The organism is Sphingomonas sp. BK580 (assembly GCF_014194975.1).
Taxonomy (GTDB): domain Bacteria; phylum Pseudomonadota; class Alphaproteobacteria; order Sphingomonadales; family Sphingomonadaceae; genus Sphingomonas.
This window is the reverse complement of record NZ_JACIAY010000010.1, coordinates 1-57,671: the sequence shown is the minus strand read 5'-3', so window position 1 is coordinate 57,671 and position 57,671 is coordinate 1. Positions and strand designations below refer to the sequence as shown.

At 70.4% G+C, this 57,671-nt stretch carries 48 protein-coding genes and 1 tRNA gene; 31 read left to right on the top strand and 18 right to left on the bottom strand.

The window, feature by feature from the left end; translation table 11 throughout:
* Positions 1-45: 45 nt before the first annotated feature.
* The 3 genes from FHY05_RS16415 to FHY05_RS16405 all read right to left on the bottom strand — a co-directional run bounded on the left by FHY05_RS16415 (position 46) and on the right by FHY05_RS16405 (position 6,721).
* Complete coding sequence (locus FHY05_RS16415; RefSeq protein WP_183945530.1) at positions 46-2,931, bottom strand: TonB-dependent receptor; 2,886 nt, start codon at positions 2,929-2,931, stop codon at positions 46-48.
* A gap of 502 nt (positions 2,932-3,433) precedes the next feature.
* Positions 3,434-5,863, bottom strand: coding sequence for an ATP-dependent helicase HrpB (hrpB, locus tag FHY05_RS16410; RefSeq protein WP_183945529.1), 2,430 nt, complete (start codon positions 5,861-5,863; stop codon positions 3,434-3,436).
* A gap of 342 nt (positions 5,864-6,205) precedes the next feature.
* Complete coding sequence (locus FHY05_RS16405; protein ID WP_183945528.1) at positions 6,206-6,721, bottom strand: ferritin-like domain-containing protein; 516 nt, start codon at positions 6,719-6,721, stop codon at positions 6,206-6,208.
* Between the two features lie 152 nt (positions 6,722-6,873).
* On the opposite strand from FHY05_RS16405, the gene nusB reads away from it, so the two are divergent.
* Complete coding sequence (gene nusB, locus FHY05_RS16400; RefSeq protein WP_183945527.1) at positions 6,874-7,329, top strand: transcription antitermination factor NusB; 456 nt, start codon at positions 6,874-6,876, stop codon at positions 7,327-7,329.
* Position 7,330: 1 nt separating this feature from the next.
* Positions 7,331-7,540, top strand: coding sequence for a DUF4169 family protein (locus FHY05_RS16395; RefSeq protein WP_183945526.1), 210 nt, complete (start codon positions 7,331-7,333; stop codon positions 7,538-7,540).
* A 225-nt stretch (positions 7,541-7,765) separates the two neighbouring features.
* Here the strand turns inward: FHY05_RS16395 and FHY05_RS16390 are convergent, their stop codons facing one another.
* Both FHY05_RS16390 and FHY05_RS16385 read right to left on the bottom strand, forming a co-directional pair.
* Positions 7,766-8,446, bottom strand: a complete 681-nt coding sequence (locus FHY05_RS16390) for a M24 family metallopeptidase (protein ID WP_183945525.1) — start codon at positions 8,444-8,446, stop codon at positions 7,766-7,768.
* A 41-nt stretch (positions 8,447-8,487) separates the two neighbouring features.
* A complete protein-coding gene (locus FHY05_RS16385; protein ID WP_183945524.1) occupies positions 8,488-8,862 on the bottom strand; it encodes a hypothetical protein in 375 nt (124 codons plus the stop codon).
* Between the two features lie 96 nt (positions 8,863-8,958).
* Between FHY05_RS16385 and thiL the strand changes: the two genes are divergently transcribed.
* The 4 genes from thiL (at position 8,959) to FHY05_RS16365 (ending at position 14,250) form a co-directional block, all read left to right on the top strand.
* Complete coding sequence (gene thiL, locus FHY05_RS16380) at positions 8,959-9,837, top strand: thiamine-phosphate kinase (RefSeq protein ID WP_183945523.1); 879 nt, start codon at positions 8,959-8,961, stop codon at positions 9,835-9,837.
* 80 nt (positions 9,838-9,917) lie between these two features.
* On the top strand, positions 9,918-12,101 hold the full coding sequence (locus tag FHY05_RS16375; RefSeq protein WP_183945522.1) for a sodium-translocating pyrophosphatase: 2,184 nt from the start codon (positions 9,918-9,920) through the stop codon (positions 12,099-12,101).
* Between the two features lie 250 nt (positions 12,102-12,351).
* Positions 12,352-13,791 carry a DNA methyltransferase gene (locus tag FHY05_RS16370; RefSeq protein WP_183945521.1) on the top strand — a complete coding sequence of 480 codons (1,440 nt, stop codon included), beginning with the start codon at positions 12,352-12,354 and terminating at the stop codon, positions 13,789-13,791.
* Positions 13,792-13,866: 75 nt separating this feature from the next.
* Positions 13,867-14,250, top strand: coding sequence for a hypothetical protein (locus FHY05_RS16365; protein WP_183945520.1), 384 nt, complete (start codon positions 13,867-13,869; stop codon positions 14,248-14,250).
* 2 nt (positions 14,251-14,252) lie between these two features.
* Here the strand turns inward: FHY05_RS16365 and FHY05_RS16360 are convergent, their stop codons facing one another.
* Entirely contained in the window at positions 14,253-14,768 is a 516-nt protein-coding gene (locus tag FHY05_RS16360; protein ID WP_183945519.1) for a hypothetical protein, read from the bottom strand.
* 166 nt (positions 14,769-14,934) lie between these two features.
* Here FHY05_RS16360 and infA point away from each other — a divergent pair, with 166 nt between their 5' ends.
* From infA to FHY05_RS16330, 6 genes are all read left to right on the top strand, one after another.
* Positions 14,935-15,180, top strand: coding sequence for a translation initiation factor IF-1 (infA, locus tag FHY05_RS16355; protein WP_022685627.1), 246 nt, complete (start codon positions 14,935-14,937; stop codon positions 15,178-15,180).
* 44 nt (positions 15,181-15,224) lie between these two features.
* Entirely contained in the window at positions 15,225-15,815 is a 591-nt protein-coding gene (locus FHY05_RS16350) for a nucleoside triphosphate pyrophosphatase (protein ID WP_183945518.1), read from the top strand.
* A complete protein-coding gene (locus tag FHY05_RS16345) occupies positions 15,808-16,731 on the top strand; it encodes a ribonuclease (protein ID WP_183945517.1) in 924 nt (307 codons plus the stop codon). Before FHY05_RS16350 ends, FHY05_RS16345 begins: the two co-directional genes overlap by 8 nt.
* Positions 16,731-16,922: a DNA gyrase inhibitor YacG gene (locus tag FHY05_RS16340; RefSeq protein WP_183945516.1), complete on the top strand. Its 192-nt coding sequence runs from the start codon at positions 16,731-16,733 to the stop codon at positions 16,920-16,922. Before FHY05_RS16345 ends, FHY05_RS16340 begins: the two co-directional genes overlap by 1 nt.
* A gap of 31 nt (positions 16,923-16,953) precedes the next feature.
* A tRNA-Phe gene (locus FHY05_RS16335) sits at positions 16,954-17,029 on the top strand.
* A gap of 233 nt (positions 17,030-17,262) precedes the next feature.
* Positions 17,263-17,430, top strand: coding sequence for a hypothetical protein (locus FHY05_RS16330; RefSeq protein ID WP_183945515.1), 168 nt, complete (start codon positions 17,263-17,265; stop codon positions 17,428-17,430).
* 799 nt (positions 17,431-18,229) lie between these two features.
* On the opposite strand, the gene FHY05_RS16325 is transcribed toward FHY05_RS16330, so the two are convergent.
* Together FHY05_RS16325 and FHY05_RS16320 are read right to left on the bottom strand one after the other, a co-directional pair.
* Positions 18,230-19,471 (bottom strand): DUF1996 domain-containing protein, encoded by a 1,242-nt coding sequence (locus FHY05_RS16325; RefSeq protein WP_183945514.1) that lies wholly within the window; start codon positions 19,469-19,471, stop codon positions 18,230-18,232.
* A gap of 481 nt (positions 19,472-19,952) precedes the next feature.
* Positions 19,953-20,531 carry a nitroreductase gene (locus FHY05_RS16320; protein WP_183945513.1) on the bottom strand — a complete coding sequence of 193 codons (579 nt, stop codon included), beginning with the start codon at positions 20,529-20,531 and terminating at the stop codon, positions 19,953-19,955.
* Between the two features lie 117 nt (positions 20,532-20,648).
* Between FHY05_RS16320 and FHY05_RS16315 the strand changes: the two genes are divergently transcribed.
* Together FHY05_RS16315 and FHY05_RS16310 are read left to right on the top strand one after the other, a co-directional pair.
* On the top strand, positions 20,649-22,265 hold the full coding sequence (locus tag FHY05_RS16315) for a peptide MFS transporter (protein WP_183945512.1): 1,617 nt from the start codon (positions 20,649-20,651) through the stop codon (positions 22,263-22,265).
* A 41-nt stretch (positions 22,266-22,306) separates the two neighbouring features.
* Complete coding sequence (locus FHY05_RS16310; protein ID WP_260181642.1) at positions 22,307-24,001, top strand: long-chain-fatty-acid--CoA ligase; 1,695 nt, start codon at positions 22,307-22,309, stop codon at positions 23,999-24,001.
* 63 nt (positions 24,002-24,064) lie between these two features.
* On the opposite strand, the gene FHY05_RS16305 is transcribed toward FHY05_RS16310, so the two are convergent.
* A complete protein-coding gene (locus FHY05_RS16305) occupies positions 24,065-25,156 on the bottom strand; it encodes a glycosyltransferase family 4 protein (protein WP_183945511.1) in 1,092 nt (363 codons plus the stop codon).
* Positions 25,157-25,303: 147 nt separating this feature from the next.
* Here FHY05_RS16305 and FHY05_RS22615 point away from each other — a divergent pair, with 147 nt between their 5' ends.
* The 10 genes from FHY05_RS22615 to FHY05_RS16255 all read left to right on the top strand — a co-directional run bounded on the left by FHY05_RS22615 (position 25,304) and on the right by FHY05_RS16255 (position 36,405).
* A complete protein-coding gene (locus tag FHY05_RS22615; protein ID WP_183945510.1) occupies positions 25,304-26,650 on the top strand; it encodes an oligosaccharide flippase family protein in 1,347 nt (448 codons plus the stop codon).
* Positions 26,641-27,630 carry a glycosyltransferase gene (locus FHY05_RS16295; protein WP_311732507.1) on the top strand — a complete coding sequence of 330 codons (990 nt, stop codon included), beginning with the start codon at positions 26,641-26,643 and terminating at the stop codon, positions 27,628-27,630. Before FHY05_RS22615 ends, FHY05_RS16295 begins: the two co-directional genes overlap by 10 nt.
* Entirely contained in the window at positions 27,627-28,838 is a 1,212-nt protein-coding gene (locus FHY05_RS16290) for a glycosyltransferase family 4 protein (RefSeq protein WP_183945509.1), read from the top strand. The genes FHY05_RS16295 and FHY05_RS16290 overlap by 4 nt, the downstream gene beginning before the upstream one ends.
* A 9-nt stretch (positions 28,839-28,847) precedes the next feature.
* Positions 28,848-29,573, top strand: a complete 726-nt coding sequence (locus tag FHY05_RS16285; RefSeq protein WP_183945508.1) for an LPS biosynthesis glycosyltransferase — start codon at positions 28,848-28,850, stop codon at positions 29,571-29,573.
* Positions 29,570-30,928 carry an O-antigen ligase gene (locus FHY05_RS16280; protein ID WP_183945507.1) on the top strand — a complete coding sequence of 453 codons (1,359 nt, stop codon included), beginning with the start codon at positions 29,570-29,572 and terminating at the stop codon, positions 30,926-30,928. Before FHY05_RS16285 ends, FHY05_RS16280 begins: the two co-directional genes overlap by 4 nt.
* Before the next feature lie 95 nt (positions 30,929-31,023).
* The gene (locus tag FHY05_RS16275) at positions 31,024-32,319 is read left to right on the top strand and encodes a DUF1996 domain-containing protein (RefSeq protein ID WP_183945506.1); all 1,296 of its coding nucleotides are present in this window, start codon (positions 31,024-31,026) and stop codon (positions 32,317-32,319) included.
* A gap of 324 nt (positions 32,320-32,643) precedes the next feature.
* Entirely contained in the window at positions 32,644-33,402 is a 759-nt protein-coding gene (locus FHY05_RS16270) for a PEPxxWA-CTERM sorting domain-containing protein (RefSeq protein WP_183945505.1), read from the top strand.
* A 113-nt stretch (positions 33,403-33,515) separates the two neighbouring features.
* Positions 33,516-34,805, top strand: a complete 1,290-nt coding sequence (locus FHY05_RS16265) for a DUF1996 domain-containing protein (protein ID WP_183945504.1) — start codon at positions 33,516-33,518, stop codon at positions 34,803-34,805.
* Between the two features lie 147 nt (positions 34,806-34,952).
* A complete protein-coding gene (locus FHY05_RS16260; RefSeq protein ID WP_183945503.1) occupies positions 34,953-35,420 on the top strand; it encodes a PilZ domain-containing protein in 468 nt (155 codons plus the stop codon).
* A 295-nt stretch (positions 35,421-35,715) separates the two neighbouring features.
* On the top strand, positions 35,716-36,405 hold the full coding sequence (locus FHY05_RS16255) for a sugar transferase (protein ID WP_311732506.1): 690 nt from the start codon (positions 35,716-35,718) through the stop codon (positions 36,403-36,405).
* Positions 36,406-36,979: 574 nt separating this feature from the next.
* Here the strand turns inward: FHY05_RS16255 and FHY05_RS16250 are convergent.
* The 3 genes from FHY05_RS16250 to FHY05_RS16240 are packed head-to-tail and all read right to left on the bottom strand — an operon-like array spanning position 36,980 to position 40,960.
* Positions 36,980-38,443 (bottom strand): oligosaccharide flippase family protein, encoded by a 1,464-nt coding sequence (locus tag FHY05_RS16250; RefSeq protein WP_183945502.1) that lies wholly within the window; start codon positions 38,441-38,443, stop codon positions 36,980-36,982.
* Positions 38,440-39,603, bottom strand: coding sequence for a polysaccharide pyruvyl transferase family protein (locus tag FHY05_RS16245; RefSeq protein WP_183945501.1), 1,164 nt, complete (start codon positions 39,601-39,603; stop codon positions 38,440-38,442). The genes FHY05_RS16250 and FHY05_RS16245 overlap by 4 nt, the downstream gene beginning before the upstream one ends.
* 4 nt (positions 39,604-39,607) lie before the next feature.
* Positions 39,608-40,960 (bottom strand): hypothetical protein, encoded by a 1,353-nt coding sequence (locus FHY05_RS16240; protein ID WP_183945500.1) that lies wholly within the window; start codon positions 40,958-40,960, stop codon positions 39,608-39,610.
* 246 nt (positions 40,961-41,206) lie between these two features.
* Between FHY05_RS16240 and FHY05_RS16235 the strand changes: the two genes are divergently transcribed.
* The 5 genes from FHY05_RS16235 to FHY05_RS16215 all read left to right on the top strand — a co-directional run bounded on the left by FHY05_RS16235 (position 41,207) and on the right by FHY05_RS16215 (position 46,793).
* Positions 41,207-42,364, top strand: coding sequence for a glycosyltransferase (locus FHY05_RS16235; protein WP_183945499.1), 1,158 nt, complete (start codon positions 41,207-41,209; stop codon positions 42,362-42,364).
* Between the two features lie 79 nt (positions 42,365-42,443).
* Positions 42,444-43,697, top strand: a complete 1,254-nt coding sequence (locus tag FHY05_RS16230) for a glycosyltransferase (protein WP_221191265.1) — start codon at positions 42,444-42,446, stop codon at positions 43,695-43,697.
* A 37-nt stretch (positions 43,698-43,734) separates the two neighbouring features.
* Entirely contained in the window at positions 43,735-44,811 is a 1,077-nt protein-coding gene (locus FHY05_RS16225; protein ID WP_183945498.1) for a glycosyltransferase family 1 protein, read from the top strand.
* A 70-nt stretch (positions 44,812-44,881) separates the two neighbouring features.
* Entirely contained in the window at positions 44,882-46,252 is a 1,371-nt protein-coding gene (locus tag FHY05_RS16220) for a cellulase family glycosylhydrolase (RefSeq protein ID WP_183945497.1), read from the top strand.
* Between the two features lie 22 nt (positions 46,253-46,274).
* Positions 46,275-46,793 carry a serine O-acetyltransferase gene (locus FHY05_RS16215; RefSeq protein WP_183945496.1) on the top strand — a complete coding sequence of 173 codons (519 nt, stop codon included), beginning with the start codon at positions 46,275-46,277 and terminating at the stop codon, positions 46,791-46,793.
* A 91-nt stretch (positions 46,794-46,884) separates the two neighbouring features.
* On the opposite strand, the gene FHY05_RS22825 is transcribed toward FHY05_RS16215, so the two are convergent.
* Positions 46,885-47,463 carry a hypothetical protein gene (locus FHY05_RS22825; protein ID WP_221191264.1) on the bottom strand — a complete coding sequence of 193 codons (579 nt, stop codon included), beginning with the start codon at positions 47,461-47,463 and terminating at the stop codon, positions 46,885-46,887.
* Here FHY05_RS22825 and FHY05_RS16205 point away from each other — a divergent pair.
* Positions 47,456-49,249: a DUF1800 family protein gene (locus tag FHY05_RS16205; protein WP_183945495.1), complete on the top strand. Its 1,794-nt coding sequence runs from the start codon at positions 47,456-47,458 to the stop codon at positions 49,247-49,249. The two genes, FHY05_RS22825 and FHY05_RS16205, sit on opposite strands and share 8 nt — an antisense overlap.
* Before the next feature lie 11 nt (positions 49,250-49,260).
* The gene (locus FHY05_RS16200) at positions 49,261-50,622 is read left to right on the top strand and encodes a DUF1501 domain-containing protein (protein WP_183945494.1); all 1,362 of its coding nucleotides are present in this window, start codon (positions 49,261-49,263) and stop codon (positions 50,620-50,622) included.
* A gap of 7 nt (positions 50,623-50,629) precedes the next feature.
* Here the strand turns inward: FHY05_RS16200 and FHY05_RS16195 are convergent, their stop codons facing one another.
* The 5 genes from FHY05_RS16195 to FHY05_RS16175 form a co-directional block, all read right to left on the bottom strand.
* Positions 50,630-51,580 (bottom strand): glycosyltransferase, encoded by a 951-nt coding sequence (locus FHY05_RS16195; RefSeq protein WP_183945493.1) that lies wholly within the window; start codon positions 51,578-51,580, stop codon positions 50,630-50,632.
* Positions 51,577-53,067 carry an MOP flippase family protein gene (locus tag FHY05_RS16190; protein ID WP_221191263.1) on the bottom strand — a complete coding sequence of 497 codons (1,491 nt, stop codon included), beginning with the start codon at positions 53,065-53,067 and terminating at the stop codon, positions 51,577-51,579. The genes FHY05_RS16195 and FHY05_RS16190 overlap by 4 nt, the downstream gene beginning before the upstream one ends.
* A 489-nt stretch (positions 53,068-53,556) precedes the next feature.
* Positions 53,557-54,480 carry a glycosyltransferase family 2 protein gene (locus tag FHY05_RS16185; protein WP_183945491.1) on the bottom strand — a complete coding sequence of 308 codons (924 nt, stop codon included), beginning with the start codon at positions 54,478-54,480 and terminating at the stop codon, positions 53,557-53,559.
* 85 nt (positions 54,481-54,565) lie between these two features.
* Positions 54,566-55,756, bottom strand: coding sequence for a glycosyltransferase (locus FHY05_RS16180; RefSeq protein ID WP_221191262.1), 1,191 nt, complete (start codon positions 55,754-55,756; stop codon positions 54,566-54,568).
* Between the two features lie 227 nt (positions 55,757-55,983).
* Positions 55,984-57,543, bottom strand: coding sequence for a glycosyltransferase family 39 protein (locus tag FHY05_RS16175; RefSeq protein ID WP_183945489.1), 1,560 nt, complete (start codon positions 57,541-57,543; stop codon positions 55,984-55,986).
* Positions 57,544-57,671 lie beyond the last annotated feature (128 nt).

Below are 57,671 nucleotides of genomic sequence, written 5' to 3'. Positions count from 1 at the left end.
TGGGGAAGAGTGAGCCCTCACGCTAGATCACGCGTCCCTGGCGCCTCACAGCTTCACGCGCAGGCCGACGTTGTAGCGCGCGCCGGTCTCCTGCTGGAGCAGGTAGCGCTCCTTGATCGCCGACCACTCGTCGATGAACTCGTTGGTCACGTTCACGCCCTGCACGTAGAACTGGAAGTTGGGCGTGAGGTCGTAGGACACGTTGAAGTCGAGCTGGCCGTAGGAGGAGCGGTTGCGCGGCCGTGACTGGCTGTCGCGGCAGTTGCGCAGATAGTCCGAGCGCCAGTTGTACGACACGCGCGCCGAGATGCCGTATTTCTCGTAGAACACGCTGCCGTTCGCCGAGTGCGGCGACAGGCCGTTGTAGCCGCACTGGAAGTCCGCCAGCACCTGGTCGCGCTCGGCGCTGCTGGCGACATAGGTGTAGTTGCCGGTCACGCCGAAGCCGCCGACGAATCCGCCCAGGGCGTCGAACGAATATTGCCCGCCGACCTCGATGCCCTTGATCGTGCCGCTCTGCCCGTTGCGCGTGCGCGTGTCCTGATAGACGCGGCCGAACCGCTCGACCGGCAGCGTCTGCAGCTCGAGGAAGTCTGACAGGTCCTTATAGAAACCGCCGACGCTGATGTAGCTGACGCGCGAGAGGTACCATTCCAGCGACAGGTCGTAGTTGGTCGAGCGGAACGGCAGCAGGTTGGGGTTGCCGCCCGACGACAGCGGCACCGCGATGCGCCCGCCGTAATCGTTGTTGACGCCCAGGTCGGTCAGCGTCGGTCGCGTGATCGTCTGCGAGAAGGCGGCGCGCGCGATCAGCTTCTCGGTCAGATTGTACTTCACGTTGGCCGAGGGCAACGCGTTGACGTAGCTGCTGCGCACCGCGATCGCGGTGGCCGGGCCATAGGTATATTGCAGCGTATCGTCGCCGGGCGTGTTCCGGATCCCGGTCACCGGCGTGTCGAAGCCCGAGGAGAGCACCTGGGTGCGGATCACGCGCACGCCGGCATTGCCGGTCCAGCGATCGTTGCCGAACTGCATGCTGATATAGCCGGCGGTCAGCCGCTCCTGCACGTTGACGGTGCCGCGCAGCTGCTCGCGCACGCCGAACGGCCCGCCCTCCAGCGCCTGCACCTGCGCCGCATACGCCGCCTGCTGCTCGGGCGTGCGCCCGTTCGAGGGGATGTTGAGCGTGGCGGGATCGTTGAGGTAGGCGAGGAAGGCCTGCGGATCGACCTGAAACAGCGAGGGTGGGATATTCTGCCCGCCGCCGAGCAGGTCACCCCACTCGTAGGTCTGGAGCAGACCCGCGGCGATCGGCACCTGATAGCCGCAGTAGGTGCAGTTGGAGTCGCTGTTATTGAACTGGCGGTTGATCTTGCGTCGCTCGGTGTACGATCCGCCGAGGGTGACGTTGCGAAGGATCGAGCCGTCGACCTCCCACTTGGAGTCGAAGTGATATTCTGAGCCGCGGTCGCGCGAGCGGTTGGCGTCGATCCCCATGTAGTGCAGCCGCATCAGGTCGGGGTTGTTGATGATGCTGTTGTCGTAGGAGATCGACGGGATGCCCTTCCCGCCGTCGAGCGAGAACTGGTAGCTGTAGGGCAGCAGCGCGCCATAGACGTAATAGGCGTTGGGCGAGTTGCGGTTCGCCCCGGTCTTGGAGGCATCGAAGCGCAGCTCGACGTTCTCGGTCGGGTTCCACTTGACGTTGGCACCGACCTGATAGCTATCCGACTTGCGGTTGGTCGTGTTGTAGACGTGGTCGACCTTGGCGTTGACGCCGTTGTTGGTCAGCGTCGGGTTCGCGGCGAGGAACTGCGGGTTGGCGGCGATGAAGTCGCGCCCCAGCATCGTCAGGCCGGTGGCGGTGTTGGTGTCGTCGAAGGTCGGCTGGTAGTAAGGTGCCGCCATGAAGTTATCGAGCCGGCGCGTCACGCCCGAGATGTTGAAGCGCGAGTAGATTCCGTCGACGGTGATCTCGAGATTGTCCGCCGGCCTGAACTGCACCGCGCCCGATACGTTGATCCGCTCGCGCTCTTCCTGCGCGCGCTGATAATAGACGCTCTGCGGCAGGTTGGCGTTGCCGGTAACGGGATAGCGCGGGTCCGACCCGGTGATCAGCGTCGGCACGCCGCCGATCGTCTGGACGATGTCGGGGCGGCCGTTGATCCAGCCGTCGATCGCGATCGTGTCGGTCTGGCTCTTGCGCTTGGTGTAGGAACCCGCGAGCAATACGCCGAAGGTCTTGTCGGGATTGGCGTAGGAGACCGTGGCGGCGAGATCGGGGGTGATCCGCTCGCGCGAGCGATCGTAGATGCCGCCGATCTGCGCGGCGGCATGGAAGCCGCTGCGGCCCTCCAGCGGGCGCGCGGTGACGATGTTGACCGTCGCGCCGATGCCGCCTTCCTGCAGCTCGGGCACGGGCGATTTGAACACGTCGGTGCGCTGGATCATGTTCGACGACAGCACGTCGAACGAGAACTCGCGCCCGGCATTGTCGGTCGCCATGACGCGACCGTTGACGAGGACGGTGTTGAACTCGGGCCCGAGACCGCGGACGGTGATGAACTGGCCCTCGCCACCCGAGCGGTCGATCGCGACGCCCGTGATGCGCTGCAGCGACTCCGCGATATTGGCGTCGGGGAACTTGCCGACGTCCACCGCGCTGATCGAGTCGACGATCTGGTTGGCGTCGCGCTTCGTTTGCGCGGAGGAACTGAGGCTGGCGCGGATGCCGGTGACGACGATCTCGTCACCCGCGGCGCCGGCGTCGGTGGTGACGGCCTGGCTGTCCTGACCGACCGCGGCGGCAGGGGGCGTCTGCTCCTGCGGCACCGTAGCGGGCACGTCGGGCGCCGAGCCGGTCTGCGCCAGCGCGGGTGCGCCGCCCAGGATGCTGCCCAATAGCAGGCACAGCTTGATCGATGTTTGCATGACCCGTTTCTCTCCCGTGAAAACACTGCCGCTTGCCACGGCTATTGTTATGATTTTTGGGCGTATGGGAAAAACAACGGAGGAGATCAAGGCGAGAATGTAACCGGTTTAGCCGTGAGCGCTAACATCGCCGGACTGACGCGTTCGTACGATCATGTTCCACTCACATCGGATCGTCGATGTGAATGTTCACAATCGTGCGGAGAATCTTCGACTGGACTGTCTGCCGCGCGGCACCACGATCGACCGTCAACGCGCGTATCGATCGTGCGCCGCGAGTGAGGTGACATCGCCCAGGGCTGACGGGAGGATCGTCGGGGGATTCCGTGCGCCCCTGCTCGGATAGCCTCGACACCCCTCCATCGCGTGCCGCGCGCTAGTGGGGGAGAGACGGTGTCCCGGAGGGCACCCTCTCGGCTTGCCTCTGCCAAGCCGAGGCCGTCCTCACCCTTCAGGCGGGGAGGAGCCGAAGGTCGGCACAGCCGGTACTTGCCGCTCCGCTCTATCCCCGTCGCGCGTCAGCGTTCTTGGTGCGCAGCGTCGCGAGGGCGGCGGCGGGATCGTCGGGCCACGGGTGGCGCGGGTAGCGGCCGCGCATCTCCTTGGCCACCGCGTGCCAGCTGCCGCGCCAGAAGCCCGGCAGGTCGCGCGTCGTCTGGATCGGGCGGCCCGCGGGCGAGGTGAGCGACAGCACCAGCGGCACGCGCTCGGCCCCCACCACCGGGTGCTGGTCGAGCCCGAACAGCGCCTGCACGCGCAGCTCCACGGTCGGCCCCGCTTCGGCGCCATAGTCGATCGCGTGGGTCGAGCCCGCAGGGCTGGTGAAGTCTGCCGGCGCGACGCGATCGATCGCGCGCAGCGAGTCCCAGCCGAGCAGCCCGCGCAGCGCCTCGACCAGCGCGCCCGGCGCGATCGCGTCGAGCCGGCGCTTCCCATCGACCAGCGCGGGCAGCCACTCGTCGAGCCGCTCCAGCAGCGTGGCGTCGTCGAGCGGCACGCCTGCGTAGACCGCGCGCGTGCGCAGCGCCTCGGCCGCGCGCGACCACGGCAGCAGCGCCAGTCCGTGCGTGCGCACGCCCTCCACCAGTGCCGCCGCGATCGCCGCGGGGTCGGCCGTGCTGTCGGGCCCGCTCGACAGCCGGATCGCGCCGAGCCGGCGCTCGCGCAGCGGCTGCACGCCGCCGGTGGCGGGGTCGAAGTCGGCGGTGCGGCGCGTCTCGATCCGGTCGGCGAACAGCGCCTCCACCTCCTCCACCGCGATCGGCGCGGCGGCGAGGATGCGCGCCCCCGCCGCCATGCCTTGCGTCTCCGCCACCGCGAGCCACTCCGCGGTCGCGAGCGGCGAGGTCGGATCGAGCTTGAACCCGCGCCCGCCGGCCGACACCCAGCGCTCGCCGCCAGCGTCGCGCCGCCGCGCCACGCGATCGGGGAAGCCGAGCGCGACGCAGGCGCCGATCGAGTCGGGCCCGCCCTCGCCCTGCGCGCGCCTCACCAGCCCCGCCCAGCGCTTCGCCAGCCCGCGCGCGCTCTCCGCCTTGGGCGAGCGGTCGCCGCGCCAGCGGCGCCACCGCAGCTCCAGGTCGGCGTCCGGCCCGCCGAGCCCGCGCTCCTGCAGCAGCACCGCCACCTCGGCGGCGCGGCGCGGGTCGGGCGCGGCGAGCAGCATGTGCGCGAGCCGCGGCGGCATCGGCAACGCCGCGATCGCGCGGCCGTGCGCGGTCGGGCGGGAGTCGGCGTCGAGCGCGCCGAGCGCGGTGAGCCGGGCGCGCGCCTCCGTCACCGCGGCCTCGGGCGGCGCGTCGAGCCAGCGCAGGTCGCGCGGGCCGCTCACTCCCCACAACGCACAGGCGAGCACGAGCGCGGAGAGATCCGCCTCGAGGATCTCGGGCGGGTCGAAACGCGGCATGCCCGCGGTGGCCGCGGCCTCCCACAGACGATAGGCCACCCCCGGCCCCTGGCGCGCGGCGCGGCCGGCGCGCTGCGTCGCGGCGGCCTGGCTGGCGCGCTCGGTGACCAGCCGGGTCATCCCCGCGGCGCGGTCGTAGCGCGGGCGCCGCGCCAAACCGCTGTCGACCACCACGCGGATGCCGTCGAGCGTCAGGCTGGTCTCGGCGATGCTGGTGGCGAGCACCAGCTTACGCGCGCCGTCGGGCTCGGCCCGGATCGCGGCGCGCTGCGCAGCGGGGTCGAGGCTGCCGTGGAGGCGGTGGAGCCGCATCCCGGGCACGTCGCCGACGCGCTCGGCAGTGCGCTCGATCTCGGCGACGCCGGGGAGAAAGGCGAGCACCCCGCCCTCTTGCTCGCGCAGCGCCTGGCGGATCGCGGCCGCCATCGAGTCCTCGAGTCGCGCCTCGGCGGCGCGGCCGAGGTGGCGCAGTTCCAGCGGGTAGCTGCGCCCCTCGCTCTCGACCACGGACGCGCCGTCGAGCAAGGTGGCGAAGCGCGCGCCGTCGAGCGTCGCGGACATGGCGACGAGGCGCAGGTCGGGGCGTAGCGCGGCGCGCGCGTCGAGTGCGAGCGCGAGCCCGAAGTCGCCGTCGAGACTGCGCTCGTGCACCTCGTCGAACAGCAGCGCGGCGACGCCGGTCAGCTCGGGATCGCTCTGGAGCCGCGCGGTGAGGATGCCCTCGGTGACGACCGTGACTCGAGTCGCGGCGGAGCGCTTGGTGTCGAGCCGCGTGGCATAGCCGAAGGTCTGGCCGACCGGTTCGCCGGCGAGCTGCGCCATGCGTTCGGCCGCGGCACGCGCGGCGAGGCGGCGCGGCGAGGTGACGATGACCTCGCCGTCGCACCAGCGCTCGGTGAGCAGCGCGGGGGCGACCGCGGTGGTCTTGCCGGCGCCGGGCGGCGCCACCAGCACCGCGGCGCCGCCGTCGCGCAGCGCGGCGAGCAGTTCCGAGAGGACGGCGTGGATCGGCAGCGTCGGGGTCACGCGGCCTGCCCTAGCGGGGGGCGGGGGCGGGAAGAAGGGGGGCGGCGTTACGGATACCGCGGCGTGCGCTGTCTCACCCGACACCCACCGCTCGTGCCCCGGCGGACGCCGGGGGCCAGTCGGGAAGGCGGTGGTGGTGACGCGCGACGGTCGTCACATGCCAACGTGGGCGCACGCGGAGACGTGGGCGTGGCTCCCGGCACCTGCCTCAGCAACGTCCCCCACCTGGGCCCCGGCTCTCGCCGGGGAACAAGAAGGAAGGTAGGCGTCCGGCCGCTCTCCGACCAGACGCCCTGCCACCTCGAGCCTCACGAGCCGCGCGGTCCGAGCCGCCCCTCCGCCTCACGCGGTCGCGAGGTCCGCCTTGGCGTTGGCCTTGCTCTCGGCCAGCGTGGTCAGCTTCTCGTCGGTCGACTTCTCCTCGTCGAGCGTCGCCTGCAGCAGGGTGACGACCTGGTCGTGGCCCATCTGCTTGGCCCAGGCGATCAGCGTGCCGTAGCGCGTGATCTCATAATGCTCGACCGCCTGCGCCGAGGCGATCAGCGCGGCGTCGAGCACCGACTTGTCGGCGATGTCGCCGGCGACCTCGTTGGCCTCCTTGATGATGCCGTCGATCGCGGGGCAGGTGACCGCCTTGGCCTTCTCGCCCAGCGCCTCGAACGCCTGCTCCAGCCGCGCGATCTGGCCCTCGGTCTCACGCAGGTGGGTCTCGAAGCCCTGTTTCAGCTCGGGCGCGGTCGCCTTCTCGATCATCTTGGGCAGCGCCTTGGTGATCTGGTTCTCGGCGTAATAGATGTCCTGCAGCGTGTGCAGGAATAGGTCGTGCAGCGTCTCGATGTCTTTGGTGAACAGGCCCATGGTGATGCTCCTCTGACAATGTTCGAAGGGATGGTGCACGAACGACGGGCGGGCGGGGACGTTGCGCCAGATCAGCGCGCGAACAGGCTGATCGAGATCAACGGCGCGGGAGGGGTGACGCGGCGCGCGCACCGGCGTACAGGGCGCCGCTTATGTCCCGCACCGCTGCCCGCACCAAGGCCCGCGCCGCCGCCCGCCTCGCCGCCGTCCAGGCGTTGTACCAGCACGAGATGGAGGGCACCGTTCTGCCCGCGCTGCTCCACGAGTTCCACCACCACCGGCTCGGCGCCGAGATCGAGGAGGCGCAGTACGCCGAGGCCGACGTCGACTTCTTCGACGACCTCGTCACCGGCACGCACGCGCGCCAGGGCGAGATCGACCGGCTGATCGAGGCGAAGCTGAGCACCGGCTGGACGCTCGAGCGGCTCGACAAGCCGATGAAGGCGATCCTGCGCGCCGGCTGCTACGAGCTGCTCGCGCGCGAGGACGTGCCGGTGGGCGCGGCGATCAGCTCCTACGTCGACGTCGCGCATGCCTTCTACCAGAAGCGCGAGGCGGGGTTCGTCAACGGACTGCTCGACAATATCGCCAAGGACGTACGCGGCTGAGATGGGCGAGCTGGTCTCGCTGAACCGCGCGCGCAAGGCGAGAAAGCGCGCCGAGGACGCCACGCAGGCGGCGGCCAACCGCGTCGCGCACGGCCGCACCAAGGCGGAGAAGCAGGCCGAGCGGCAGGAGCGCGCGCGCCAAGAGGCGGTGCTCGACGGGGCGGCGCTGGAGCGCGGGCGCGACGATGCTAAGGCGACGAGCGAGGTGTGATGGGCCGGGGCGAGCGTCGGTTCCGCTCCACGCCCTTCCCCACCCCTCCTCGCCGTCATCCTGATTTCGTCTCAGGATCCACCGCGCCGCCAGAGCCGCGACCGCTGAGTGTGCGGCCCGGGGATCCCGTGCCAAGGCGCTCCCGAGCTTGTCGACGCATCTGGGGTGACGGCAAGGGGAAGGCGGTGCGTCTCTAGCTCGCCGTCGCATCTTCTCCGCCGCCGCTCACGCCAGCTGGATCAGTCGCTCGTAGAAGCCGGCGAACCGCCCTCCGGGCTCGACCAGGTGGACCTCGCAGATCCAGTGGCGCTCTGCGCCGTTGGCGTCCGGATCGCGCAGCCGGGTCGGGTTCTCCGCGCTGATCTGGTGGGTCCGCTTGGCGCCGGGCAGCCGCGCGTGCGGGAATTCGGCGACGATATGCCCCGCGATCCGTCCGCCGAAGCGCCACCCCGCCGCCGCGGCCGACTCGCACGCGAAGGCGTAGAGCGCGGCGCCCGTGATGTCGGGCTCGGCGCGGAAGCGCGCGCAGACCGCGGCGAACTGCGCCTCCAGGTCGCGGCACAAGGCGTGCTTCACCGGGTCGCCTCCGTGAGCGTAGCTCGCGCCGACATCGGCCTCCCACGTGCCGAACACCGGGCCGAGGTCGAGGAAGACGATGTCGTCGGCGGCGATCTCGCGCACCGGCGGATTCTCCGCCGCGATCGCCAGCGTGTTAGCGCCGGCGCGCACGATCCGCTTGTGCCAGTGTCGCTCGACGCCGAAGTCGCGCTCGGCCAGCGCGTAGATGTCGCGCTCGACCGCGCGTTCGCTGCGTCCGGGCGCGATCAGTCCGCGCGCCTCGATCGCCGCGAGCAGGTCGAGCGCGCGCCGCTCCGCCGCCTCCAGTTCCACCCGCCGCTGCGTCATCCCGCGCCTCCCGCTTTCATCATAGCGGGAGCGCGCGCCGATCACAGCAGGTGGCGCTCTTCCCAGGCGAGCAGGTCGTGGAAGCGACGCTGCAGGGTCACCACGGCGGCGCGATAGCCCGCGGCGTCGTCGCGGATCGCGGCGGGCGGCCAGCGCGCGATGTGCGCGCTATAGTCGGCGCGAAGCGCGTCGAGCTGCTCCCGATGAGCGGTCGCCGTCGCGGCGAAGTCCGGCTCGGCGGCGGCGCGTGCGGCAACCGCGCGCTGCTCCTCCCGGCTGTGCGTCTGGAAGATGCGCGAGAACTCGAGCCGCTCGCGTAGCAGCACGCCGCTGGCATGGCCGGTCGAGTCCATCAGGGGCAGGAAACGCGCCATCCGCCGGCGAAGGTCATCATGTTCGGCCGGTACGCCCGACATCGTCAGCTCCTATCAGGCGATCGACCTTACGGCCCGGGCGTTAACGAGCGGTTCGCCGCGCACGACAACCCGGGACGCCGCCGCTATGCCGCCCGCATGACCGAGGCCGATCTCCTCACGCGCCTGCGCCGTCTGCCGCTCCATCCCGGCGCGCGCGGCCTCGCCGACGACACCGCGACACTCGGCGGCTACACGCTCACCACCGACACGCTGGTGGAGGGCGTCCACTTCCTCCCCGACGACCCCGCCGCCGACGTGGCGTGGAAGCTGCTCGCGACCAATTACTCCGATCTCGCCGCCAAGGGTGCTTCGGTGGAAGGCGTGCTGCTCAACTACCCGCTGCGCGACGCCGACTGGGACAGCGCCTTCCTCGACGGGCTCGACGCCGCGCTGCGCGCACTCGGCGGCGCTTTGCTCGGCGGCGACACGGTGACGCTGCCCGCCGGCGCACCGCGCGTGCTGACGCTCACCGCGATAGGGCGCGACGCCGCCGACCCGGCGCGCGACGGCGCGCGCGCGGGCGACGCGCTCTGGGTCACCGGCACGATCGGCGACGCCGGCGCGGGGCTGGCGATCGCGCGCGCGGGCCGCGGCGACGCGGCGCTGCTGGCGCGCTACCGCCGCCCGGTGCCGCGACTGGCCGAGGGGCGCGTGCTCGCGCCGCTGGTCGCCGCGATGATGGACGTCTCGGACGGGCTGCTGATCGACGCCGCGCGGATGGCGGCGGCGAGCGGGGTCGCCGTGACGGTCGAGCTCGCCGACGTGCCGCTGGCGGCCGGCGTCACCGACGCGCTCGCCGCCGCGACCGCGGGCGACGATTACGAGCTCCTCTTCGCCGCCGCGCCCGGCTTCGTCGCGCCCGTGCCGGCGACCCGCGTCGGGCGGTTCGAGCCCGGCGCGGGGCTGCGGCTGACCCGCGCCGGCGAGCCGCTGCCGCCCCCTCCCCGGCTCGGGTATGAGCACGGGTTGCGCTGACGTTCCCGCATGTTAGCCTCCGCCTCCCGCGCGACACCTCCCGGCGACAGACCGGGCGCGCAACAGGAGGGATGTGAGGCATGACGATCGTCTACCTTGCCATCGTCTGCGGCGTGATCGCCGTACTCTATGGCTTCGTCACCAGCCGCCAGGTGCTCGCCGCGTCGCCGGGCAATGAGCGGATGCAGGATATCGCCAGCGCGATCCAGGAGGGGGCCAAGGCCTATCTCGGGCGCCAGTACACCACCATCGCCGTGGTCGGCGCGATCGTCGCGGTCGTGCTCGCGGTCACGCTCGGGCTGCTCTCCACGGTCGGCTTCGTCATCGGCGCCCTGCTCTCGGGCGTCGCCGGCTTCGTCGGCATGACGATCTCGGTGCGCGCCAACGTCCGCACCGCCGAGGCGGCGCGCTCGACGCTCCAGCGCGGGCTGACGATGGCGTTCCGCTCGGGCGCGGTGACGGGGATGCTCGTCGCCGGGCTGGGGCTGCTCTCCATCGCCCTGTTCTTCTGGTACCTCACCGGGCCGGCGGGGCTGCTGCCCAACGACCGCGCGATCGTCGAGGCGCTCACCGCGCTGGCGTTCGGCGCCTCGCTGATCTCGATCTTCGCGCGGCTGGGCGGCGGCATCTTCACGAAGGCGGCGGACGTCGGCGCCGACCTAGTCGGCAAGGTCGAGGCCGGCATCCCCGAGGACGATCCGCGAAACCCCGCGGTGATCGCTGACAATGTCGGCGACAACGTGGGCGACTGCGCCGGCATGGCGGCCGACCTGTTCGAGACCTATGTCGTCACGCTTGGCGTCACCATGGTGTCGATCGCGCTGCTGATCCAGGCCGACGCGGCCGAGCTGATGCGCCTGATGAGCCTGCCGCTCGCGGTCGGCGGCGTGTGCATCGTCACCTCGATCATCGGCACCTACATGGTGCGGCTCGGCGGCGGCTCGATCATGGGCGCGCTGTACAAGGGCTTCTGGACCTCGGCCGTGCTGTCGATCCCCGCGATCTGGGCGGTGACTCAGTGGACCCTCGGCGACCTGCACCGCGTGATCGGCGGCGCGGGCTTCCTCGACGCCGGCGGCGGCGCGGTGCCCGACGCGGGCGCCACCTCGCAGGCGGCGAGCGGCGTCGCGGGCGTACCCGCGGCGAGTGCCTTCACCGGCTACGACCTGTTCTTCTCGATGCTGATCGGGCTGGCGGTGACCGGGCTGATCGTGTGGATCACCGAATATTACACCGGGACGAACTACCGCCCGGTCAAGTCGATCGCCCGGGCGAGCGAGACCGGCCACGGCACCAACGTGATCCAGGGCCTCGCGATCAGCCTCGAGGCGACCGCGCTGCCGACCGTCGTGATCGTGGTCGCGGTGGTCGCGGCGTACAAGCTCGCCGGGATCATCGGCATCGCCTTCGCCGCGACCGCGATGCTGGCGCAGGCGGGCATGGTGGTCGCGCTCGACGCCTACGGCCCGGTGACCGACAATGCCGGCGGCATCGCCGAGATGGCGGGGCTGGAGGACGAGGTGCGCGAGCGCACCGACGCGCTCGACGCGGTCGGCAACACCACCAAAGCGGTGACCAAGGGTTATGCGATCGGCTCCGCCGGCCTCGCCGCGCTGGTGCTGTTCGGCGCCTACACCACCGACCTGCAGACCTATTTCCCCGACCTGTCGGTCAACTTCTCGCTCAGCAACCCGTACGTGATCGTCGGATTGCTGCTCGGCGCGCTGCTGCCCTATCTGTTCGGCGCCTTCGGGATGACCGCGGTGGGGCGCGCGGCGGGCGCGGTGGTCGAGGAGGTGCGCCAGCAGTTCCGCGACAATCCCGGCATCATGCAGGGAACCAGCCGTCCGAACTACGGCCGCACCGTCGACCTCGTCACCCGCGCCGCGATCCGCGAGATGATCGTGCCCTCGCTGCTGCCGGTGCTGTCGCCGATCGCGCTCTATTTCATCGTCACCGCGGTGGACGGCCAGGCGAGCGGCTTCGCCGCGCTGGGCGCGATGCTCCTCGGCGTGATCGTCTCGGGGCTGTTCGTGGCGCTGTCGATGACCTCCGGCGGCGGCGCCTGGGACAATGCCAAGAAGTTCATCGAGGACGGCAATCACGGCGGCAAGGGCTCGGAGGCGCACAAGGCCGCGGTGACCGGCGACACCGTCGGGGACCCGTACAAGGACACCGCCGGGCCGGCGGTCAACCCGATGATCAAGATCACCAACATCGTCGCCCTGCTGCTGCTCGCCGCGCTGGCGGGCGGTGGTGGCTGAGGCGGCGATTTACCCACGCCGGACGAGATGGTGCCCCGGCGCAGGCCGGGGTCCAGCTGGGAACCCGTCGTAGGTCTCACCCGGACCTTCCCACCTGGGCCCGGACCTGCGCCGGGGCACAACGTCCAGCGCTGCCGCGCCGCAGATTGATCCGCATCGAACCTTACCGCCCTCGTGCCGTGGCGCGATTGTCCGTTCCGGATGAACCAGCCCGTGACGCCCTCGTACCAACCACGCTCCGCTCGCGCGCATGGGTACGAACCGACCGACGAACCACCTCTACTACGGCGACAATCTCGACGTGCTGCGGCGTGAGATCGCGGACGCCAGCGTCGACCTGATCTACCTCGACCCGCCGTTCAACTCGAACGCCAGCTACAACATCCTCTTCCGCGCGCCCGACGGCGCGGGCACCGCGGCACAGGTCGAGGCCTTCCACGACAGCTGGCATTGGAACGACGCCGCCGCCGACGCCTTCGACCAGGTCGCGCGCAGCGGTCATGCGGAGGCGTTCCAGCTGCTCGACTCGCTGCGCCGCTTCCTCGGCGAGAACGACATGCTCGCCTACCTGGCGATGATGACGATCCGGCTGATCGAGCTGCGCCGGGTGCTGAAGCCGAGCGGCAGCCTCTACCTCCACTGCGACCCGACCGCGGGCCATTACCTCAAGCTGCTGCTCGACGGCGTGTTCGCGCCGCGCGCCTTCCGCCGCGAGATCGTGTGGCGCTCCGGCTGGGTGAGCGGCTTCAAGAGTCGCACCGCCAACTGGGTGCGCAACCACGACACGATCTTCTACTACGTTCGCGACCCCGCCGCCGACTGGACCTTCAACAAGCAATATGTCGCGCACGCCGCCGGGTACGAGCGGCGCGGCGGGGGCGCCAACCCGCTCGGCAAGCCGATCGACGACGTGTGGGACGATCCCGCGCTCTACTCGCCCAACATCAAGTCCTTCTCGGTCGAGAAACTGGGCTATCCGACGCAGAAGCCGGTCGCGCTGCTGGAGCGGATCATCGCCGCCTCGTCGCGGCCCGGCGACCTCGTGCTCGACCCGTTCTGCGGCTGCGGCACCGCGGTGCACGCCGCGCAGAAGCTGGCGCGGCGCTGGACCGGGATCGACGTCACCCATCTCGCCATCGCGCTGATCGAGAAGCGCCTGCACGCCGCCTTCCCCGACGCCCGCTTCACCGTCGAGGGCACGCCGCGCGACCTCGCCTCGGCCGAGGACCTGGCGCGGCGCGATCGCTACCAGTTCCAATGGTGGGTCGTCTTCCTGATCGGCGCGATGCCGCACGGCGGGCGGCGCAAGGGCGCGGACGGCGGCGTCGACGGGCTGCTCTACTGCCGCCCCGACGGGCGCACGGTCGAGCGCGCGCTGGTGTCGGTGAAGAGCGGCGAGCAGGTCGGCGTCGCGATGGTGCGCGAGCTCCACGCGGCGATGGTGCGCGATCGCGCGATCGCGGGCGTGTTCGTCACCCGCGCCGCGCCGACCGAGCCGATGATCCGCGAGGCCGCCGCGGTGGGGCGGTTCGCCAGCAGCGCGACCGGGCGCAGCTACGCGCGGCTCCAGATCCTCACGCTCGCCGAGCTGATGGCGGGCAAGCGCCCCGACCTGCCGCATGTCGACCCCGACGCCGCCTTCCGCCAGGCCGTGCGGGAGGATCGCGGCGGCCAGGGTTCGCTGCTGTGAGGGAATCCGTCGAAACACACGTCAATCAGTCACTTAGCTTCAATATACCGGGGGGCCCCGTGCTAGCGGCTCGGGATGCCGCCCGCTTACTCCTTCGCGATCGACCCCGACCGCGACCTCGTCCGCATCACCATCGCCGGCTTCTTCACGGCACCCGACATCACCGCGTTCGCGCACGGGCTGGTGGCGGCGCAGCGGGAGCTGCGCTGCGCGCCCAACCGCCACGTCACCCTCGTCGACATGCGTGCGATCGACATCCAGGCGCAGGACAGCGTCAACGCCTTCCAGCGCGTGGTCGGCGACCCCGCCACCGCGTCGCGCCGCCTCGCCTTCGTGGTCGGCCTGTCACTGGCGCGGCGCCAGATCCGCCGCGCGGCCGAGATGCGCGGCGCCGCCTTCTTCGCCACGCCGGGCGAGGCCGAGGCCTGGCTGCTCTCCGACGCGCCGCCGCCCGCCTGACCTCACCGCCGCGCGGCCTTGCCCAGCGCGAGCAGCTCGGCGCGCTGGGCTGGCTTCAGGAGCGCGAGCGGCACGAACGGCGGCACCCCGCCGTCGCGTCGACGGAACAGTAGCAGTTCGCCCCGCTCCACCGCCGCGACCTCGTCCCAGCCGAACCGCAGCGTGCCGCGCGACGAGGCCAGCACCAGCCCGCTGTCGCACCACCCCAGCGTGGTGAGCAGCGCGGTCTCGGGCTGGCGCGCGAAGCGGCGCCGGACGCGCCGCACCAGCCGCCGGCGTGGCGCCAGCGGCGCCACCAGCAGCATCGCCGCGCTCCAGCCCAGCGCGGCGAGCACCAGCGCGGCCTCCATGGCAGTCCGCTCGCCCCCGCCGAGATCGCCCATGCCGAGCGCGGCCGCGAGCACCGCCCGGGGCAGCGCGATCAACGTGACCCTGCGCCACCAGCCGCGCCCCGCGGCGCCGTCGCGCGTCGCCGCCAGCAGGTCCTCGCCGCGCAACGTGAAAGTGGCAGCCCCCATGCGCCACTATAGACGGCCGCGCGCGCCGACTTGCCGAACCGCCCCGCACTGTCCATATACGGGGCGCGCCGCGCCTTACGGGTCGCCGCGCGATCCACGCGCTCGCCTTTCCTTTCTCCGCCGTCTCGGCTAAGGGCGCGCGCACTCAGCGCGAAAGAGACACCGTTTGGCGAAAGAAGAACTCCTCGAGATGCGCGGGCAGGTGGTGGAGCTGCTGCCCAACGCGATGTTCCGCGTCCGGCTCGAGAACGACCATGAGATCCTCGGCCACACCGCGGGCAAGATGCGCAAGAACCGCATCCGCGTCCTCGTCGGCGACGAGGTGCTGGTCGAGCTGACCCCGTACGACCTCACCAAGGGTCGCATCACCTACCGCTTCATGCCCGGCCGCGGCGGCCCCGGCCCGTCCTGAGCCGCGCGCCGGACGAGCCCTCCCATGACGCCGACGGTGAGAGCGTGACGCCGCCCGACGGCGCCGCGCCGCTGGTGCTCGCCTCCTCCTCGCCGCGCCGCCGCGACCTGCTCGCGCGGCTCGGCGTGGTGCCCGCGCGGACCGAGTCGCCCGACATCGACGAGACGCCGCGCCCGCGCGAGCTGCCGCGCGCCTATGCGCTGCGCCTCGCCGAGGAGAAAGCGAGCGCGGTGGCGCGCGGAGCGGGCGAGGCGGTGCTCGCGGGCGACACCACGATCGCGCTCGGCCGGCGCATCCTCCCCCCCGCCGCCGACCAGGAGGTGCAGCGCACCTTGCTGCGGCTGCTCGCCGGGCGGCGCCACCACGCGCTGTCGGCGGTGTGCGTGATCGCCCCCGACGGCCGCGCGCGCACCCGACTGGCCGACACGGTGGTCGCGTTCAAGCCGCTGAGCGAGTTGGAGATCGATGCGTATCTCGCGTGCGGCGAGGGGCTCGGCAAGGCGGGCGGCTATGCCATACAGGGTCGCGCCGAGGCGTTCGTGCGCTTCCTCGCCGGCAGCCACTCCGGCGTGATCGGCCTGCCCTTGTTCGAGACCCGCGCGCTGCTCGCCGCGGCGGGCGTCACCTTTGGCTGAGTGGCTGTACGAGGAGGGCATCGGCGAGGCGCGCGCCGCGCTGGTCGAGGGCGAGCGAATCCTCGCCGCGCGGATCGAGCTGCCCGACGGCCTGCGCGTCGGCACCGTCGCACCGGCGCGGCTGCGCGAGCGCCAGGTCGCGGTACTGGAGGACGGGCGCGAGCTGCTGCTCGACCGCGCGCCGCCGGGCGTGACGCTCGGCGCGCGGTTGACCGTGGAGGTGACGCGCGAGGCGATCCCCGAGCCCGGCCGCGCCAAGCGCGCGCGCGGGCGCGTCACCGATGCCGCGCCGGTCGCGGGCGCGAGCCTGCTTGCGCGGATCACCGCGACCGGCCTGCCCGTGGTCGAGCCGCGCGCGCACGAGGCCGATGTGCTCGAGGCGGCGGGCTGGTCGGAGGTGCTGGAGGAAGCGCGTACCGGCGAGATCGCCTTCGCCGGCGGCGCGCTGCGCCTGTCGCCCACGCCGGCGATGACGCTGTTCGACGTCGACGGCGACGACGCGCCCGACGCGCTCGCGCTGCGCGCCGCGACCGCGGTGGCGCTGGCGATCCGGCGCCACGGCATCGGCGGCTCGATCGGGATCGACTTCCCCAGCATCACCGGCAAGGCGGCGCGCCAGGCGGTCGCCGCCGCGCTCGACGCCGCGCTGCCGCCGCCGTTCGAGCGTACCGCGGTCAACGGCTTCGGTTTCCTTCAAGTGGTGCGACCGCGCCCGCGCGCCTCTCTGCCCGAGCGGCTGCGCGAGGATCCCGTCGGCGCCGAGGCGCGCGCCGCGCTGCGCCGGATCGAGCGCGAGCCGCCGAGCGCCTCGCCGCGCCACCGCCTGCCCGAGCCGGTGCGCGCGCGCGTGCTCGCCACCCCCGATTGGCAGGACGCGCTGCTGCGGCGGACCGGGCGGCTTCTTATCTTCGAGTGATGACCCAGCCCTGCCCGATCTGCGCCGCCCCGGCGCACCCCGACCATGCCCCCTTCTGCGGCCGCGGCTGCAAGGACCGCGACCTGCTGCGCTGGCTGGGCGAAGGCTATCGCCTGCCCGGACCCGCGATCGACGACGAGATGCACGGCGACTCGCACGGGGGGCTGGACAAGCCGCGCGACACCGCCTAGGGACCGCGCCTCACCGCTCGGCGAGCGGTGCGCCCAAGTAGCTCAGTTGGTAGAGCATACGACTGAAAATCGTAGTGTCGGTGGTTCGATCCCGCCCTTGGGCACCATTCCCCCTCGTACCGGCCAGTCTCGATCATGGTCCAGTCGGACGATCAGGTCCGCGACGAGCGATCTTACCGCCGGATGCTGCCCAACCCGCCATTCTCGTCCACTCGACAGCTCTGACTGACCGTCGGGCCTGGTTGCACCTCATCCCTCGCGCGTGGGCCGTGCCGACCTGTCCCACACCGAGAACCTCTCTGCGCCTGAAGTTCGCTCGCATCGGCGGTATGGCGCCGTTGTGACGAATCATTTCCCTTATGTGGTGGCCCCCCGCCCCTCCGGTGGTGACGAGGAGCTGTGGGGCCTGTACCTTCCCGCCGAGCGCCGCTGGATCGACATCGTCTTCCGGTCGAAACATGAGGCCGACCGACTCTGCGACGAGATGAGGCGCGGCTCACCCGAGTAGCGCCTGCTGACGGAAAGGTGCGCCGGCCATCGCCGTGATCGGATACACCGCGCCACCAGGTCACCTGGTCGTCCAAGGCGAGACCGCGGGCGGCGGCGATCGCCGCCCCGCGTCGCTCCTGGCTCAAGCGCTCTGTCGCGCGCGGGCCATCTTGCGCCCACGACGCGACGGGCCGAATGGCACCGGAGCCGAGGCTCATCATCCCCAGGTCGCGGACTCGGGCGCGGCCGAGGTCACCTTGCCTTCCCCGGACGCGGACGCCTGCCCGTTCGAGCCCTTGGACTGCCAGCGGGCGACGACGTCGTCGAGCGCGACTTTGCGCGTGCCCGTGCACCGACTCGGCGAGACGCCTCCGGTGGCCGGCGCGTCGTTCGCTCACCCGCTGCTGGCGCCGCCGTCGCAGTTCACGCCGGCGAACAGGCACGCGTCACGCGCGCCCTGACCGTTGAAGTGCCGGCCTTCGCCGTGGCGATGAAGCGGCCGGGCACCGCCCTGGCGCCGCTCGGGTCGACCGACGTGTCGCGGCCGAACGACGACGGCTCGGAGCTGGCGCTCGGCGCCGTCGAGCTGTTGTCGACACGTCACGGGGAGTCTCACACGGCCCCGGCGCCGTCGGCCGGTGGGAAGTCGACATGTTGACGCCGTGGTCCCGACGAGGCGGGAACCGGCCGCCGCGGCGAGGCTGGTGATCCACGAGACCGTCGGTTCGCGACACCGCGCCGCGGCGGCTTCTTCAAGCCAGTCGCGGCGCGGCGGTGATCGGTGGCGCGGGCGTCACCCCGCGCCGGCTGAGGCTCGCTTACTTCGGCAGGTCGACCAGCCGCGGCGTGGCGTTCCAGGTGAAGTCGTCGCGCATCTTCAGCTGGAGACCGTTGCCGAGGTCACCGCCCGAGCAGTTGAGCAGCTTGTTGATGCAGTTCTCGGTCCACATCGCGAGCACCTTGTCGTCCCAGGCGCCGATCCAATCGGCGTGGAAGGTGGAACCGGGGCGCTGCGTCGCCATGCCGGGCATCGAGTCCGAGGCGAGCGTCCAGGTGCTCTTGCCCTCGCTCCAGTCGCCCGAGGTGTCGAGGTCTTCGTCCACCGTGTACCAGGCGCCGAGCGTGAAGGTCGGGACGATATACGGGTGGGTCGCCGGGCACTTCAGGATCCCGTCCCAGCCGTAGCTCGGGAAGGCCATGTGGCTGCGGTGGTCACCGGAGTTGAGCTGCCTTCCGTTCCAGCAGCTCGGCGCCTGGATCACCGCGCCGATGCGATTGCCGACCGGGCAGAACTTCGCCGCCGTGACGAGGTCCGGATAATGGCCGGGCGTCGCGGTCGGACCGTCGCAGTTGAAGTAGAAGTTGTTCTCGCTCTTACCGGTGCTCATGTTGTAGCCGAATACGAAGCGCAGTCCGCGCGGCATCTCGACGCAGGCCTTGCCCTCGATGCGGCAAGCCGGACTGCTCTCGGGAAGGCGCTTGTAATAGATCGAGACATAGTCCGGGCGGACGACCTTGCCCTTGCCGTTGAGCATCGCCGGCACCCAGTAGGCCGAGCGATTGAGCTTGTTGTTGCACGTGCTGTCGCCGCTGAAGCGAAGCTTCCCGTAATTGGAATACGCGTTAGCACCGGTGTTGCCGAAAAACTGGTGCGCGTGGGACTTGCCGGGCTGACCCGGGAAGACGATCGGGTCGTCCTTGAGGACTTGGCCGGGCATGCAGATGAAGCGGAAGGCGCCGACCACGTCCGGCGCGCCCGAGTCCGGGATCGCGCCCGTTCCCCAGGATGGGACGAGCAGGTCGTCCGCCTTGAAGTTGCTGGCATAGACCGGCTGCTGGACGACGCCGAACGGCCCGGTCTTGCGGATCGCGTCGACGGGGAGCCCGTCGGCGGCGAGCTTCACCGCGGCCGCGGGCGTGGCCGCCGGCGCCGGTGCAGCCGGACCGGCGACCACCGCGACGAGGCTGGTGGCGGTCTGCGCGACGCCGGCGGTGTTCGTCGCGGCATAGGCACTCGACGCGGCGACCACGGCCGCGCCCACGATCCAGAGCTTCTTCATGCAACCCCCGAAGAGACAGACATTGGGACGGAGCCGCGGCAACGATCCCGCGGATCGCGCGCCTTCCGACGAGACATGTCTTACGCCATCATTCCATTCGGATCGGTTAAGTCGCAAGGTTTCATTCTGTTAACCGACGCAAGGCGTGGTCGTGCTTTAATTAACTTAATGAATACGAGATCGAGGCAAGCATGTTCCAATACGCTGCTTTGGCGTATCTCCGGTTCCATCGAGCGAACCCGGGATGACCGAAGACCATCGGCGTTCTCTCGAACAGGACGGGGTCTCACCGAACGTCACGCTGAGCCAACTGCGTCAGGTAACCTCCCGCGGACGCGCTAAGCCGACACCGAGCAAAGCGGAGGGGCGACGATGCCGCCTCCCGTACTCGCGCTGACGCGAGCACGACCGCAGGACCGGCGCGGCCTCGCTTTCACAGACCTCGCCCGACCGCCATGGCGAACGTCACCCGCGAGCACTCCTACCCCCCCCACTCGCTCCACAGCGCCGCCGGGTCCGGGCGCGGGCGCTCTTCCAGCGCGCGGCCGGGCGTACCGATGAACATGAAGCCGGCGATCCGCTCGGGCGCGGTGCCGAACAGGTCGCGCACCGCGTCGGAGAAGGCCGGCCAGCCGGTCAGCCAGCCGGCGGCGAATCCGTGCGCGTGGGCGGCGTGGAGCAGGTTCATGCACGCCGCACCGGCGGACAGCTCCTGCTCCCACAGCGGTATATGGCTCTCCAGCCGGGGCGAGGAGAGCGCCACCACCAGCGCAGGCGCCTGGCGCGCGAACTGGTCCATCGCGTCGAGTTCGAGCCGCGCCGCCGCCGGACGCTCGGCGCGATAGGCCTCCACCAGCCGCGCGGCGAAGGCGTCGCGGCGCTCGTCCGGCACGATGACGAAGCGCCACGGCGCCAGCTTGCCGTGATCGGGCGTGCGCCCGGCGAGCTGGATCATGGCGACGAGCTGGTCGCGCGTCGGCCCGGGCGCGACCAGGTCGCGCGGCTTGCCCGAGCGGCGCGTGGCGAGCAGCGCGAGCGGCGAGGAGAGGTCGTTGAACATCGCCGGCACAGATAGCGAGCCGCGGAGATATTTACAGCGGCGCCCGGATCGCTAGTCTCGCGCGCAACCAATCGGCGCCGCCCGCGCGCGCCCCGCCCCCTCCCGGAGCCGCTTCCCTTGCCCATCATCCCCACGATCGCGCTCGGTTTCCTCGCTTTGTTGCTGGGCGGCGGCGCCGCCGCCGCGGTGAAACCGGGCGACACGTTCGCCGGCCACCCCAAGGGGCTCTACGTCCTGTTCTTCGCCGAGATGTGGGAGCGCTTCTCCTATTACGGCATGCGCGCGCTGCTGATCTTCTACCTGACCAAGCACTGGCTGTTCGACGACGGCAAGGCCAACCTGATCTACGGGGCCTATACCGCGTTGGTCTATGTCACGCCGGTGCTGGGCGGCTATCTGGCGGATCGCTATCTCGGTCAGCGCCGGGCGGTGGTCTATGGGGCGGTGCTGCTCACCCTCGGCCACCTGCTGATGGCGGTCGAGGGCGACGGTGGTCAGGCCTCGGCGGCGATCAACGTCTTCTGGCTCGCGCTCGGCTTCATCATCGTCGGCGCTGGCTTCCTCAAGGCCAATATCTCGGTGATCGTCGGCCAGCTCTACCCGCTCACCGATGTCCGCCGCGACGGCGCGTATACGATCTTCTACATCGGCATCAACTCGGGCTCGGCGCTCGGGACGATCCTGGCGGGCTGGCTCGGCGAGACCTACGGCTGGTCCTACGGCTTCGGCGCCGCGGGCGTCGGCATGCTGATGGGGCTGCTGGTGTTCGTGCTGGGCAAGCCGCTGCTCCGGGGCCGCGGCGAGGCGCCGCGCCCGCTCGCCCGGTCGCTCGAGTGGACGCTCTACGCGATCGGCGTCGCCGCGGTGGGCGTGATCTGGCTGCTGATCCAGTACCAGGACGTGATCCAGACGCTGCTGCTGGTCTCCGGCATCGCGCTGCTCGGCTACGTGCTGTTCGCCTCGTTCAAGCTGGAGCCGCACGCGCGCGACCGGATGTTCGCGGTGCTCTTCCTGATCGCGCTCAACCCCTTGTTCTGGGGGCTGTACGAGCAGGCCGGCGGCAGCCTCAACCTGTACACCGACCGCTTCGTCGACCGCGGCGGCGTGCCCGCCTCGCTGTTCCAGTCGGTCAACCCGATCTACATCGTGCTGCTCGGGCCGATCTTCGCAAGCCTGTGGGTGTTCCTCGGGCGGCGCGGCTGGGAGCCCTCGGCGCCCGCCAAGTTCGGGCTGGCGCTGGTGCAGGTGGCGCTGAGCTTCCTGCTCTTCGTCTGGGGCGCGCGGCTGTACGGCGCGGCGCTGACCCCGGTGTACCTCGTCTTCATGATCTACTTCTTCCAGACCTCGGGCGAGTTGTGCCTGTCGCCGGTCGGCCTGTCGGCGATGAACCGGCTGGCGCCGCGCCACCTCGCCAGCCTGATCATGGGCGCGTGGTTCTACATGACCGCGGTGGGCAATTTCGTCGCGGGCAAGATCGGCGAGGCGACCGGCGGCGGCGAGGGCGGCACGATGACGCGCGACGGCACGCTGGCGGTCTATGAGACGATCGGCTGGTGGGCGATGGGCATCGCGGTGCTCGTGCTGCTGGTGAGCCCGCTGGTGCGCCGCCTGATGCACCTCGACACGCTGCGCGACCACGACGACTCGCACGCCATGGCGGGCGAGGCGGAGCTGGCCGAGCCGCAGGCGGCGGGGTTCGACAGCGCCAGCGCGACGCGCCCGCCCCGCTCCTGACCGACATCAATCGACACGCGACAGAGGCGTCCGGCTGAGCCATGATCGACGCCCGACGCGACCGCGATCCACGCGGCGCGCGGGTGGGAGAGACGATGCCGCTGCTCGGGCTCATGCAGGACATGCCGCTGACGGTCGACCGCTTCCTCGACCATGCGGCGACGTGGCACCCGCGCCGCGAGATCGTCTCGCGCGACGCCGTCGGCGCGGTGAGCCGCACCGATTACGCCGGGCTGCATCGCACCGCCAAGCAGGTGTCGGCCGCGCTCGCGTCGCTCGGCATCGCGCCCGGCGACCGGGTCGCCACCTTGGGGTGGAACGGCTTCCGCCATCTCGCCGCCTGGTACGGCGCCACCAACATGGGCGCGGTGCTCCACACGCTCAACCCGCGGCTGTTCCCCGAGCAGATCCGCTACATCGCCGACCATGCCGGCGACCGGCTGCTCTTCGCCGATCCTGAATGCGCCGCGCTGGCGCAGCGGCTGCTGCGCGAGGTGCCCTCGCTCGAGCGGGTCGTCTACCTGTGCGGCGCGGACGCGCTGCCCGAGCCCGGCGCGCTCGCCTTCGACGAGCTGGTCGCGGCGCAGCCCGCCGATCATTTCTGGGGCGGGTTCGACGAGCGCGCCGCCTGCGGGCTGTGCTACACCTCCGGTACGACCGGCCTGCCCAAGGGCGTGCTCTACTCGCACCGCTCCAACTGGCTGCACACGATGATGGCGCTCCAGCACGACGCGATGGGGCTCTCCGCGCGCGACACGCTGCTACTGGTGGTGCCGATGTACCATGCCAACAGCTGGGGGGTGGTCTATTCGGCGCCCGCGGTCGGCGCCAAGCTGGTGCTGCCGGGGCAGCGAATGGACGGCGCCTCGCTCTACGAGCTGATCGAGCAGGAGCAGGTCACCTTCTCCGCCGCGGTGCCGACGGTGTGGCAGGGGCTGCTCCAGCACCTGCGCGGCACCGGGCGCGGCTTCACGTCGCTCGAGCGCGTGATCATCGGCGGCGCCGCCCCGCCCGAGGCACTGATCCGCGCCTTCCAGGACGATTACGGCGTCGAGGTGGTGCAGGGCTGGGGCATGACCGAGACCTCGCCGCTGGCGACGCTCTCCTCCCCCACCGCGGACGTGCTGGCGCAGCCCTATGACGAGCAGGTGCGGCGCAAGGCGATGCAGGGGCGCCCGGTATGCGGGCTGGAACTCCGGCTGGTCGACGACGCGGGCGCGGTGCTGCCGCACGACGGCGCCACCGCGGGGCGGCTGCTGATCCGCGGACCGACGATCGCGCGCGCCTACTACGGCGAGGCGGCGGAGGCGGTCGACGCCGAGGGCTGGTTCGATACCGGCGACGTCTCCGTGATCGACCAAGCGGGCTATATGCGCATCACCGATCGCGCCAAGGACATCGTCAAGTCGGGCGGTGAGTGGATCAGCTCGATCGAGATCGAGAACCTCGCGGTGGCGCACCCGTCGGTGGCCATCGCCGCGGTGATCGGCGTGGCGCACCCGGTGTGGGGCGAGCGACCGCTGCTGCTGGTCCAGCCGGTGCCGGGCGCGACCTGTGCCAAGGAAGAACTGCTCGCCTTCCTCGACGGCAAGATCGCGCGCTGGTGGATGCCTGACGACGTGCTGGTGGTCGAGGCGATCCCGCTCGGCGCCACGGGCAAGATCGACAAGAAGCTGCTGCGCGAGCGGCTGCGCGTTGACCGGCTGGAGGGGGCCGTTGCTGCGGACAGCGGATGACACGATCCTCCCCCGTGAGGGGAGGACGAGAACGGCATCCTACACCGCGCGGGGCCGATGCCTCTACTTCGCCGCCGCGATCACCTCGCCCAGGAAGGTGCGGTACTGCGCCGCCACGCGCGGCCAGGCGTAGCGCAGCGCGCGGACGCGGCCGCGCGGAGCCAGCTCGGAGCGCGAAGCGATCGCGTGCGCCAGCGCCGCCGCCACCGCCGCTGTGTCGCCCGTGTCGAGCAGCACCGCGTCGTCGCCGACGATCCAGCGCAGCCGCGGCGAGTCGTGCGCCACCACCGGCGCGCCGCACGCCAGCGCCTCGATATAGACGTTGCCGAACGATTCCTCACGCGAGAGGTGGAGGAACACGTCGGCCGAACGGTACAGCAGCGGCATCTCCGCCGCCCCCACCGTCAGCCGCTTGAAGCGCCCCGGCAGCAGCTCGGCGGCGAGCCGGTCGACCGCCTCGCGCTCGGGCCCGTCGCCGGCGACCACGAGGTGCGCGTCGGGCAGCTGCGCCACCGCGCGCACGCCGTCGGCGACTCGCTTGGTCGGGATCAGCGCGCTTACCATCAACACCACCGTGCCGCGTGCGGGCAGGCCGAACCGCGCGCGCTCGGGGGACCCGGGCGTGAAGCGCTCGGCGTCCATGCCGTTGGGGATGAGCGCGCAGCGCCAGCTCCCCTGGTTGCGCTCGAGATAATCGGGGTTGGTGCAGACCAGGCCGTCGCAGCCGAAGGTGCGATATTCGGCGTCGTTCGAGAAGGCCGGCCAGTCGCCGTTCTGCGTGACGAAGACGTGCGGCGGGCGGCGGCCGAACAGCACCGGGCGGCGCAGCACCCAGTTTGTGAAGGGGAAGGAGCAGGTGACGGTCACGTCATGGTCGCGCGGGCGATAGGCGCGCAGCAGCCCGGGGACGAAGCTCGCCTCCTCCCAGCCGGTCTCGCTGCGCAGCGCAGGGATGCGCGGCATCCGCTCGAGCCGCTCGCGCCGCAGCGCGCCGGCGTGACGGAAGCGATAGGGCGTACCCTCGCGCGCCTCGCCCGCGCCGATCACCGTCACCGCGTCGCCGCCGCGCGCCAGCTCGGTCGCGAGCGACAGCAGCGCCACCTCGGCGCCGCGCTCGAAACGGTGGAAGCCCGGCAGGGCGAACAGGATCCGCATCACTCTTCCTCAAACGCCCGCGAAAAACGCGTCAATGATCGTGTGCCTCGATTTTAAGGCTTCGGCTGCTAGAGACCGCGCAGCCGCCCCGGCCCGCGTCGATTCGACCGTGCCGGCCGGTACCTTCCTGGGATCGTCCGCCCGCGCATGAAGTTGCTTTCCCGATCGATCCTGACACGGCTGGGCTGGTCCACCGCCGGCTATGGCGTGGTGCAAGCACTGCGGCTCGTCAACAACGTCGTGCTCGCGCGGCTGCTCGCGCCCGAGCTCTTCGGCATCATGATCATCGTCAACACGGTGCGCACCGGCATCGAACTGGCGTCCGACATCGGCATCGGCCAGAACATCATCACCAACCCGAGGGCCGAGCAACCCGACTTCTACGACACCGCCTGGACGCTCCAGCTGGTGCGCGGCATCGCGCTGGGGATGGTCTGCGCCGCGCTGGCCTGGCCGGTGGCATGGTTCTACCGCAAGCCGGAGCTCGCCGGCATCTTCGCCGTGGCGTCGCTGTTCTTCGTCTTCGCTGGGTTCGAATCGACCGGGCACTACATCGCGCAGAAGCACCTGCGGCTCGCCGCGCTGACCGCGTTCGAGGTCGGTTATACCGCGGTCTCGACCGTGGCACACATCCTGTTCGCGCTGGCGACGCCGACGATCTGGGCGCTGGTGTTCGGCGGGATCACCTCCAGCGCGGCGGTGATGGTGGCGAGCTACCTGCTGATCCCCGGCATGCGCCACCGCTTCCTGATCGATCGCGGCGCGATGCGCGAGATCCTGTCGTTCGGCCGCTGGGTGGCGCTGTCGTCGATCGTCTACTTCCTGGCGATGAACTTCGACCGGCTGTACATGGCACGCGCGGTGTCGCTGGCGGTGCTGGGCACCTATGGCATCGCTCGCTCGCTCGCCGACATCCTCAGCCTGCTCGTCGCGCGCTTCGGCAACATGATCGTCTTCCCGATGGTGGCGGCCTCATTCGACACCACGGCCCAGCTGCGCGCGCGGCTGGCGCGGCACCGCCCGCTGCTGCTGCTCGGCGCGGCCGCGGCGGTGGCGGGGTTCATCGCGGTGTCGGAGCTGATCACCGCGCTGCTCTACGACCAGCGCTACCAGGCCGCGGCGCAGATGCTGCCGGCGCTGTCGTTCGGGGTGTGGTTCGCGATCCTGTCGACGATCAACGAATCGGTGCTGCTCGGCATCGGCAAGCCGGTCTATGGCGCCAGCGCCAATATCGGCAAGTTCGCCTGGCTGCTGGTCGGCCTGCCGCTCGCGGTCAATTTCTACGGCATCAGCGGGGCGGTGCTGGTGATCGCGAGCGCCGAGCTAGTCCGCTACGTGCCGCTCTGGGTCGCCCAGCGCCGCGAGGGCCTGTCGTTCGCGCGGCAGGACCTTGCTATGACGCTGGTCATGCTGGGTCTGGCCGTGCTCTTCCGCGAGGCGCTGTACGGCGTCGGGCTGACCGGCGACGTGGCGAGTCTGCTGCCGTGGAAGTGAGCCCCGCCTCTGCCACCGCGCCGCGCGTCGGCATCGTCGCGATCGGACGCAACGAGGGCGAGCGGCTGGTGCGCTGCCTGCGCTCGCTCGAGCGCAGCGGCGCGGCGGCGGTGGTCTATGTCGACTCGGCCTCGACCGACGGAAGCCCGGCGCGGGCGCGGGCGCTCGGCGCGCTGGTGGTCGACCTCGACCTGGCGCTGCCCTTCACCGCGGCGCGCGCCCGCAACGCCGGGTTCGCGGCGCTGCCCGCCGACTGCGACCTCGTCCAGTTCATCGACGGCGACTGCGAGCTGGCGCCGGGCTGGCTCGCCGCCGCGACTCGCTTCCTCGCGGAGCACGCCGACGTGGCGGTGGTGTGCGGGCGGCGGCGCGAGCGCCACCCCGAGGCCTCGGTCTACAACCGGCTGTGTGACCTGGAGTGGGACACGCCGATCGGCGAGGCCGGATCATGCGGCGGCGATTCGCTGATGCGCGCCGACGTCGTCCGCGCCGCGGGTGGCTTCCGCGACGATCTCACCGCGGGCGAGGAGCCCGAGCTGTGCGCGCGGCTGCGCGCCGCCGGGTGGCGGGTGTGGCGGATCGACGCGGCGATGACGCTGCACGACGCCGCGATGCTGCGCTTCGGCCAGTGGTGGTGGCGTGCGGTGCGCGGCGGCTTCGGCTACGCCCAGGCCGGCGAGGCGACCCGCGCGCTGCCGCACCCGCTCTACCGCGCCGAGCGCCGCCGCGCGCTGCTGTGGGCTGGCGCGCTGCCGCTCGCGGGCGCGGTGCTGGCGCTGCTGGTCCATCCCGCGCTGCTGCTGCTGCCGGTGCTGCTGCTCGCGCTCCAGGTGGCGCGCGTGGCGCGGCGCGACCGCCATGGCGCGATGGCCTGGCCCAGCGCCTTCTACACGATGCTGGCCAAATTTCCCGAGCTGCAGGGCATGCTGCGCTACGCGCGCCGCCGCCGCGCCGCCGGATCCGCGATCACCTACAAATGACCGACCAGCGCCCCCCCCGCATCGCCTATGTGGTGAGCCAGTATCCGGCCTCGTCGCACACCTTCATCCGCCGCGAGGTGGAGAGCCTGCGCCGCCACGGCGTCGACGTGCGCACCTACAGCATCCGCCGCCCCGGCGCGGCCGAGCTGGTCGCGCCCGAGGACCGCGCCTCGGCCGAGACCACCCGCTTCGTGCTGCCGCTCGGCGCGGGCGCGCTGCTGAGCGCGCACGTGGCGGCGCTGACGCGCCGGCCGGGCGCCTACCTGGCGCTGCTGCGGCTCGCGCTGCGCCACCGCGCGCCGGGGCTGCGCGCGGCGCTCTGGGCGCTGTTCCACTTCGCCGAGGCGGTGGTGCTGGCGCGCATGTTCGCGGAGGACCGGATCGCGCGCGTCCACAATCACTTCGCCAATGCGGGCGCGACCGTCGGGATGATGGCGGCGCGCCTCGCCGGGCTGCCATGGAGCCTGACGCTGCACGGCATCTCCGAGACCGACTATCCCGCCGGGCTGACGCTCGGCGCCAAGCTGGAGCAGGCCGACTTCGCCGCCTGCGTCTCCTGGTTCGGCCGCGCCCAGGCGATGCGTGTCACCGCGCCGGCGCACTGGCACAAGTTCGCGGTGGTGCGCTGCGGGCTCGACCTCGCCGCGCCCGCGCTCGCCGCTCCGGTAGCGCGCGCCGAGGGCGCGCGGCGCCGGCTGGTGTGCGTGGCGCGGCTGTCCGCGGAGAAGGGGCACCTCGGGCTGCTCGAGGCGGTCGCGCCGCTCGACGTCGAGCTGACCCTCGTGGGCGATGGCCCACTCCGCGGCGAGATCGACGCGGCGGTGGCGCGGCTAGGGCTCGGCGCGCGAGTCCGTTTCGCCGGCCGGCTCGACGAGGCCGCGACGCTGGCCGAGATCGCGCGCCACGACATGCTGGTTTTGCCGAGCTTCATGGAAGGCCTGCCGATCGTGCTGATGGAGGCGATGGCGCTCGGCCTGCCCGTGATCGGCAGCCGAGTCGCGGGCGTGCCCGAGCTGATCGAGGACGGCCAGGAAGGCCTTCTCTTCCGCCCCGGCGACTGGGACGACCTGCGCCGCCAGATCGCGCGGCTGCGCGACGATCCCGCGCTCGGCGACCGGCTCGCCGTCGCCGGACGCGCCAAGGTCGAGCGCGAGTTCGACATCGCCGCCGCCGTCACCCCGCTCCTCCCCCGCTTCGCCGCGCGATAGGCCCCGCTCATGCTCTTCGATCACGTCGACCGAGTCCGCATCATCAACCTCGCGCATCGGGCCGACCGGCGCGCGCAGATGCTGGGCGAGCTGCGCCGGCTGGGCGCCGAGCACGATCCCAAGGTGAGCTTCTTCGCCGCGCGCCGCTTCGACGCGGCGGGCACGTTCAGCTCGGGGGGCGCGCGCGGCTGCTACCACAGCCATCTCGACATCCTCGAGGAAGCGGCGGCGGCGGGGGCGAGCGTGCTGATCGTCGAGGACGACGCCGATTTCACCGCGGCCGCGCGCGACTTCGCGCTGCCGCCCGACTGGCAGGTGCTGTACGGCGGCTACCATCCCGCCGACCCGACGAACCTGCCCGCTAGCGATATCATCGGCTCGCACTGCATGGGCTTCAGCGCCGATGTCGTGCCGGTGCTCGCCAGCTACCTGCGCGGGCTGCTGGAGCGCGACGACCACCCGCCGATCGACGGCGCCTATGTCTGGTTCCGCCGCGCCCACCCCGGGGTGCGTACCGTGTTCGCGGTGCCGCCGCTCGCCGAGCAGCGGCCCTCGCGCACCGACATCGCGCCGCTGCGGTTCTTCGATCGCTGGCCGGTGCTGCGCAGCCTGGTGGGCGCGGCGCGGCGGCTGCGCCGCGCGGCGGCGCGGCGCAGCTTCGGCTTGCGCGAGGCGCTGGCGCTCGCGGTCGGTGCCATCGGCCTCGCGGCGGCGCTGGTGGCGCTGCTGGCATGAAGTGGGTCGCGCTCCTCGCGGTGCTGGGCCTGTTGCCGGTGCTGGTCGGCTGGCTGCGCACCAACCGGCGCTATCTGCCACGCGTGATGATGGTGTTCGGCGCGCTGCCGTTCTTCACCAGCACCTGGCACCTGCTCGTCGCGCCGATCTCCTGGGCCTATTGGCCGGGCTTCGTGAAGGGCGCCGAGGTCACGTTGATCGACGCGCTGGCGATCGCGCTGATCGTCTCGACGCCGCGCAAGTTCCGCCGCGTCCACCTGCGCTGGCCGCTGATCGCCTACACCGCGTTGGTGCTGCTGAGCCTGCTCCAGAACGACGTGCCGATCTCGACGTTCTTCTACGTGTGGCAGCTGGCGCGCATGGTGCTGGTGCTCAGCGCGGTGGCGATGACGTGCCGCGATCCGAAGGCGGTGCGCGGGCTGATCCTGGGATTGATCCTCGGCATCTGCTTCCAGGCGGTGATGTCGCTCAAGGCGCACGCGCAGGGCGCGATCCAGGCGGCGGGCACGCTCGGGCACCAGAATCTGCTGGGCATGCTGACCCACTTCGTCATCTTCCCGTCGCTGGCGATGCTGCTGGCGACCAGGAAGTCGCGCTGGCTGTGGCTCGGCCCGATCGGCGGGCTCGTCGCGGTGGTGCTGACGGCGTCGCGCGCCACGATCGCCTTCTCCGCGGCGGGCGTGGTGCTGACGCTGCTCCTGTCGATGCTGCGCCAGCCGAGCGGGCGCAAGACGACCGTGGCGTTGGCGGGCGTGCTGTCGCTCGTAGTCGCCGCGCCGGTGGCCTATGCCACCTTGGGCGCGCGCTTCAGCAAGTCCACCGACACCGGCGACTATGACGAGCGCGCCGCCTTCGAGCGCGCCGCCAAGGCCATCCTGCACGACCATCCGCTGGGGGTCGGCGGCAATCATTACGTCATCGTCGCCAATACCCAGGGCTATTCCGATCGCGCCGGCGTCGCCGCGGTGTTCGGCAGCCGCAGCGCGCACGTCCACAACGCCTATCTGCTGTCCGCGGCAGAGACCGGCTATGCCGGGCTGGTCGCCTTCGTGCTGATGCTGGTGTGGCCCGTGATCGTCGCGCTGCGCTGCGCCTGGCGCTATCGCCGCGACCCGCGCGGCGACGTGCTGCTGGGTCTCGCGGTGGCGCTGGTGATGGTGAGCCTGCACTCGTTCTACGAGTGGATCTTCGTGCTCTACGTCACCCAATATATGTACGCGATCGCGGTCGGGCTGATCGCGGGCATCGCCGCGGAGATGGGCTATTGGGCGCCGCGGCGGAAGCGCGCCGCGGCCGCGCCGGACCGCGATCCGGGCGCGGAAAGCCTCGCGGAAACAATCCCTAACGTCGCTTAAGCACGCTTCCCTACGTCGATTTAACCCAGCGTCCCTAGCGTGGCCTGAACGGCTGCCGGGCTCGAGTTCGCCCGCGGCGACTGGGAGTAACTCGGATGATGACGCTGCTGGGCGCGTGCGCGCGCCCCGCGCTGATGCGCGCCCCTGCGACCATGCTGCCGCGCGCCGCTCGGCTCATGCCCCACGTCCTGCTCGCGCTGGCGCTCGCCGGCTGCGGTGGCGGGGGCGGCGGCGGCGGCGCGACCGCGGCGACCAACCCGGTGGCGAGCGCGCCGGTCGCTCCCATCGTCACGCCCTCGCCCACGCCGACCCCCACCCCCGCCAGCAGCGGCGTGGTGGTGGCGCCGGCCAGCCTGCCGGTAGTGGGCGACTATGACTCGATCCCGAGCAACTTCGACGTCAGTCAGCAGCTCGTCGCCGCCTGGGGCACCGGGGCGGTCCCGTCGAGCGGCGCGCCCGACGTGGTCGGCGCCTTCCGCTTCATCTGCACGCCCAGCCACGAGGCCAAGGACGACCCGATCGTCTTCCCGGGCCAGCCCGGCCGCTCGCACCTCCACCAGTTCTTCGGCAACTCGCTGGCGAACGCCAACTCGACCTATCGCAGCCTGCGCACCAGCGGTGACAGCACCTGCACCAACGCGCTCAATCGCTCGGCCTATTGGATGCCGGCGATGCTCAACGGCAAGAACGGCGTGGTGCGGCCCGACTTCGTCTCGATCTACTACAAGCGCCGTCCCGCGAGCGACCCGGAGTGTCAGCGCATGGGCAAGGCCTGCGTCGACCTGCCGCGCGGGCTCCGCTTCGTGTTCGGCTATGACATGATCAACGGCACGCCGCCGACCGGCGCCGGCTATTACAACTGCCAGGGGCCGACCGCCGAGCCCGGCCACTACGCCGACCTGATCGAGGCGGGGAAGCACTGCGGCATCGGCAACCAGATCGGCGCCGTGATCAGCGCGCCCAATTGCTGGGACGGCAAGAACCTCGACAGCGCCGACCATCGCTCCCACGTCGCTTACACCAGCTACGGGGACTGGGGCTACGAGAAGTGCCCGGCGGACCATCCGTACGTGATCCCCACCTTCACCATGGGCGCCTGGTACACCGTCGACTCGGACCTGAACCGCAGCGGCACGTGGGACGGCGGCACCAGCGGCTGGCACCTCGCCTCGGACGAGATGCCCGGCATGGCGACGATGCGCCCGGGCTCGACCTTCCACGCCGACTGGTTCGGCGCCTGGGACGACGAAGTGATGAAGATGTGGGTGGATAACTGCATCAACAAGCTGCTCAACTGCAGCGGCGGCGACCTCGGCAACGGCCGTCAGATGAAGATGTTCGACGCCTTCGCCTGGACCAGCACGCCGCACGTGGTGGCGCTGCCGAAGTGAGCGGACCGCGGTGATCGGACGGGGCGGCCGACCGCCCCGCCCCCGTTCCCGCACCGCCTCGTCGTCGCGGCCGAAACACCCTTTTCGCGGCCGAGTCACCCTCGTCATTCTCGCCCCGCCCCGCCTTTCCGGCCTATGCCGTGATGCGGGACCGCGGGGGTCGGTCAATCCGCCCCTTCCGTCGTCGTGCCCCCTTCCGTCAGCACCGTGCGCCGAGTGTCGCACGGGTCCAGAACCGGGACAGGAGCGTAACGGTCGCGCCTTGAAGCAACGCGCGCCGCACGGCAATCACGCGACGAACTGAGTTTCTGGGGGGACGAAATCATGACCAAGTTGAAGATGATCGCGGCGGTGGCGGGGCTCGCGCTGGCGAGCGCGGCGGCGCCGGCGAGCGCGGCGGATCTGTTGCTCAATCTGACGTCGTCGACCAACAGTGCCGACACCGGTTCGACCAATTACCGCGACTATTCGTTCACGCTCGACGGCGTGCAGATCAGCGCGCGCGCGACTGCCTGGTCGGTGATCAACAACACCGTCACCAACGCCTATCTCGGTTCGTACACCGCTGGCCTCGGCGTCACCGCCGACAATGAGAATGGGGGCAACGGCACGCACACGATCGACAACAACGGCGCGCAGGACTTCATCGTCTTCCAGTTCAGCCGCGACGTGCTGCTGTCGAAGATCACGACGACCCCGTTCGACGTCAACAACCTGGGCAAGGACTCCGACGCGCTCGTCGCCTGGGGCAAGGTCAGCACGGCCTGGAACCAGTCGCTCGGCCTCGACGGCAAGTCGGTCAACACCCTCAACGCACTGCTGAGCGGCGGGCAGGATCTCGCCGGCGGCAGCTCGACCTCGATCCGGTCGGTGACCGGCTCGGCCTCGAACCTGTGGCTGGTCGCCGCGGGCAACAACCTCGGCGGTGACAAGGTGGTCGACGGCTTCAAGCTCGCCAACGTCACCGTCACCAGCGCGGTGCCCGAGCCGGCGACCTGGATGATGATGATCGGCGGTTTCGCCATGGTCGGCGCCGCGGTGCGCCGTCGCAAGAGCGTCGCCGGCGGCGCCGCGGTCGCCTGATCGCGCGATCCCGAACGGGACAGTCGAGGGGCCGGCCGCGCGAGCGACCGGCCCCTTTCGCGTGCGCGCCCCACGCGCCTCATGTATAGGGTGCCCGGAGTGACGGAGGCATGATGCGGGTGCGGACGAGCGCGAATCGGGGCTGGATCGGCGCGCTGCTGCTCGCGCTGGCGGTGGCCGGCGTGGCGCATGCCGACCGCCCGGCGACGCCGGCGACACAGCACGCCAAGAGCAAGGCCGGCGGCACCGGCGACGTCGCCCAACCGCGTGAGGCCGCCGGCGGGCCCGAGGGCGAGGAGCCCGCGGTGGCGAGCAACTTCGACGCTGCCAGCGGGATCATGGTGTCGCACGAGAGCGGCCCGCCCGGCGCGATCCCGGCGAGCGCCGCGCCCGACGTGGTCGGCGCCTTCCGCTTCCTGTGCATGGCCGGGCAGCTGCGCTTCGACGACCCGATCCTCTATCCCGGCAAGCCGGGCCAGTCGCATCTCCACCAGTTCTTCGGCAACACCGCGGCCGACGCTCACTCGACCTATGCCAGCCTGCGCCGCAGCGGCGACAGCACCTGCATGAACCGGCTCAATCGCTCGGCCTATTGGATGCCGGCGATGCTCAACGGGCGCGGCCAGGTGATCCGCCCCGATTTCGTCTCGATCTACTACAAGCGCCGGCCCAACACCGACCCGGAGTGCAACCGCGTCCGCGCCTCCTGCGTCGCGCTGCCGCGCGGGCTGCGCTTCGTGTTCGGCTTCGACATGGTCCACCCCGACGCGCCGGCGACCGGCGCGCATTACTTCAACTGCCAGGGCCCGGGCGCGACCGAGGGCCACTACGAGACCTTGGTCGAGGTGGCGAAGGTGTGCCCGCCCGGGGCGCAGCTCGGCGCCGTGATCAACGCGCCGAGCTGCTGGGACGGCAAGCGGCTCGACAGCCCCGACCATCGCGAGCACGTCGCCTATCCGCAGTGGACCGGGGGCAAGGAACATTGCCCGTTCACTCATCCGGTGGTGATCCCTACCTTCACCATGGGCTCCTGGTACACGGTCGACGCCACGCTCGACCGCAGCGGCGCGTGGGACGGCACGCGCCCGACCTGGCACCTCTCCTCGGACGAGATGCCCGGCGCCAACGGCACGATGCGCGTGCCCGGCACCACCTTCCACGCCGACTGGTTCGGCGCCTGGGACGACGCAACGCTGCGGCAGTGGACCGAGAACTGCATCGACAAACTGCTCAACTGCCACGGCGGTGACCTCGGCAACGGCAAACAGCTGCGCCAGGTGACCCCCTTCGCCTGGCTCGCCAAGCCGCACGCGGTGCCGGTGCCGGACCGGCCTGCGGCCGCGGCGGGCGCCGACCCGCACGCCGGAATGGCGGGGATGGCGCCGGGCCAGGCGCTGCGGTGAGATCGCTCATGGCTTACGGGTCGTTTACCACGATCACCCAAAAAGCCTCTCTACCCGCCGTTTTCGCCTCGATTCATCGACGCGGGTTAACTCGATAGTAGGTGCGTCCCCGCTACTCCCCGCGCAGCTGATCGAAAGGGTGCGACGATGCTGCTCCACGCGGTGATGGTGAACGAGGACAATGACGACCGCCGCGGTGCCGAGCGCCAGGCGATCAACCAGCCGTCCACGCTGCGTGGCGAGCGTGGCGCGCACGACGTGTACGTCGCCGATCTGTCCGAGACGGGCTTCAGCGTCACTACCGACTCGCGGCTCGCGATCGGCAGCACGGTGACGATCGGCCTCGCCGGCCACGGCCGTGCCATGGCGCGCGTGGTGCGTCAGGTCCCCGGCGGCTACGGCTGCGAGTTCACCGCGCCGGTCAGCAGCGCGGTGGTGGCGAGCGCGTTCCGCACCGACACGGTGATACAGCTCACCTCCTCGGCGCCGCTGATGGCGCCGTTCGCCGACCCGGAGGTGACCAAACTGCCCGGCGCGGTGCGGCTCGGCGTGATCGTCGGCAGCTCGGCGCTGCTATGGGCCATCATCGCGCGGGTCGCCGTCGCGCTGTTCTGATCCGCTGCAGCGCACCAGGAGGGCCCGCGCGACGCGTGATCGACCAGCCGCGCGATCGAGTCGCGCCGGCCCCGCGCGGCCACGGCAGGTGCGCCCGTAGCGCAGCGCTTCATTGGAAAAAAGCGCAGGTTCAGTAGGGTTTTACTACTGAATGCTCACGACTGACCGTACCGCTTCGATACAAGCTGCGACGATCAATCCCGGATTCGAGACGAACCGCTGCACCTTCAGGGTTACATTAACTGCCAAATAACCTAATGTTGCGTTGCAGCGTATCGTCGAGGGAGCGATCTTCGTGCATGAAGCGACCATCACCGCGTCGGTGCCCAGCAGCGACGTGGACCCCCGCGAGGACGGGTTGAACCTGCGTCGGATCGACGACATGGCGAGCCGCACGCTCGACGTGGCGCTCGCGATGGTCGCGCTGATCATCCTGGCACCGCTGATGCTGATCATCGCGGCAGTGATCTATATCCTCGATCCCGGCCCGATCATCTTCGCGCACCAGCGTATCGGCCGCGGTGGCCGCGCCTTCCCGTGCCTCAAGTTCCGCTCCATGGTGGTCGACGCCGACGCGCGGCTGCGCCACCTGCTCGAGACCAGCGCCGAGGCGCGCGAGGAGTGGGAGCGCGACCACAAGCTGCGCGACGACCCGCGCGTGATCGGCATCGGCAAGTTCCTGCGCAAGACCAGCCTCGACGAGCTGCCGCAGCTGATCAACGTGGTGCGCGGCGAGATGAGCCTGGTCGGGCCGCGTCCGATCGTGGTCGGCGAGATCGCGCGCTACGGCCGCTACTTCGAGCATTATTGCGCGGTGCGCCCGGGCATCACCGGGCTGTGGCAGGTCGGTGGCCGCAACGACGTCTCCTACCGTCGCCGCGTCGCCTATGACGTGACCTACAGCCGCGCGCGCTCGTGCGCGATGAACGTCAAGATCATGGCGTACACGGTGCCGAGCGTGCTGTTCCAGCGCGGTTCCTACTGATCACGATGCTGTCCGTCGGCGCGCTCGGCGTCGCCCGGGTTGGGCGGCGCCGTTGTTTTGTCGGGTGGCACGGCGCAGGTGCCGGTCATCTGTCGCATCGCGGCTAGGTCAATGCGAGGCGCAACCGGGCCAGCATCATGGCCGCGGACTTGGTGTGGGCCCACACCGAGTCCCAGTTCCTCGGCTTCCCGAGGCAGTCGTATCCCGAGCTGGCGCCCTGGCTCAACCATGTCATCGTGAAGTGACCAACTCCGAGGAGCTGTTGGCGCTGTACGGCGAGGCGGACACGATCGTCGTGCGCTGCAGCCTTCAAATTCAGGTTCGCCGCTCCACCAGCCGCCGCTTTCCGGCGTGTCGCTGATCGTTACTCCGATTGGACGGCACGAGGCCTGATTTACAACCCACGCGGTGCAATACAGCCCCGAGCACCATCTGCAGGCCATCGTCGCCTCGATCATCGGTGATTGCGACGCGCGAAGGTTCAGGCGGGTAACGAGGGACTGAGCTTCGGGGGTTGTCGCAGTCCGCACGTGCGGGCTCCGCGTGAGCGCTTGATGGCGGCGAACGCGCGAGGTCAGGCTGGACGCCGGCGGACCCATCGCGTCACGCCTGCCGCCAACCGCGTCGCCGCGGGCACGCCCAGCGCGAGCAGTAGCGCACCGTAGACCGTACTTCCCACTAGGATCAGCGCCGCGGTCGCGAGCAGGTCGGTCACACCGCTAAAGGGACTCAGCACCAGCCCCATGCCAAGCGCCGCGGCGGCAATCCGAGTGATCTCTGGGGTGATAAGCCGCAACGGCAGCACGCGCTTGGCCAGGTTCGCGCTGATCGTGTAGCAGATCAGCTGCGCGATCAGAGCGGCGAGCGCCATACCGGGCAGGCCAGCAAGACGGATGCCGATCAGCCCGGCAGGGATCGCCGTCACCAGCGCCGTCAGCGGCGGCACGACCATCCAACCCATCCGGCGCGTCACCTGAAACGCCATCATGAGGTGAAAGGTGACGAGGCAGCGCAGCAGCGCGGCCGTACCGACCAGCGGGAGCAAGCGCGCGCCCTCCGCGCGGAAGGCGGGGCCGAGCAGCAGCTGGACGATCCCCGGCGCGAGCACCATCAGACCGACCACCGCCGGCAGACCGAGGCCGAGCTGAAGCTGCAGGTTGGTCTCCAGCGTGGCGCAGGCAGCGACCGGCCCGCGGTCCTCATAGGCCCGCACCAGCGCCGGATAGCCCGTGAGATTGACGGTCATCATCATGAAAACCAGCGTCTTCTGCAGCAGGTCGACGGGCGCAGCGTAGAGCCCGACGGCGTGCGCCCCGAGCGTCGCACCAATCAGGAAGCGGTCGGCGAAGCTGGCGGCATAGGTCAGCGCACAGCTCGCGATCAGGGGGTAGCCGAGCTGGACCGCGGCGGCCAGCTGTGCGCGCGACGCGCGCCACGGGCGCGCCGCGCGCCACAGCGGGTCGAGCACCACGCTTGTCAGCGCCACCGCGCCCTGCGCGACGACGATGCCGAGCAGCGTCCCCAGCGCGCCCAGGCCCATGAACCGCACGAGCACGAAGCCGAGCAGGAGCGCCGCCGCCGAGCGCGCGGTGGCGTTCCAGAAATAGGGCCAGGCGCGCTGGCGCAGACGATAGACCGTCTGGAGGAACGCCAGCGCCATCTCGGTCAGCGTGAACGCTGCCATGACCGGCCACCACCGCACCGTCACGCCGGCGACACCGACGCCGAGCCCCGATATCAACGCCACGGCCGCGACGAACAGCAGCGCGACCGCGGCGTAGAGCGCGATCAGCGCGTTGGCGCGCGCGGGGTTGACCGCGCTCGGTTGCGCCGGGTCGTACAACGTGCGCGCGCTGACCAGCCGCAGCCACTCGAACAGCGTCGCATTGAGCAGCACCGCGCCGGCCGAGACTAGCGCGTAGCGGCCGAACGCGCCTGGATCAAGCAGCCGCGTCCACAGCGCGGTGGCGGCGAAATTGAGGCCGCTGCCGGTCACCGTCGCGGCGGTGACGATCGCCGCGCTCGAGCGCGCGCTCACGCCGTCCGAGTCTCGCGCTGCGGCCGCATCAGCGCCACCGCCGCGTCGAAGAAGCCGTCCAGCGTCGCGCACCGCGTCGCCAGGATCGCCGCCTGCTCCTCGCGCTGTGGCCAGCTCGCTACCGCCTCGACCAGCAGCGCCGCGACTGCTTCGGGCGTGTCGCCCCTGACCCCGGTGCCGGGGACCCGGTAATCCTCCATGAAAGCGTCTGTCTTGGTAGTGCGACTGAGACACGCGATAGGCCTGCTCCCGTAGGAGAGGATCATCGCGTGCAGCCGCATCGCGATCAGCGCCGAGCCGCCGCGCAGAACGTCCAGTGCGACGTCGAGCGTGGCTGGGGAGGAGGCGCTGACGCGCGCGCGCGCCGGCATCGGTACTGCGGTTATGATCCGCGTCGAACGCGCGTCGTCACGACTGTCCATCGACACCACTATCACCTCGCGTCCCAGCCGCTCGACCACCTCGGTAGCGATACGCGCAAAGATGTCGATCACCAGCTCGTCGAACTCACCCTCGAAGGCAGGCGCGAGTATCACGGGACCGTCCGGGCACGGCGCCGCGCCGGCGAGCGCGAGGGCCGGATCGCACGCCATCTGCAGTACCGGCGCCGCCGCGGCAGCGAGGATCGCGTCGCAGTTCGCCATCGAGCGCGTGTCGCGCACGAAGATGGCGCGCGCCGAGGCGAGCAGTTCAGCCGCCGACTGCCGGGCGCGCTCGGTCGTGATCGCATCGACGCCGATCGGCGCGGTGATCACCGGGCGGCCGAACAGCGCCGCGAGCCGCGCCACCATCCAGGCGTAGCCGGTGATCCCCTTGACTCGGCCACCGCCGAACTTGTCCTGGATGATCGACCCGCCCCCAATGATGACCAGATCGGCGCGGGCGATCGCATAAGCGAGCCCGAGCAGGCCGCGCGGGCGGCGCCGTGCGGCGAGGAAGGGCCGGACCTCATCGGTCGCGGCGATCGAGCCCAGCGCGATCATCGCCACGCGCGCGTGAAGCTCGGGTAGCCGGGCGCGCAGTCCCTCCACCAGCGCGAGCGCGATCGCGTCGTCGCCGCGGTTGTAGCCCGCGTTGCCGCAGATCGTCACCGTCGGCCGACGCTGGCGCCCCGGCCGCGGCGCGGCGCGTGCGAGCGAAGGCGACGGGATGCTCGCCACGCCGTCAGCCCGTCGCCGCGGCGGGTGCCGCGGCGCCGAAGTGACGGCGCGAGCGGGTGCGACGGAGCGAGCGGAGCAGGGCGCCGACCGCGTAACCGAGGAAGATGCTGCCGACCGCACCGGCGACCACGATATTGGCGGTGATGCCGTTAAGCGCGAGCAGGGTGACCAGCGCCAGCGCGGCGAAGTCGGTGCCGTCGCGCAGCGGTGTCGCCAGCAGCGCGCGCGCGGCGAGCGCGAACAACGCCAATGCCGCCGGCAGGCCGAGCGTGAGCGCGGTGTACAGGAACATGTTGTCGATCATCACCAGGTCCGGCCGCGCGCCGGTCGGTCCGATCCCGCCCAGCCCGAAGCCGAGCAGCAGCTGGGGCACGTCGAACAGGTGGGGCAGCACCCGCGGCCACACCTCGACCATGCGCTGGTCAAGGGTCGCCGCGTTCACGCGCAGCGCCGCGCTGAAGTCAAAGCCCGCGAAGACCGGCGGCACCAGCATGCTCGCCCCCAGCCCCAGCACGCCGAGCGGCCGCAGCAGCGCGGCGGCGTGGAAGCCGGCGCGCCGGAACGCCACCAGGGGAGAGACATAGCCGACCAGCACGGTGGTGATCAGCCAGCCGGCGGTCGCCTTCTGCGTGGTGAGCAGCAGCGCGTGCAGCGCCGCCGCGCAGAACAGCGTGCTCGGCGCGCGCAGCCGGTTCTGGGTGAGGCCGAGCAGGACGAGCGTCCCCGCCGCGATGATCACCGAGGTGTCGGTCGAAGCGATGCCGAGGCCGGAGAGACGACGGCTCCCGTCCGCCGACCATTGCCGCGCCGCCTCGGCGGTGCCGCCCACGCCTTCGAAGGTCAGGCCCGCCCACGGCACGGAGAAGAGCGCGTCGTAATAGACGCCGGCGATGCTGATCCCCGCCGCCGCCACCAGCGCGACGGGTAAGAGCCGGTCGCCGCGTCGCAGGCCGAGGCCGGCGAAGAAGGCGAGCAGCATATAGCCCAGCCCCCGCACCGCCAGCGCGACCGCGTAGCCGCTGTTGCTCAGCAGCGAGTACGCCACCAGCAGCGCCAGCGCGCCGACCGAGACGAGCACCGGCACGACCTTGTCGCGCAACCCCGCGCCGGCGATCGCAAGGAGCGCGCCGGCCATCAGCACGTCCGGCACGTACCAGAGGAACGGGAGGAAGGCGCGGATCGGGGCGGCGAAGGTCTGCCGGTAGATCAGAACGATCGTGACCCAGGCGACGACAGGACGGACTCGCTCGCCGCTCGCCACGCCGGCGGACCAGCCGCGGAACGACGGTGTTGCCGAGGCGGAACGATGCCGGTGCAGTCGTTGCGCGCCAGCGACCGGCGGGGCGAGCCTGTCCATCTCATTCATCGGGCGTTCAATCACCACTCCGTCGGAGTAGGTGCCTCATAGCGCTAACGCAATGTCAACTTGCAATGAATTGACAATTTTCCCGCGATGGGTCACCACCGCCGACGATTGTGACCCGGCCCGCGCAGAGGTCGCACGCTGCCCCGCCGTCAGGAGACCGACCGCGCGGCGTCGCGGCGCGGTCGGAGGAACACCATCCGGATCTTACTGGTCTCGCGCAATTTCTTCCCTGCTCAGGTGCACGGCGGCGCGCAGGTGTCGGTGGCGCAGCTGGCGCAGGGGCTGCGGGCGCGCGGTCACACCGTCGCGGTGCTCAACCTCGACGATCGCGCGCACCACGGCACCCACGCCGCGACCGGCGTCCCCGAATATCGGCTGCGGCTCCGCAACCTGTACCTGCGCGGCGACCATCCCGCGCCGAGGCGCGTGGCATGGCACATGATCGATCGGTTCGGCGACCGCATGGCGGCGGACTATCGCGCCGTCCTCGGCGATTTCCGCCCGGACGTCATCAACACGCATGTGATGGCGGGAATCGGCACGACGATCTGGCGCGTCGCGGCGGCGTTCGGGGTGCCGGTGGTACATCGCGTCAGCGACTATTATCTGATGTGTCTCAATTCAGGCCATAGGAGAGCCGGTCGGAATTGCGCGGGCGTGTGCGTGAGCTGCCGTCTGCTCGCGTTGGCGCCCGCGCGACGGCGGACGGCTTCGGTCGCCCACGTCGTCTATGTGTCGGAGACGATCCGGTCGATCCATGACGCCTACCACGTCTTCCCGCGCGACGTGCCAGCGACGGTCCTCGCCGGCGCCTATCGCCCCGCCCGCGCCGTCCCGCACCGGCCAGACCTGATCGAGCCGAGTCGGCTCACCATCGGCTTCCTCGGTCGGATCTCGCCCGAGAAGGGGCTGGATACGCTGTTGCGGACGCTGCGCCTGCTTCCGGCGGGCGGCTGGCGGCTTCGCGTCGGCGGCGAAGGCAGAGCAGACTATATGAACGAACTGAGGGAGTTGGCTCGAGAACTCCCGGTTGACTTCGTTGGCGTGCAGGCACCCGATGACTTCTACGCCACGGTCGACGCGCTCGTCGTACCGTCGCTGTGGGACGAGCCGTCCGGTCGCGTCGCCTTTGAGTCGGGGATCCACGGAGTGATCCCGATCGTCGCGGCGCGCGGCGGGTTGCCTGAGATGGTGGCACACGGCGAGCGCGGTCTGGTGTTCGATCCGGACGCACCTGCGACGCTGCTCGCCGCCCTCGCGCGCGTGCGTGGCGAGGGAGCGCTGCGCGCGCAGGTGCGCGCGCGCTGGCTCGCCGACCGCGGTGACTTCGACCCGGACGTGGTCGCCGGACGCACCCTGGCCATCTACGAACAACTGGTCGGGACAAGGCTTTAATCGTGCAATATGAAGCCGCACCTGCGATAGCACGGCGCACTGGAAACATCGCATGAGGCCACGACAGGATGGGAGCGTGATGACGATCGAGCGCGAGATCACCGCGGCGCCACCGCTCCCGGCGCCTGCGGACGCCGCGCCGGGTGCCGCCGGCGAGCCCGGCGCGATCGCGACGCCGCTGCGCGGCGAGGACGAGTGGCGCGCGCGATTCGCCGGGCTGCGCGTCGCGATCGTCCACTACTGGCTGGTCGGCCCGGGCGGCGGCGAGAATGTCGTCAAGACGATGCTGCGGATCTTCCCGCAGGCAGTCGTTCACACCCTGGTCGCCGATCCCGACTACTCGCGCACGATCGTGCCCGATGAGCGGCTGCGCACCAGCTTCCTGCAGAAGGTGCCCGGCGCGGCGCGCTTCCATCGCTCGCTGCTGCCGGTCGCGCCGATGGCGCTCGAGAACCTCGACCTCGACGGCTACGACCTGATCATCTCGAGCGAGTCCGGACCGGCCAAGGGGATCATGCCGCCGCTGGGTGCGGTGCACGTCTGCTACTGCCACTCGCCGATGCGCTACCTGTGGGACCAGTACCATCATTACCGTCGCGACGCATCGGCGCTGAAGCGGCTGGTGCTCTCCATCACGGTGCCGCGGCTGCGGCTATGGGACGTCGGCAGCGCGCTGCGGGTCGATCGCTTCGTCGCCAACTCGCGCTACGTCGCCAGCCGCATCGCGCGTTACTATCGGCGCTCCGCCGAGGTGATCTACCCGCCGGTCGAGGTCGACGACTTCGCCACTTCACCCGAGGTCGACGACTATTACCTGATCACCGGCCGCCACGTCTCGTACAAGCGGGTCGACCTCGCCATCGCGGCGTGTAATCGGCTCGGCCGCCGGCTGGTCATCACCGGCCAGGGGCCCGAGACCGCGGCGCTGCGCAAGCTCGCCGGGCCGACGATCGAGTTCGTCGGGCAATGCTCCTTCGCCGAGCTGAAGCTTTATTACGCGCGCGCGCGTGCCTTCCTGATGCCAGGCGAGGAGGATTTCGGCATCGCCCCGGTCGAGGCGATGGCGTCGGGCCGTCCGGTGATCGCCTATGCCTCGGGCGGCGCGACGGAGACGGTGGTGCCGGGCCTGTCGGGCCTGCACTTCGCCGAGCAGAGCGTCGACAGCCTCGTCGCCGCGATCGAGGCGTTCGAGCGCGACGAGGCGAGCTTCGACACCGCCGCGATCCGCTCTCACGCGCTGTCGTTCAGCCGCGAGCGCTTCCTCGACTCCTTCGCCCGCTTCGTCGACGCCGCGCTAGCCGCGCGCGGCACGGCCGCGAGCACGTTCCGCTGAGCCGGCGCGCGCGATGGCGGCTTCGGATCGGCGGCGCATGACACTGTTCATCAACGGGCGCTTCCGGCAGCAGCCGATGACCGGCGTGCAACGCTATGCCACACAGATCGTGCTAGCGCTCGACGCGTTGGCAGCACGCGGCGAGGTGGAGCTCGATTGCCAGCTGGTGCTGCCGCCCGATGCGCCCCTTCTGCCGCTGCGCGCGATCACGCAGGTCCATCATGGCCGGCTGCGCGGTCACGCCTGGGAGCAGGTCGACTTCGCCAGGATCGCGCGCGGCGGGGTTGCGCTGAGCCTCGCGGCGAGCGGGCCGGTCTTCCAGCACCGCCAGGTGGCGGTGATCCACGACGCCGCGATCTACCGCTTCCCCGAGAACTACTCACGCAGCTACGTGCTGCTGCACCGCGTCGTCGATCGTCTGCTGACGCGCCGCGCCACGATCGCGACCGTGTCGGACTTCTCGCGCGGCGAGCTGGCGCACTGGCTGGGTGTGCCCGCAAACGAGATCGTCGTCGCGCCCAATTCCGCCGAGCACCTCGACGCCGCGCCCGACGACGGCGTGTTTGCCACCTTGGGGCTGGCCGACGACCGGCCCTTCTTCCTGACCATCGGCAGCCTCACCCGGAACAAGAATCTGCGGCTCGCGATCGAAGCGATGCGCGACCAGACGGCGGCGGCGCGGCTCGTCATCGTCGGCCAGATCGACGGCGGCGTGTTCGCGGCGGAGATGCCCGACGCGCCGGAACAGGTGATCCTGGCCGGGCGGCTGTCCGACCGCGCGGTCACCGCGCTGATGCGTCGCGCGCGCGCGTTGGTGTTCCCGAGCCTGTACGAGGGGTTCGGCATCCCTCCCCTAGAGGCATTCGGCAACGACTGCCCCGTGCTGGCCAGCGCGATCCCGCCGGTGCGCGAGGTGTGCGGCGACGCCGCCGACTATTTCGACCCGCACGACGCGCCCGCCCTCGCCGCGCTGATGCGGCGCGCGCTCGACGATGATGGCACCTGGCGCGCCGATCGGCTCGCGCGCGGTCGCGCGCGCCTCGGGCATTTCTCCTGGGAGCGCTCCGCCGCCACGCTGGCGGCCGCCTGCGTCGCGGCGGCGCGACAGACGTGACCGCGCGCACGGATCGCCGGCGCCGCTGCGTCGTTCTAGTCGCGCCGGGAAGCTCATGGGGAGACAGGCGATGCGCCTGAAGATCTGGCCGTTCGCGGCCGCCGGCACGATCGCGGCGACGGCGCTCGCCACCGCCGCTGTGTGGTCGCAGGTGCCGGCGACCACCCAAGTCACCTTCGCGGCGACGCCGCCGACCGGTCGCTACACGCCGCCGATCTTCGGCGCGACGACGCACTTCGGCATGGGCCGACCGCTCGGTTATACCAACGGCGCGCGCGCCGCCGCGCAACTCCGCTCGATTGGCGCAGGCTCCTATCGCGATGGGATCATTTGGGCGCAGTTCAGCTTTCCGCCAAACGGCTCGCCCGTGATCAAGGACCCGCGCCGAATCGTCGGCTTCCTACCGGTCGCCGGGGCGCGGCCGCTGTTCAGCCTTGGCGGCCCGCCCTTTCCGCTCCAGCAGAACGGCATGCCGCTGAACGACGCTCAGCTCAAACAATTCGCCGAGTACGTCGAGGCGCTGGTCCGCATGACGAGCCCCTACAACACAATCTTCGAGGTGTGGAACGAGTGGAACTTGCGGGTCGACTGGCAGAAGCCGGCGACGCGGCTGAGCGGTGCGGGCGATCCGTCCGACGCGCGCGCCGCGGTCCATTATGCCGCGGTCGCGAAAGTGGCGGTGCAGGCGGCCAAGCGCGCGAACCCCAGCGCGCCGGTCGTGGTCGGCGCGGTCGGTGACGATCCCGATTGGCAGTGGACGCAGGCAATCGTTCGCGATGGCGCGCTCGACGGCGCCGACGGCCTCTCCGTGCACACCTACAATCACTGTCAAGGCCCGCGTAACCGCACCGCGAACGAGATGGTGAACCGGCTGCAACGACTACAGACGCTGCTGCGCCAGCAACGCGGCGGCCGCGACACGCCGATCTACGTCACCGAGTTCGGCTGGCCCACCGTCGACGGCAAGTGCGACATCAGTCGGGAGCGCCAGGGCTATAATTTCGCTCATTATATCCTGCAATCGGCGACGCTGCCGTGGCTGCGCGGCTCCTGGGCCTATGAGCTCAAGGACGAGGGACAGGATCCGAACGACAGGGAGCAGAATTTCGGCATCTTCGGCTATGACGACCAGCCCAAGCCCGCCGCCTGCTTCATCAAGGAGGCGCGCGCGATCGTCGCCGGCGCGCGCGCGGTCGAGCTGCAGCTGCCCCGCCCCGACATCTTCGTTCTGCGCGCAGTTATGCCCGATCGCCAACTCGCGGTAGTCTGGACCAACAGCCTGACCCCGAGCAGCGGTGTCCGCTTCACAGCAAGGCCGAGCGGGGTGCGCATGATGTGCGGCGATGCGGCCGCAACGGACGGCACCCTGCCGATCGGCCAGGCGCCGCTGGTGGCGCGCTACCCGCTCGGCCAGCCGATCGCGCTCTCGATCACTGGCTGATCGCGGGCGACGAGGGCGAGCGGTGCGGTTCCGCGACGTGATACGCGCCGACCTGCGCGCCAACACCGGGCGGACGCGGCTGCGCGGCGCGCTGCCGGCCTTCGTCTTCCATCCGGGATTCTCGACGATTTTCCTCCACCGCGTCGCGGCGGCGCTCGTGCGCACGCCGCTCGACAGGCTCGGCATGCTGATTTGGGCGTGGAACACGCGCCGGAGCGGCTGTCACCTGCATCTCGACAGTGAGATCGGCGCCGGCCTGCACCTGCCCCATCCCGTCGCCGTGGTGATCGGTCAGGGCGTCCGCGTCGGAGCCGGCGTGACCGTCTACCAGTCGGTGACGCTGGGGCGATCGCGCGGTGACGATTATCCCGTGATCGGCGACGGTGCGACGCTTCATCCCGGTGCGATCGTCTTCGGCGCGATCACCGTCGGCGCCCGGGCGCGGGTCGGTGCAGGCGCGGTCGTGATGGCGGACGTTCCCGCTGGCGCCGCGGCCGTGGGCAATCCGGCCCGTGTCATCCGGTCCGCCCCCAGAGACTGACCGACCCCGGCCGATTCACCTGTGGGTCGGGCAAAGATGTCACGAAATAGTTAACGCGGGTTCGCCATAATTCGACGGCGGCAAGGTCGCATCATCCGCCGATCTTTTCCCCGTACGAAAGCAAAAAGCGTGATTCAGAGCAGCCCGCCTTAACCTCGTCTTTAGTGCGCTCGCTTACTGATCTGGCAGCGCGCTGGTCGCGCGACATCCTGATCATAGAATTTGGCGGGGCACGCGTGGCGAGCGCACGACGACGGACATCATTGCTGACGGCTTGTGCCTGCGTGGCGCTGGCCGCTTGCGGCGGCGGCGGAAGTGGTAGCGGGGGCGCCACCGCGACAGCGCCCGCGCCTGTGGTCGTCGTGCCCGCGGCGAGCCCGACACCGACTCCGACCCCGGTCCTGCCGCCGGCGAGCTCGGGCCCGACCGATACGCCGACCCCGACGCCGAGCGGCGGCGGCGAGATCGTGATCGTCACGCCGACGCCGGCGGCGACGTCCACGCCCACGCCCACGCCCACGCCCACGCCCACGCCCACACCGACGCCGACGCCCGTGGTGGCGCAACCGGCACCCACACCGACGCCGACACCGGCCGCGACTCCGACGTTCTCACCGGCGCCGACACCGACACCGACGCCCACGCCAACCGGCGGGATCGTCGTGGTCACCCCGACCCCGGCGGCGACGACCGCGCCCGATAGCACGCCGTCGTCGACGCCGACCCCCGCGGCAGCGCAGCCGGCGGGCGGTTTCGCCTATCTCACCGGGCTGGCCAGCGACCTCGCCGACACGATTGCCAACGCCTTCTGGCGCTTCCTCGCGCTCTTCACGGCCGACGGCACCAATCTTGCCTGGAGCAACGGTCTTACCGCGTTCCGCCAGCCGGTGCTGAGCGCGAGCGGCGCCGCGGCGGTGCCGCCCGACGTCGTCCGGCTCGCGCGTCAGGCCACTTTCGGTCCCAACCCGCAGGTCGTCGCGCGCATCAGCGAGCTGGGCGTGTCCGGCTGGGTCGACGAGCAGTTCACTTTGCGCGGCAGCACCTACAAGGACCTCATCGAATGGGTGCCGGCAAACTACTGCTCCGCGAATCCCGGCGTGCCGAAATGCGTTCTGACTCACTTCAACCGCGCGCGCATCGCGGCCCGCTTCTACGCCGACGCCACCATGGCACCGGACCAGCTGCGCCAGCGCGTCGCCTTTGCGCTATCGCAGATCCTGGTTGTCTCCAACCCGGGCGACAGCACCGCGGGGCTCGCCTCGTACCAGCAGATGCTGCTTGACAACGCCTTCGGCAATTACGGCGAGCTGCTGCAGGGCGTGACGCTCCACGGCTATATGGGCCGCTACCTTAACATGGCCGAAAGTGCGCGCGCCGCCCCCTCGGAGAATTATGCGCGCGAGCTGCTGCAGCTGTTCAGCATGGGCCCCGTGCAGCTCGCGCGTGACGGGACGCCGGTGACCGACTCCGGCGGCCGTACCTTACCGAACTACTCTACTGAAGACGTGCGCGGAGTCGCACGCGCGCTGACCGGTTGGACCTATGCCCATAGTGGCGGACGCACCGATTGGATCGGATGGGATTTCTCGCTGCCGATGGTGCCGGCGGCGACGAGCAAATACGACGGCGACGCCAAGTCGTTCCTCGGCACCAGCGTGCCGGCGGGGGCAAGCCCGGCTGACAGCGTGCGCGCGGTCGTGGCCGCGGCCTTCAACCATCCGTCGACCCCGCCGCGCATTGCCAAGCTGCTGATCCAGAACCTGGTGACCGCCAACCCTTCGCGCGGCTACGTCGGCCGCGTCGCCAGCGTGTTCGAGAACAACGGCAGCGGCGTGCGCGGCGACCTGAAGGCGGTGGTGCGCGCCATCCTGCTCGACCCCGAGGCGCGCGGGGACGAGCCGCGCGGCGATGCCGGCAAGGTCAAGGAACCTATCTTGGTCATGACCTCATTGGCCCGCGCGATCGGCCTCTCGACCGACGGCATCGCCTTCGTGTTGAAGGATGTCTATCTCGGCCAACCCGTCTTCAGCGCCCCCTCAGTCTTCAACTTCTACCCGCCGGATTATCCGCTGGCGCGTGCGCGCGGGCTGGTGAGCCCAGAGTCCAAGCTGCTCTCGGCCGGCAACGTGACCGAAGTGCACAATCTCGTCTTCAACTGGACGCTGCGCGGCGACGCGAATCGGCAGGAATATAGCTGGGACATGGGTCTGCCCAACTTCACCGGCACGCAGCCGCGCTGGACGGGATGGGACCAGATCGCCACCGACGTCGATCGGCTGGTGGCGGTGACCAACCTCCTGCTGCTCGACAATTCCGCCACCTCGGCACAGCTCTCGGCGCTGCGCAGCGCGCTGCTGGGGGTGCGCCACAACGACCCGGCCGTGCAGGCGCACAAGCGCGCGCAGGCGGCGCTCTACATCGCCGCAACGAGCCCCAACTTCCTCGTCGATCGCTAAGGACCAGATAGATGTTGATGTCGCGTCGCCACTTCCATCGTCTCGCGGTCAGCACCAGCGCGGCCGCCACGCTCGGCATGTTCGGCCGCGGCGCCGCCTTCGGCGCCACCACCGGCAGCTATCGCGCCATGGTCGGCGTGTTCCTGTTCGGCGGCAACGACGGCTGGAACATGGTCGTCCCGACCGATCCCGCCACCTACGGCGCGTATCTCCAGTCGCGCGGCACGGTCGCGCTCGCGCCCGGCGCGATCGCGCCGCTCTCCGGCGTGTCCTACGGGCTGCACAAGGCGATGGCGCGGCTGAGCGAGCTGTGGGACCGCGGCGCGATGTCGCTGGTGCTTAACACCGGCACGCTCGCGGCGCCGCTCGACAAGGCGACCTATATGTCGCGCCCGGACCTGCGCCCGACCAACCTGATGAGCCACGCCGACGAGCAGGAGCATTGGCAGTGCCTGCGCCCGCAGGGGAAAAGCTTGGACGGATTCATGGGCCGGCTCAACGACCGGCTCGCCGCCGGCACGGTGCCACCGTTGATGTCCTTCGCCGGCAACAACCTCGCGCTGATCGGTCAGAGCTCGCGCCCGCTGGTGGTGCCGGCGACCGGCTCGCTGACCCGGCTCGCCACCGGTCAGAGCAACATCGACTCCGCGGTGGCGAGCTTCGCCGACGGCACCGACCTCGGTACGCTGAGCGAATCCGCCGGCGCCGCCTATTCGGACGGCTATGCGATGATGGGCGCGACCGCCTCGCTGCTCGGCCAGTCGAGCAGCGTCGACGGCTATTTCGTCGACCCCGACACCGGCGCCGCGCTCACCTCGGACATCGCCAACCAGCTCAAGCGGGTCGCGCGCATGATCGAGGGTCGCGGGACGCTCGGCCACGCACGGCAGAGCTTCTTCGTCTCGCACGGTGGCTATGACACGCACGACAACCAGGTCACCGCAGGCGACACCGGCAGCGGTCGCCACGCCGGCCTGCTCAAGGAGCTCGCCCTGGCGCTCTACGCCTTCTACAACGCGATGCAGGGACTGGCGCTGCAGGATCAAGTGACGGCGTTCACGATGAGCGATTTCGGCCGCACCTTCAAAGGCAACGCCCAATATGGCTGCGACCATGCCTGGGGCAGCAACCACCTGGTGATCGGCGGCGGTGTGGCGCAGCGCGGCGTGTTCGGCCGCTATCCGGACCCAACGCTGGGTGGCAGCGACGACATCAGCTGGGAGGGCCGCTTCCTGCCGACCACGTCGCAGGAGGAATATATCGGCGCGATCCTGCGGTGGCACGGCGTCGCCGACGCCGACATGCCCTATGTCGTGCCAAATTGGGCGACCTGGTCGAGCAACGGCCGCGGCCCGCTGGCGCTGTTCACCTGAGCCGCGGTCAGCCGCCGCGGAGCGCGCGACGCGCCGCGCGCGCGGCGAAGCCGAGCACGCGGAGCGGCCGCGCGGCTAGATAGGCGCGGCCCTCCGGCGTGCGCGCCACCGCGCCGATCAGGTCGCGATTGTCCCACAGCATCCACATGACCGAGTAGAAAGACCAGTCGTCGTACAGCCGCCGCAGCGGCGCCGGCCGGTCGCGCAAGGCCACCATCGCCTCGTCCGCCGCGGTGATCCGGTCGACGACATAGCTGGCCGACTTGCTCGAGTTGGTCAGCGAGCCGTCGCGCACCCGCTGCCGGTAGAGCAGATCGGGCACCGCGACGATCAGCCGCGCCGACAGGATCACGGTGAGCGTAAACAGATGGTCCTCGTGCGCGCTGCGATCGGTGAAGGCGGCGCCGCTGCGCTCGATCAGCGCGCGGCGCGCGACATAGGTCCACACCGCCGCCGTATACATCCGCTGGCGCAGGTGATGCGCGAGCAGCTCGCTGCCGTCCGCGTACGTCCGTGCCTGCGCGTAAGCGACCTTTGGCGCCACCGGGATCAGCCGGCCGTCGCGCTCGGTCACCATCTCGGACGAGAAGAACAACAGGTCCATCGCCGGGTACCGCGCATGCTCGCGGCGCAGCGTCGCGATGAAGCCTGGGTCCAACACGTCGTCGCTGTCGCAGAAGAACACGAACTCGCCGCGCGCCAAGCTGAGCCCGAGCGCGCGCGCGCGCGCCGCGCCCGCATTGGGGGTCTGCTCGAGCACGATCTGCGCGCCGCGCGGGCTGCGCGCGACGAACGCGCGGATCCGGGCCGCGGTGTCGTCGACCGAGCCGTCGTCGACCAGCACCAGCTCGTCGGCGTCGCTCATCTGCGCGGTGACGCTCGCGAGCAGCGCGTCGATCGCCGCCCCGACGTTGTAGCAGGGGACGACGACGGACAGGAAGACGGGTGAGGCGCTCACGCGCGCATCGCCCGATCGGCGTGTCCGCCCAGCTTGGCGCTGAGCCCGTTCGCGGCGAGCAGCACGAAATCGCGCACCAGCGCGAAGGGGGAGAACCACAGCCCCAGCGCATAGGCCAGGGCTCCAACGACGACCGCCAGGGCGAGATTGACCACAGGCCAGGGCGTCGGCACCAGCACCACCACCGCCCCCGCCGCGACGAAGAGCGGCAGCGTCTGTGCGAAGGGGATCAGCACGTTGACGAGATACTGTCGCCCCATACCGACGACACAGGCGCGCACCAGGAAGAAATAGGAGGCGATCGTGTTGAGCAGCTGCACGATCAGGAAGCTACTGGCGATGCCGACGATGCCGTAGCGCTGCCCGAGCATGATCGCCAGCGCGATGCCGATCACCAGCTTGGCCACGCCCATGCGCACGTTGAGATGCATCTTCGCCTTGACCAGCAGCAGCGAGATCACCGGCGGATCGATGCTGCGCACCATGCCCACCAGGCAGAGGATTTTCACCAGCACCGCGATGAACTGCCATTCCGGCTTGAAGAACACCTGCACCACCAGGCTGCTGCAGACGAACATGCCGGCCAGCAGCGGCAGGTTCACCAACATGCCGTAGCTGGTCACCAGCAGGAAGTTGCGCGTCAGCTTCGTCTCGTCGTCCTGGATCTTGGCGAAGGCCGGGAACAGCGCCTGCACCAGCACCGGCTTGAGCCGCTCGATCAGGTTGATGCTGATGCCATAAGAAATGTTGTAGCCGCCGATCGCGGTGAGGCTCACCATCCGTGCCATCAGCGCGGGATAGGTGTTCACGCTGACCACGTTGATCAGCGAGTCGAGCACCAGCTGGACCGAGTAGTGGATGTGCGGGCGCGCCGCCGGCCAGGAGAAGGTGAACGACGGGCGGCGCTCGCGCAGGCTGTGCGCGAAAAAGATTGCGCAGCCCAGCGTCGTGCTCACGAAGAAGGCGACTGAGGCTACCCACGCCTTCTTAAAGACCACCGCGAGCGCGATCACCAGCACGCAGTTAGTCAGCAGCGTGATGATCGAAACGATCGCGACGAAGTCGAAGCGCAGCTCGCGCGACAGGATCGCACGCTGCTGCTGCCCGAACGGCACGAACAGGAACACCAGTGACATGATCTGCAGCTGCGTGGTCAGCTCGGGTGACTTGAAGAAGTGGCTCAGCAGGGGACTGCTGAAGAACGCCACGACGAAGGTGACCAGGCCGAGCCCTATGTTGATGGTGTAGAGCGAGGAGAGCTCGAGCTCGGTGATGCGGCCGTGGCGGATGATCGAGTTCGAGATACCGAAGTCGATGAAGATATTGAAAAAGGTGATGATCATGAGGGCGAGGCTGATGACGCCATATTCGTGCGGCGGCAGGATCCGCGCCAGCAGCCACAGCTGCAACAGACCCACGAACGCGCCGATGGCGGTGGACGCGAAGTTCCACTTCACCGCCTTCATCGTCTTGGCTTTAAGTTCCACCGCTCAGGCCCATCCCAGAGACAATATCGACAGCAGCGCCGCTCCGCGACGGCGAGCGCCGATCGCCCATAGCACCCCTTTTCGCCTAAGCGGGTATGATTTTTGATGCACTGCACCATGACTCGACGCCCCGCTCGGTTGGCGGCGCTGCGGATCGGTGATGGCTACAACCGCCTCGTCCTGCCGCGGTCATCGGTTGTCGCCGTTAGCTGAGCGGCACTTCGGAGGCTAGTCTTCGCCGCCGTCCCCTCTTCGAAAGTCCGGACTCGAGATGTTCGATGTGGCGGAAGCGGCACCGGCCACCCGCCTTCCCGTGCTCGACCCCGGGGTCCTTGGTGCCGCGAGCGCCGCCTGCGTGGTCGCGAGGAAGGATGGATCCCGGCTTTGGACTGACATAGCCCGGGAGTTGTTGCCTGATCAAGTCGAACGGCGGCCCCTTCGCGCTCGTCCTGCTCTCCTCGGGCAGGCGGGGCCGAGCGTCACGTCGACCTAGCCACGCAGCAGCGAGCGTAGCTCGGGGAAGCGCTCCAGTAGCGCGGCGAACTGCGCGTCATTGCCGGACGCATGAAAATTGTAGCTGTTTAGTGCACTCTCCTGCGACGCTGGCCATTCTACGACCGGCATGCGCTGCGCCACCCGGCGTCGCGCTGTGCCTTTGCGCACCGCCATGGCAAAGAACCAAATGTCGTCCGCGCGCGGGCAGAGCGCGAGGTACGACTCAGCATCGAGTACGTCCTCGTGCAGCGCGCCCGGTGGGTAGAGGATGCCCGACACGCCGGTGAGGAACAGCAGCCGACCTGGACCGATGTCCGTCGTAGCATCGGTATCTCGGGCCCAGTTCTCGTAGGGAGCGGGTTGCCCGCCCGAGTCGAAGTGCGCAACGTGGCCGCGATAGCCGACTACCGCGCCGGGGTGCTGGCACGCGGTCTCGACCAGTCGCTCGAGCCAGTGCGGCTCGTAGTAGACGTCGTCGTCGGTCGTGACGATCGTGGCAGCGGGGAAGGCGGCGAGCGCGGGCAACAGCTTCTTGGCCGATCGCAAGTCGGCGCACTCCCGAATCTCCAGCCCGTGCCCTACAAGCGCGAGCACGTCCGCTGGCAGCGCCGCGCGGTCCGGCGCGGCGAGCCACAGCACGAGATGGTCGGGGCGGACGGTCTGGTCCAGCAGGCTGCGCAGCGTCCGCGCCAAGGTCGCGTAGCGCTTGGGATACGAGGTGAGCGAGACGACCAGCGGCGTCGTCAGGCCGTGCGGCCGTCGCTCCGCGACCGCGGGAAAGGCGTCGGTCGCCGCGATCGCCGCGGCGAGCCGGCGACGTTCCTCGCGCGGCCCCTCGACGTCGAACAGGCGCTTGGCCCGGCCGAGCAGTCGATAGCCGCGGGGGAAGGTCGACCTTAATGCGCGCTTCAGCTTCACTGCCGGCAAACTCCTGTCGCGTCTTGGTACCTTGCCGACCTACGCACGGCGGTGACAACGGACCTTCGCGCAGCGGACGACGCGCTCACGTCGCCGCCTTGGCAGCGATCGCGTCGGCGAAGACGTCGCGATAGGCCGCCACCACGGCTTCCTCGGAGAAGGCGGCGAGCAGGTCAGGACGCCCCACCCCGCCCTGCCGCCAGTCGTCGCGCTCGTCGATCGCGGTCGTCATCGCGGCCGCGAGCGCGGCACTGTCCTGGGCCGGGTAAACCGCCGAGCGGCGCGGCAGGTCAGCGATCTCAGGGATGCCGCCCGAGTCCGCCGCGATCACGTTGCGGCCGAACTTGGTCGCCTCGATCAGCGTGCGGGTCAGCGGTTCGGGCCATATCGAGGAGATCAGCGCCACGTCGATCGACTCGTAGAAGGCAGCCGAGTCGGCGAAACCCAGCCACTCGATACGCGGATCCGGATACCGTCGCTGCAATCCCTCGACATAGCTCAGAAGACCAACGCCCGCGACGCGGAGCCGCCAGTCAGGGCGCTCGAGCCGGGTACAGGCGTCGAGTACCACCTCGATCCCCTTCTCCGGTTCAACCCTACCGATATAGCCAAAGATCAGCGGACCGACGCGCGTAGGCGCGCCGTCGCGCGGCGGATCGGGGATGATGTTGAAGATGCGTCGCCCCGGCACGCCCTCGAAGAAGCCGAACTCGCGGTGCTTGGCATCGACGAAATGGCTGATCGAGACGAGCTCGGTGACCTGCCGCGACGCCCTCTTGCTGGGGAAGGTCAGCAGGCGGCACTCAGCGCACCGCTTCGTACACGTCGTGTTGTGCTGGAACAGTGAGGTACGTACGCAGACCACGGCATAGTCGCGCAGCGTCTGGACGATCGGAATGTCGCGCCGCGAGGCCTCGGACCAGACCGCGTTGCTGAACCCGGTGAGCACGTTGCAGTGGATCACGTCCGGTCGCACTTGGTCCATGAGCGCGCCCACGCGCCGCGCCGCGCGCCGGTTCCAGCTGTTGCGCAGGTGCCAGCGTAAGCTTTCGACTGGCGAGCGTTCGATCACTACCTTGCCATACGGCCAGTAGATATTGTCGAGCGGGAAGCGGTGGACCTCCACGCCCGTGGCGAGGCGTTCAATGGTGGGGGCCGCTATATCATCGAGCGTCGCCACGCTGACTCGGTCGCCCGCGCGCGCGAGCCCCTCCGCCAGCAGCGATACCGACTTCTCGGCGCCACCGATCCGGTGGGGCGGGTAAAGCGCGTTCACGATAAGGATGTTCACAGATGCCACCGCGGAGCCGAAGATGGTTGGGAAAGCGCCACTTGCGCCGAGCGGAGACGCGACCGACACGGCATTACGCAGCACGCGGGAGCGACGCAAGCGCCGCGGTCGCGACGCGGGCCCGACCATGGGCGATCGGACGGACTCCGTCGCCGCGGCGCGGTACCCGCCCTGCCCGCCTCGGGTGAGGCGCGGTCCTGCAGCAGACCGGCTTACGGCACCCGGACGAGGCCGCCGCTCACCCGCGTTCGCGCCGCCACACCCTCGAGCAGTGCGGGCGGATAGGGGCCGTGGACGACCGGCGCCGCAGGCGGGGTGGCGTCGGCGTCGCGCAGCAGCCCGACCCGCCGCACGTCGAGCAGCGCGTCGTGGAACGGGCGGCGCAGCAGGTAAGCGGGCGCCGCAGGGGAGAGCGCCAGCCGCCCCTCCCGTGCCGGCACGGGCGCGGCGAGACCGCGCCCCCAGCCGTCGAGCTGGGGACCCGGTGCGACGAGCGGCACCACCGCGAACGGGCAGGACGGGCGGTGGAGCTGCACGCGGCACGCCATCTGCGTCGCGACGCCCATCGCCTCGCCGTCGACCAGCAGCGCGGCGCCCGGCGCGGCGGCGACCCGATTCACCACCGCGCGCCAGTCCTCGCGCGGCAAGTGCGGGCGGGTCAGAACGACGCTCGTCCCCATCGCGAGCGCCAGCGCGACCAACGCCCCGCCATAACCGCGCCCGCGCAGCGTGCCGACGCCGCGCGCGGCAAGCACCAGCGGGAACAGTGACAGCCACAGGATGGTGCGGTCGAGGAAGATCGCCTGCTTGAGGTTGAGCAGGAGGAACAGCGCGGTGGCGACCGCGAGGCAGGCGAGCGTCAGCCGCGTCGCCGTCTCGCCGCGACCGTGCCACGCCCCCCAGGTGGCGAAGCCGGCTACCAGCAGCGGCGCGGGGAGCTGGAGCGGGCTGATCTGGCGCGACTGCAGCAGCGTGGCGACGTAGACGAGCGCGCTCTTGGTCAGTCCAAGCCCCTGCATCCAGCCGAGATTGCCGTTGGGCTGGGTGAGCTGGCGGAAGGTGATGTACAGCCACCAGGACGACGCCAGCACGATCACGCCGTCGGCGACCGCGAGCGCGATCCAGAGCCGGCCGCGGAACGGTCGGAAGCGCGCGTCGACCAGCATCAGCGCCAGTGTCGCGGTGGCGGGCCAGATCACGCCGGTGGTGTGGAAGTAGATGCCGGCGACCGCGCCCGCGACATAGAGGGCCCAGCCGATGGCGCGGCTCCGGCCCGCTGTGGCGAGCGCGGCCTGCATCAGCCCGGCGAAGGACAGCGCCACCGCGAGGTAGAGGAAGATGTAGGCGCGGACCTGGTGCGAGAAATACAGTTGCTGTGGCGACAGCGCGAGCAGCAGCGCCGCGGCCACCGCGGCGCGGCGACCATAGGCGCGCGCCACCGCCGCATAGACCACGCCGATCGCGGCGAGGCTGGTGGCGATGCCGGGCACGCGCAGCCCCGCGTCGCTCAGCCCGGTGGCCTCAATCCACCAGCGCAGCAGCGTGTAGAACAGGGGCGGGTTGGTCTCGCGCAGGATCCACGCGCTCCACAGCCGCTCGGTCGGCTGCGCCGCGAAGAACACCGAGGCGAGCTCGTCGAACCACAGGGAGTAATCGGCGAAGGCGAGCCGCACCGTCGCCGCCACCAGCACCGCCGCGGTCAGCGCGGCGAGCCCGATGCGCGACTCGAGCCCCGAAACCGGCCAGCGCCGCGCGGTATCGCTCCGCTCCATCCCGTCCCCTCTCCCCGCGCGAGCGCGGCGTGTTCAGCCGCGTTTGCGCCAGGTGAAGATCGACGACATCGCGTAGTTCCAGACCGTGGTCACCGCGATACCGGCGAGCGCCGACACGATCAGGTAGT

What these genes read in the sequence shown, in the direction of transcription:
- FHY05_RS16415 (WP_183945530.1), bottom strand. Translation starts at nt 2,931, where the DNA reads ATGCAAACATCGATCAAGCTGTGCCTGCTATTGGGCAGCATCCTGGGC.
- FHY05_RS16405 (WP_183945528.1), bottom strand. Translation starts at nt 6,721, where the DNA reads ATGGGCCTGTTCACCAAAGACATCGAGACGCTGCACGACCTATTCCTG.
- nusB (WP_183945527.1), top strand. Translation starts at nt 6,874, where the DNA reads ATGTCCCGCACCGCTGCCCGCACCAAGGCCCGCGCCGCCGCCCGCCTC.
- FHY05_RS16395 (WP_183945526.1), top strand. Translation starts at nt 7,331, where the DNA reads ATGGGCGAGCTGGTCTCGCTGAACCGCGCGCGCAAGGCGAGAAAGCGC.
- FHY05_RS16390 (WP_183945525.1), bottom strand. Translation starts at nt 8,446, where the DNA reads ATGACGCAGCGGCGGGTGGAACTGGAGGCGGCGGAGCGGCGCGCGCTC.
- FHY05_RS16385 (WP_183945524.1), bottom strand. Translation starts at nt 8,862, where the DNA reads ATGTCGGGCGTACCGGCCGAACATGATGACCTTCGCCGGCGGATGGCG.
- thiL (WP_183945523.1), top strand. Translation starts at nt 8,959, where the DNA reads ATGACCGAGGCCGATCTCCTCACGCGCCTGCGCCGTCTGCCGCTCCAT.
- FHY05_RS16375 (WP_183945522.1), top strand. Translation starts at nt 9,918, where the DNA reads ATGACGATCGTCTACCTTGCCATCGTCTGCGGCGTGATCGCCGTACTC.
- FHY05_RS16370 (WP_183945521.1), top strand. Translation starts at nt 12,352, where the DNA reads ATGGGTACGAACCGACCGACGAACCACCTCTACTACGGCGACAATCTC.
- FHY05_RS16365 (WP_183945520.1), top strand. Translation starts at nt 13,867, where the DNA reads ATGCCGCCCGCTTACTCCTTCGCGATCGACCCCGACCGCGACCTCGTC.
- FHY05_RS16360 (WP_183945519.1), bottom strand. Translation starts at nt 14,768, where the DNA reads ATGGGGGCTGCCACTTTCACGTTGCGCGGCGAGGACCTGCTGGCGGCG.
- FHY05_RS16340 (WP_183945516.1), top strand. Translation starts at nt 16,731, where the DNA reads ATGACCCAGCCCTGCCCGATCTGCGCCGCCCCGGCGCACCCCGACCAT.
- FHY05_RS16325 (WP_183945514.1), bottom strand. Translation starts at nt 19,471, where the DNA reads ATGAAGAAGCTCTGGATCGTGGGCGCGGCCGTGGTCGCCGCGTCGAGT.
- FHY05_RS16320 (WP_183945513.1), bottom strand. Translation starts at nt 20,531, where the DNA reads ATGTTCAACGACCTCTCCTCGCCGCTCGCGCTGCTCGCCACGCGCCGC.
- FHY05_RS16310 (WP_260181642.1), top strand. Translation starts at nt 22,307, where the DNA reads ATGATCGACGCCCGACGCGACCGCGATCCACGCGGCGCGCGGGTGGGA.
- FHY05_RS16305 (WP_183945511.1), bottom strand. Translation starts at nt 25,156, where the DNA reads ATGCGGATCCTGTTCGCCCTGCCGGGCTTCCACCGTTTCGAGCGCGGC.
- FHY05_RS22615 (WP_183945510.1), top strand. Translation starts at nt 25,304, where the DNA reads ATGAAGTTGCTTTCCCGATCGATCCTGACACGGCTGGGCTGGTCCACC.
- FHY05_RS16290 (WP_183945509.1), top strand. Translation starts at nt 27,627, where the DNA reads ATGACCGACCAGCGCCCCCCCCGCATCGCCTATGTGGTGAGCCAGTAT.
- FHY05_RS16285 (WP_183945508.1), top strand. Translation starts at nt 28,848, where the DNA reads ATGCTCTTCGATCACGTCGACCGAGTCCGCATCATCAACCTCGCGCAT.
- FHY05_RS16280 (WP_183945507.1), top strand. Translation starts at nt 29,570, where the DNA reads ATGAAGTGGGTCGCGCTCCTCGCGGTGCTGGGCCTGTTGCCGGTGCTG.
- FHY05_RS16275 (WP_183945506.1), top strand. Translation starts at nt 31,024, where the DNA reads ATGATGACGCTGCTGGGCGCGTGCGCGCGCCCCGCGCTGATGCGCGCC.
- FHY05_RS16270 (WP_183945505.1), top strand. Translation starts at nt 32,644, where the DNA reads ATGACCAAGTTGAAGATGATCGCGGCGGTGGCGGGGCTCGCGCTGGCG.
- FHY05_RS16265 (WP_183945504.1), top strand. Translation starts at nt 33,516, where the DNA reads ATGCGGGTGCGGACGAGCGCGAATCGGGGCTGGATCGGCGCGCTGCTG.
- FHY05_RS16260 (WP_183945503.1), top strand. Translation starts at nt 34,953, where the DNA reads ATGCTGCTCCACGCGGTGATGGTGAACGAGGACAATGACGACCGCCGC.
- FHY05_RS16240 (WP_183945500.1), bottom strand. Translation starts at nt 40,960, where the DNA reads ATGGACAGGCTCGCCCCGCCGGTCGCTGGCGCGCAACGACTGCACCGG.
- FHY05_RS16230 (WP_221191265.1), top strand. Translation starts at nt 42,444, where the DNA reads ATGACGATCGAGCGCGAGATCACCGCGGCGCCACCGCTCCCGGCGCCT.
- FHY05_RS16225 (WP_183945498.1), top strand. Translation starts at nt 43,735, where the DNA reads ATGACACTGTTCATCAACGGGCGCTTCCGGCAGCAGCCGATGACCGGC.
- FHY05_RS16220 (WP_183945497.1), top strand. Translation starts at nt 44,882, where the DNA reads ATGCGCCTGAAGATCTGGCCGTTCGCGGCCGCCGGCACGATCGCGGCG.
- FHY05_RS16200 (WP_183945494.1), top strand. Translation starts at nt 49,261, where the DNA reads ATGTTGATGTCGCGTCGCCACTTCCATCGTCTCGCGGTCAGCACCAGC.
- FHY05_RS16175 (WP_183945489.1), bottom strand. Translation starts at nt 57,543, where the DNA reads ATGGAGCGGAGCGATACCGCGCGGCGCTGGCCGGTTTCGGGGCTCGAG.